This is a genomic window from Ammoniphilus oxalaticus, from assembly GCF_003609605.1.
GTDB classification, from domain to species: domain Bacteria; phylum Bacillota; class Bacilli; order Aneurinibacillales; family RAOX-1; genus Ammoniphilus; species Ammoniphilus oxalaticus.
This window is the reverse complement of record NZ_MCHY01000006.1, coordinates 518041-574402: the sequence shown is the minus strand read 5'-3', so window position 1 is coordinate 574402 and position 56362 is coordinate 518041. Positions and strand designations below refer to the sequence as shown.

Genomic DNA, 56362 nt, shown 5'->3' with positions numbered 1-56362 from the left:
CCAAATGGGCAAATTGAAACACAAAGCCAAATTTTTTGGCCCTGATTTCCCGAACTTTTTCCGCGCTGAGGGTCGTCATGTTTTTCCCTTCGAATAGAACCTTCCCATCTGAAGCAGGCTGAAGTCCCGCGGCAATCGTAAGCAATGTGCTTTTACCCGAGCCAGATGCGCCGACCAAGGCTGTAATTTCACCTTCGTTCAGCGTAAGATTAACTCCTTTTAAAATTTCTTCTTCTACTTCACCTATCTTAAAACTTTTTTTAACTTGGTCGATTGTAAAGATCGTCATCTTACACCTCTCCTTGCTGGATTGCTTGTAATGGTTCTACTTTTTTGATTTGTAATCCTGACAGCGTCGCGCCAATAAACCCGATGACTAGAAAAATAATCGAAAGTTGAACAGTAGTTGTAAAAGAGAGGTTAAAAGGCATCCCTGCTGGCGCCACGACCATAAACGCTTGACTGAGCGCGATTGAGATGGCGAGAGCAACGATGGTAATCAACAACATTTGGGTCCACATCATTTTAAATAAAGCGCTTGTTTTCACACCAATTGCTTTCAAAATGCCGTATAAACCTATTTTTTGAACGTTCATCATGTAGAAAAAGATCGCAAACAACATGCCGCTAATCACAACGAGAAACCAAACAATCATATTAAGCGACAGCTGTTCCGCGCTATAGCTCGGAATTGTATCAAGAAACTGTTTATTTGAAAAATATTCCAACCCAGCAATCTCAAGCGTTGCATCTGATTCAGGGACAAAGATCAGTTGCATTTCACGAACGCGATAAATTTCTTGATAGTTGATCATGTTAATAAAAGCGACGGGCGCGTGGCTAAATTTCTTTTGGTCAACAAACGCTTTGACAATGAACTCACCGCTAAATTGATTGTTCGTTAACGTATCCCCTACTTTTATGCCCTTCTCCTCTAAAGAACGATCGAGCACAATTTCCCCTTTTCCAACCTGTGGCAGCAAATCGGAATCGGTTGAAGTGACAAAAACAACACTTTGCTGCTTATCTGCGCCATCATTTACAAAACCCATTTGAATGGAAAGGGCAACCGCCTCTCTTTGATCGTTTAAAATTTTGTCCTGGACGCTCGTATCGATTCGTGAAAGATTATAGGTTTGATCCGCGTCTGCCGTCATGTAAAATTGGCCGTTTGGCAGATCCTTAATTAATGCCGCATTGTCCTGGGACAGTCCATTTGCCAAGCCCGATATAATAAACGTTAGAAAACTGACGAGAAATACGATGGAACCTAAAATCAAAAACCTTGTTTTATTTTTCTTCATTTCTTTCCATGCCATATTCACTTGTTCATCCCTCCTATCTCTTTTCCGACACCCTTAGTTTAGACGGCGAACATGAACTGAAGATGAACAATGAAACATTTGTGACAAATTCCCCACGTTCGCAGCAGTGATCGGCATGAGTTAGGCAAATGGATTTAGTAGACCTAATATGTAGCCTGCGAAAACATGGATAGCCCTCTACCTTATCATTCCGAGTTGTTTATAAAAATGATAATCAAGTTTCTCAAGAGAAATCCGATGGAGCGGACGTAGTAATATATGAGAGGGGGTGAACAGGTTGGATTTGCCACAGAGCGCGCTAGTTAAAAGAATTAAAAATGAAGACGTACTCGCGTATGAGTACATGATCAACAAATATACAAAAACGATATACTACCTAGCCCATCATATATTATCTCCATCTTTGTCGAAGGAGGACATTGAGGAATGTGTATCAGACGTTTTTCTGGAGGCCTGGACAAGAATTGATGAGTTCGACGAAGAAAAAGGAAATTTTAGAACTTGGCTGCTTATGTTAACGAAATATAAGGCTTTAACTTACAGACGTAAAAGAACAACAGATCAGGTTATCGCAATGGAAGACTTTGAAATAGAAGATAGCTACAGCTTAGAAAAAGATGTTTTCTTGAGGCGGGACCAAGAAAAAGTAATAGAAATTATTAATAGCTTTAACGATGTAGATCGAAAGATATTTTTGCGTAGATTCTTCTATAACGAAAAGATCAGTGACTTGGCCAAAGCATTTAATTTTTCGAGATCAGCGATAGACAACAGGCTTTACAGAGGCAGAAAAATGATTAAGGAGGCGTTAGATTATGGAGGATCGGAAAATGAGAGCCCTACTCAATCAATTGGATGATGATTTGGTTATTCAAGAATTCGATAAGTTAATGGAAGGTGTTGAAATCGATATGGATTCTATTCATAAAAAAGCTCATCAAAAACTTAGAAAGCATAATCGAGCGACAAAGCTAAAACGTCGAAAAAGATATTCCTATGTCGCCGCGGCTTGTTTATGCCTGATCGGTGTGACGGGTGTGTATGCGAGCGATATATCCGAAACGATCAAGTCGTTCATGACAAAAACCTCGGTTTACGATACTGTTGTAGATGGTGACGCATATTACTTAAAGGACAAGCAGGTCTTAAACTCGGATATTACCGTCGAGAGTGTCATCGTTTCAAATGGCAACTTAGAAATGACGATTTCAACCCAAGCAGATCGCGCCTTTGAAGACTTGGGCGAAATTGAAATCATCCCACAAGACGGTTCGAATACCATCTATTATCCCGGCGGATACGGTGGGGAAAAGGACAACCTCTTCCTCCACTTTATGAATAAAACAGAGGGCAACTACAATATCCAGCCTTTTCAATATTTCAAACTGGTTATCGGAGAAAATTCCTATGACCTTTCTTTAGAAAAAGCGAAAGCTCTTGATCTGGACGGTCAAATTTATACAGCAAAGTCCGACCTGATCGATGGCGTAAACCTTGCAGCGTCAATTGCCGATGGAAAAGGAAAAACAAACATTCAATTGGTCTCTTCTTTTGCAGACGAGCACCTACAATTAATTCGATTTGGACAGCCAATTCAAACGAAGGTGATAGAGAAATTTGAAGATCGAGGCGCCGAAGGCACGATCGGCTCAAGTACAGGCAGTTCGGCAGAAGCCTTATATGTAGTTGATGGAGCTTCCAATAAACAACACAAACTAGAAATACCCAAAAATGCAAAAGGGCGCCCAGTAACGAACTTTGAAACAAGCGCGCTGGAAGGAAAAGATTTAACCTTAACCGTTCCGGCAATCATCGCTACGTCGAATCAAAAGTATGAACCACTTACACTAAACATTCCTACAAACGGGGAAGTCATGTTAAATAAAGAGATTGATTTTTCGGAGCAAAAAGCCGTCCTTAAAAAGATGAAAAGATTATCCGCTACATCAGCGGAATTAGAATTTGAATTAAATACGGGCGAAAATAAATATATAGATCTCCGCTCTTTCAATTTCTACAGTCCCGACATCAAAAAAATGTCCGCCGAATTTAATGGAAATCAAGCCACCATGACGATGGAATTCCACAAAGAGATTGAGATCAGCGAATTTCAAATGAGTAACCCTAGCTTCGTGATGAACGGAAATTGGACAATCGATTTAAAAAGATAATTTTAAGGCAAGCCAAACAGCCGTATACCTAATTGATTAGAGAGGTATACGGCTGTTGTCTATCTCCATCGATAAAAACGATTATTCCGTCGGGGCAAATGCGTCATCTAAAGGGATCCGATCGTAATACGATTCATCTATCTCTTCCTCAACGAATTGAACCCTGAACAGAAGCACTTTTTCATATCGTTGAATAAATTTCGGTACTTCCCCGCTCTCATCATATTCGATAGCATCACTTGTACTGTACGAGATACCATTTCCACCGTCGTTAATCATTGTAATCAGCGTAATCGGGCGATTCATTTCAATTTCCCTTTTCTCGCTTAACGGCGCCGTGAAGGTCCCGCCTTTTGATAAATTAATTTCCCCGGGCGTTCTTCCCGATCCAGAATCATGAATCGTTGATATCGTATAGGCTAATACGCCTTCATCGGTTCGTTCTTCTGTCACATGTTCCATGAAAAAAGCGACGTACTCTTTTAGCGCGTTCTCATTTTCTAGCTGTTGTCCACCACCGCCGCTAAAATTTGTAGCGTCTTCCTGTCTTATACCATTTTCATATACTTCAATCCATACATTCCTCATAAACGACGCATCTGGATGTATTTCGTACTCAAACACATGACCTGGATCTAACCCTACTCCGCTCAGAATCCGTTTCGTTTCGTCAGATAACTCGGCGGGTTGGATGTAAGCGACATCATTGTGCTCCACTTCTTTCACACTCTGTTTAGGAAAGATAAACATGATAATACCCACTATGAATAAAGCCGAAATAACACCAATAGCCACACGTTTTTTCATAGAATCCCCCTTCCATATTTTTATTGACCCTACTATAACATGGTTGAAGCTCGATATCACCGAAACGGCAAACTAAATAGATAACCAAGATAGAAAAACAATTCTCTCAAAAAGAACGGCCCTTTGCTCTTTAACGTTTGGTAGACAGAACTTTGCGTAGGTGAGGAATAGGCGTCCATCCCTGTCCTGTTTGCCATCAGCATCGCTCTTTTCATATGTAAAGGATCGCTGACAATTGCAAAAGTTTTGAAGTTTTTCTGCTTTGCGATCTCATAGGCGTACGATAAATTTTCCTCAGTGATCCTCGACTTCGTTTCCACCAAAATATGGTCCACATGTACCCCGTTTTTAAGCGCGTAATCTCTCGCTACCTCAGATTCCGCAGCCAATCCTCCTTTTCCTTTACCGCCCGTAAAAATGATTTGATCGACATAATTGTTTTCATAGAGCCAAATCGCGTGATGGATCCTTTCCCGCAAAACAGGAGACGGCTGATCCCCCCAAACTGCGGCGCCAAGCACAACCGCCGCATCCGTCTCGACAAGCTGGAGTTTTTGACTAAAGGTCCAAATGCTAACAGCGGAATAGAGGATGAACACCAACGTGACAATCGCAAGCGCGCAGATGAATTTGAACCCTTTTTTCCTCGTCACATTTACCTCCCCCTCATGGACACCAGCTTACACCCGATTTAAATGCGTATCCCGAAACTGCGTCGGATATTTCAATCCATAACCGAGCATGCGATCCATTCCAATGTGAGCGATCCAAATTAAGCTAATCATTAAAACGGCGCTGTGTTCGGTCCATAAACCGCACATTAGAAGGACGATCGGAATGGTGTATGTATGGAATAAATTATATAGAACCGCGCCAACCCAAACGTTGCTGAGGTACCCAAACGCGGACAAATCCGGTGAAAACAATAAGATCAGAAACACAACCCAACTAAATTGTAGATGAGAGTAAAAATAAAGACTGACTGCCAGAACGACAAATCCCTCTAAATGCAACAAAAATTTATTCAAACACCATCACCCTCTTTTAAAGTGAATTTAATAATTGAACGCCGAGAGGGAAGACTAACTGCCTACAATAAATTGTGGAGGGACCAGATTTGTGAAGCAGCTAGTTTTGACTTTAGTTTTAATTGCTGGCCTGATTATTCCTAACAATGGAAAAGCCTATGTATCTATGCCGTGTTGTTCTATAATGGAACCCGTAAATACAGCTTACGAAAATGCAAAAGGAGCTGCATTGGTTTATAAAGTGAACTTGTTAGCGCCAAGCTTTCCACGTACCCATATTAGTATTCATGCCACCCATTTACCCGCGCCATCCTCCTTGGGAGATTATGATGGTTTTGAGGGTTTTGCTTTTATTCAAAATGAGATTAGTTGGAGATTTAAACTATATCCTACGCCAGAAGAAGATGGCCCAACTTGGGCAGGCAGGATCGACATTATAACTGCAGATTTAACAAACAGTGTTATACAAGTCCGACTTTCAAATTCAAAAACAGGAAAGTTAGGGCCGATAGTTTTGTCATCCAATATTGAATCCTGTAAGTAAATGAGCCCACCATAAGCCTTAATTTCATCCAAATATTAAAGGGAAGGACAAGCCCACGTCGACGGTTAAGCGACAACGGGCAAGGCCTATTCGATGAGCCCCAAATCGCTGGGGTTCAAATACCGAACCAATTGATCAACATTACGATTCACAAAGCTGCTTCCATTAATTGAGCGATGTAAGTTTTTCGATTCATCACCCGTTTCATCAAACGCCCGCCAACCAAAATAGAGATCATCCCGCTGGAAAAAGGAATCAAACACCGAAGGTTTTGGCGCTTCCATCTGATCCAACATTCGCATCACTGTAACCCAATCGTCCGACAACGGCAGGACCCCATACGACTTCGTTTCAAGCGAAACTTGTTCTTTCAATTGAATACCAGGCTCATAGCGATGTTCAGTTTGATCCGTTTTCGTTGTGTAAGTCATGCTGTAGTAGCGATGCCTGATCAAATACAGATCGATCATATTTACATCATCGTCAGGGTGTATATTCCAAACAAAATGATAAGAAGCAGGGTCTTTTTCATTGATCATCCACAACCTGGGAGCTCCGATTGAATTTTTGACGTCCATTTTCCATTTCCCTCGCCAAGTCCAGTAACTCATTCCATAGTCATTCTTTTTTGTTTTAAATGGAACGAACACGTGACGCGGAGCCACATAAACGACATCTTGGATTTCATCCACCGCCACTTCAGGCAACAGCTGATTCAATTGCGCGAGAATCTCCTCGTGAGCGGGAAACGGAGCGGGACGTGAAACGAAAAGGAAGTAGACACTAAACCCAATAAACACAACAAGCGCGACTACAAGGGCGAGCCCTTTTTTCGTTTTCATTATTCCGATTCCACCGCCTTCAACAAATCCACTTCACTTCGAAAGTAAACATGTTTTTTCGCTGTATTCACAAGCATCCCTTTCCCATCGTCCTCAAAATAAATCATTGGCCGTTGCCCACTTCCCCATTTAGGCGACGTTCCGACCACCAAATAAGGAAACTGCTCACTATTGGAGTACGGATGCCAATTCATTTCCTCATACCATTCATCGCTATAAAATGTTTCGGGTTGCATCATATTCAATTGTTCAGCTAAATTTTCCTTATGCAACAGACGCTCAGGCGCGGTAGACGGATACAGGTTAATCAACGAAGCCTTTTCCAAATGAGAAACATACACGCGCGGATCGTCGTTCGGATACAGCTGGTTGTAAAGTGGAATAGAGGCAACCGTGAGCAACAAAATAATAAAATTCCCCGCGAACCCTAACCATGCATAAGAGCGAATCCGTTGCCATTGATCCTTTTTTCTCCTCAACATCGATTTCAAAATCCATACGCCAAGCGGTAAGATTGCTAATTCCATCCGTTGTCCGAACCATTCAACATGAGCGGAGATAGAAGCTAGACCGAGGAATAGCGCAATAGCAATCATTCGCGCGCTCGGATTATCCGCCCTCTTTTTATAAATCCGATAGGCCAACAATACGATGAAGAGCCAACCAACGAGCCCGACAAGGATAGGAATAACATTCAGTGGAAAATAGAAGTTGATACTCAGTTCCCCTCGCCCCCCTTTTCATCCATTCAATTGAGAATGATAATCATTTTTCAAAATGTGATTCAAATCCTCTTCTTATTGTCCAATATCTCGTAAACTAGGGTCAACAGCAAAACAAAACACAAAGAAATGAGGTTGATGAAAGATGATGAAGCACGAACAACTAGCCGAATACGTTTACTGGATTGGAAAAATAGATGATCGTGAAGTTCCTTTTCACCGCTTAGTTCTAACAAAAGGCACAACCTACAACGCCTACCTATTAAAAACAGATAAACCCACTTTGATCGATACCGTTGATTTTCAGTTCGCCAAAGAATTCGTCAATCACCTTAGTCAGTTAATCGATCCAAAAGAGATTCAATATATTGTCGTGAACCACACCGAACCCGATCACTCCGGCGGAATCGCCGCATTGGCGCATCGCGCTCCAGACGCAACTTTCGTTTGCACCGAAATGGCCGTGGACGAGCTCAAAGAAATGTACAGATTGCAAAACAGACAATTTTTAGTGGTCGAAGATGGGGATACACTTGATATCGGCGGAAAAACATTGAAATTCAAAGAAACGCCGTACCTTCATACCGAAGAAACGATGATTACGTACTCAATCGAAGACAAAATTTTGTTCCCGTGCGATATTTTTAGCACTCACATAGCAATTGAAGAACTTTACAATGATGAGGTGGACATGACCGATGATTTCCTCGGCTATTACCAAGCGATTATTCACCCGCATCGACGTTATGTTAAAACATTAATGGAAGCAATGGAAGAACTTGATGTGCAATTGATCGCTCCTTCTCACGGGTATCTCATTCGTAAAGACGTTGAAAAATTCGTAAATCTGTACGCGGAAATGAGCGCGGATAGCGACTGCAACAAAAAAGTGACCATTATCTATACAACGATTCGTAACAATACGAGAAAAATCGCCCACATTATGCAGGAAAAATTGGAAGAATACAATATCGAAGTGGCCGTCTTTAACGCGGACCGAGCAGACCATGACGAAATTTTAGATTGTGTCGCTGAGGCGGATGCTGTGTTTATCGGAAGTTCAACCAAATACGCGGACTTGATCGGCGGTTTAGAAGATGTCCTGAAAAAATTAAAAGAGATAAATCTCGAAGGTAAAATTGCAGCCGCGTTTGGTTCTTATGGCTGGAGCGGCGAGGCGATCGAGGTTATCCAGGATTACCTAAAAGAAACGAACATGAATGTGCAAACAACCGCCCAAATTATTAAAACAACAGGAATGACCGACGTCGAGTTTCCGATCCGCATCCGCTTTTCACCGAACGACAATCAAGTGAAAAAAATTGAAGACTCCGCATCCTACGTCGCTGATCTATTACGCAGCACCATCTAATAAAGGATGTCCCAGATAATGCCATCAAGCTTCGCTTTTTGGCATTTTCTATTGGTTTGTGATGCAGCTCACTTTCAAGCGCATCCTCCTCACGTATAGTGGAATTATACAATATAAAAGCGGGTGGTGAGTCCTAGTGAAAGAACAACCATGTACATGCCTCCCTATCTCTCCTTGTCCAAAAAAAGTCCCCATTTTTAGCTCTCTATCTGATGAAGAGATTGCAAAAGTCGCGAAAATGAGCAGCCATCAACGTTTTGCAAAAGGGGAAGCATTAATCCACGAGGGAGAAACGGCGGACACGCTATTTATCATTAATCATGGCCAAGTAAAGCTATTAAAGCTAACGATCGACGGGAAAGAACAAATTCTCAACATTTTAACGAGCGGTGATTTTTTTGGCGAAAGCCATTTATTTGCGACGAACATGATAAACAATTTTAGTGTGTACGCGATTGACGATACAGAAATTTGCTTACTTACAAAACAAGATTTCGATCTGTTGTTGAAAGATAATCCAGACATTGCGATCAAACTTTTATCTGTTTTAACGAATCGCTTGGTCCACATCGAAAACCTGGCCCAAAATTTAGCAACCAAAGATCCAAGCGCCCGCATTGTCCAGATCATTTTGCAGTTCTGTGAGAAATTTGGAAAAAGGAAAAACGGTGAGATTGAAATCGATCTCCCTTTATCCCGTGAGGAAATCGCCAGTTACGCTGGGGTCACACGAGAAACAATTAGCCGAAAATTGAGGATGTTTGAGGACTTAGGGCTCATCACCGCCATTGGCAACAAACGCTTAATCGTCAAAGACGAAACGGCCCTGCGTGAATTCATTTAATCCAAACAATAGGTGCCGCGGGGGCCGAGGTGCGGGGGGCCCCACCGACTCGGAACAGAATCTGGGGAATCGGATTTAAGCGGAGATTCTCCTGCTATTTCGCAAACTCACACAAATGAGATTCGTTTCCGATCGACGGTCGGATTTAATATAGAGACGAATCCCCCCATCCAGAGCCGCCCGATCCTAAACATCATCAAATAGTCGTTCAGCCCTCTCCCGATCATACTCACTAATTAAGTCACGATATTTTTCATAGATTGGTCGAATGCGCTCTTTTTCCGTTGCAACCACTTCACAGCCTCGATCATCGTAAATAAACAAGATCACATTTTTCGTGGCATTAACAAAAAATACGTCGGGATAATATAAAAAGTATTTTGCCGAAAATCTCGGTCTTAGCGATGGAAAATCCTCATTACAAGCCGCCTGCGCGATTCGTCTGTAATCAAGATCATATTTACGACATTTTAATGAATAACGAGACGTATAGTATTGATTTGCATCGTCTTCATCAGGAAATACATAAGGTAAACTCTCAAGCATGACATTAAACTTAAGACTTTTATTTTTCACAAAACGATCGTAAATGTTCGGACGGCCCCTCTTTCTACTGCTCTTGCTCGCGTATACATTGGTAACAAGATAGACTTCGTCCTTCTCCCCAAAAAGTTCGTTAAAAATCGAGATCGCCTGAGTATACACACACCTAAACCGATTCATGTTTAGCTCGCCGTCATCCGTAAACTGATACATTCCTTCCGCCGCTAGTTCAAAATGAATCCCTATGTCCCATTGATGATACAGACTCGGCCTCAAGATTAAACCGGGGAAAAAGGTAGCTATGTATTCCTTAATTTTCACAGTCATAAACTCCCTCTAACACTAGTATCTGATTGGCTCCCACCTAATAAATGCCCATTCATCTAACGAATCAAACTCCAATGGATCGGGATGAAACACATATTTTTCATCGACCCAATTAATATGGGGGAAATCTACGATCACTTCTGTACAGACTATACTCAACGCTTCATTCCTCCCCTGTTTCTACCACAAAATACAAATTTTATGCTAAAATAGAAGTATAGTGCGAACACATCACAACCTAGGAGGAAGATACTATGTTGCGAAGGGGCAAGTTATCAGCCGTTATCATCATTTCCTTTGCTTTACCTCTTATTGTAAACGCTTCCACAAATTCAGCTACTGCTTCGTCGATTTACACCGATCCTACTCTCAATCAACCGCTTGCGCAACAACTCACCTATTTTGCCACTTTCCAAACTTCCAATAATCATCTTCACGAGCATTTTTTCAATACTCACGCAACAAACATAGAATTAGCAATAAGGCAATTCAACAAATCAACCATCGTCGGCCCCAATTATAAAAATCAACTTTTACAGACAACAACGATCGCCGCGCCGATGATTATAACGGAATACCCAAAAAAATCTGATTATGCCGCCGCGATTAGTCTCCGTTCTCGCCCGTTGAAATCAATCAAAAACTTTTTTGGAAAAATCATCACTTCACCCTTCAAGTTACTCCAAAACCGAACCAAAGACTAACCGCTTTTTATTAGCTAAATATCTCTGGACAGGAAAATAGAGTGAAGGAATTTATCCTGTTGCACAAGGTAAATCAATGAAATAAGTACTAAAAAAAGCCTCAGGACGGAAAAAAGGTCCCGAGGCTTTCAAACTCCTGAAAAAGAGGGTTTAATTTAAATGTTGTTCCTCCTGCTGCCGTGTAGTTGATGGTGGTTCATGCGCAGGCATGTTCATCTTATTCGCATGCTGCGTTAAATGAAATTGATTAAAAAAAGCTTGTTGGTCATCCGGGGATACATAACCGAGCTCAATCCCGCTTGCGATTGACAGAAATGGGTCCAGGGTGCACATATCTGCTTGCGAAACGTCTGTTAAACTCGTTCTGCCAAGAGAATAACAGACTTGCTCCATCTCTTTCGTCATCGCGTTCAACAAATTAAAGACATTTTTTGCCCCTCTGTCAATGTCTAACGCGTCCGTGATCTTAGCGTTGTAAACGACTAAACTGGTTGGCGGCTCGAATGGGAGGGTTTTTGTCATTTGGTCGCCAACTAACGCCATCATCACGGCTGTGCCTAAATAAACAGCATCTGCCCCAAGCGCCATCGCTTTTAAACAGTCGCCAGGTGTGACTAGCCCCCCTGTTGCGATTAGGCTAATCTCCCCTTTTAATCCTTGACGGGCTAAAAACTTAGATGCTCTTGATACAGCGAATAAAGTAGGCAGCCCCAAATCATCTTCTAGCGTTGGGGGCGAAGCATGCGTGCCGCCTTCTGCTCCGTCAACCGTGATGAAATCGACGCCAGCTTCAACCGCTATTTGCAATTCCTTTTCCAAATGGTGGGTCGCCGCTATTTTCAGACCGACTGGGACACCGGTGTCCGCTTTTAACTCTTGGACAAGGGCGATAAATTGTTCCTTCGTATCGACGCCGGGTAATCGCGAGCGAATTTGAGAGTCCTCACCTTCGCGCAGTCCATATACTTCGCGATAGTCTTCACCGATGTTTTTGGCGGCGGTCCGTTGCGGAGTTGATCCTTGCGCTCCTTGTCCCAATTGAATTTCAATTGCGTCAAGTTGCTTGTATTTTTCCGGAGTGTTTAGCCAGCCGCCGCGGTTATATTGGCCGATTAAGACATGAGCCGCTTCTCTTTCTTCTCTCATCAACCCCGCTTCTCCCGTGTTCGTCGCCGTTCCAATCATCGATGCCGCTTTCGCCAATGAAATTTTAGCGCTTTTGCTTAACGCTCCGCCAAAAGACATCCCCGCGATCATTAACGGAATAGACAGCGTTAACGGCTTTTTTGCATTTTTACCGATCGTTACGGAGGTGGAAATCGAAACATCTTCCGGCGTTGGAAATCTGTCTAGATGGACAGGATTAAACAACAACTTCTCCCAAGGAGAAAAACGGATATGGCTACCCAGCGGTCTGCCAGGCGGAACCCCTTTTGCCGAACGCATCACAATTTCCATCAGGTTGATCGGACCCACCTTTTTAGCGATCGGTACCATTTCAAACAGATTTTCTGTATATTGATCCCGCGCAATCCGCTCGATCGCTTTATCCACAACCTCGTTTGCAATTTTTCTTGTCAGATTACTAAATATATTTAGCATCGATATCACCTAATGAAGAGATGACGTTTTTTGTATTTCATCTAGCTTTTGACTCATTGCAAGGCAAATCTGTTTAATCTCTCCTAATTGACGCGCAGCGCTTTGTTCTTCCACGGCCATTTGATTTAATTTATCATCACCCATATTGGTCAGATCTTTGACGTGCTGGTCCTCAATCGTTGATAACGTGCCTGCAATCGTTTGAATCCGATTTAACTCAGATTGAAAATACTGATAAGTTTGGTTTAAATCCCGCTTATTCTGTTCCATCTCATCTTCCACCTTTACCATGTATTTAACAATACATAGTATGGTTATATTTGAGTGTCTTTATCAGCCATGAAAAATATTGTTGTCGTAAAATAATGCGGGTGTAAATCTTAGGGTCGCATTCCCAAAAGCATACCCGAAAAGATGAAGCCTACAGGAAGGGTCGCCCAAAGCAAAATATTAATGAATATAATTTCTGGGTAGGAGGTGTTTTGTAACTTTTGCTTGTAACAGTACCCCCATACGAACAAAGCGCCTACAGTCCATACGGGCAAAATCAAAAAGAATTGCGGGGTTACGTACGTTTTTCCTGTGACATTTTCACCAATTCCTCCACCTGCTAAAAACAGTGAGACAAAGAATGTAAAGAAACCACACAAAACAACATTTCCTATAACTAAAAATGGTTTCAAATTAAACATCCCTTCCTTCTCAGATACTACTTTCCAGACGCGCTGACATAGCCCGTTTCTTCCACAACTGTTTGACCTTGCTCAGATAAAATCCACTCGATGAACGATTCAAGATGGGGATTATCGCTACCCGCGGTCACAATATAAAAATCTGAAGTAATTGGATACGTACCGTCGCGAATCGTTTCTTTCGTCGGCGGAACCCCATTTACAGCGATATTACGAATCGCTCCATTTTGGACCATTTGTTCCGAAAAGTAACGGAAAGAATACCCAATTGCATTTTCTTTGTTCTGGTATTCCGCAACTTGATCGATAATTCCGCCCATCCCCGCGGCGACACGTTCGGTGCTTGGCTTCATGATCGGTTCATCTCCCATAAACCGAATGAGCGCTTGCTGACTGCCGCTTTCTTCTGGCCGCTGAAAAGCTTCGATCGCCCCATTTCCTCCGCCAACTTCTTTCCAATTTCGGATGTTACCCGAGTAAATTCCTCTGATCTGTTCGACCGTTAACGTATCGACGTTGTTATTGACATGCGTGAAAAAGACAAAAGCTTCTTTGCCGAACGGGACCATTTTCAATTCTTTTCCTCGTTCCTTCGCTAGTTCTATGTACTTCTTTGAAGGCTCCGGAACGAATATGAGATCGACTTCGTCACGTAATAAGCGTTCATACGCATGCGATGTTTGAGTCGAAACGACCGCGCTGTCGTAAGGGTTGTATTCTTTTTCTGGGTAAACCGCTTGCGCAAAACCCGCAAACACGGGGTATAACGCTGTTGACCCGTCTAGTCGCGGGGGATTGTCTTTAATTTTAAAAGTTGGTTCCTCTTGCAAACGGACCGCTCGGCTATTCGGATGATTCGGAGTATACTGGCTTAAATCGACATCCTGCCTGCTCATAATCTGCAAATCTTCGATTCGCTTTTGATTGATTTTATAGCCCCCGACACTGATCACACTCAAGCTAATAAAAGAAACCAAACCCCACTTAAACCACTTTTTATTCGCTTGCCCCCAAATGACTAAATTTGAAAAAATCGCGATGATCACAGAAACAGTAACCACAAATGGCATAAAAAAAGGCGCGTCCTGCGAAAAAGCCGCAAAAAACATAGCAATAAAACCTGCGAATGCAATACCGCCTGTTATTAAAATCGAACTAAAAACCTTCATCCGCTCTTCCCCTTCCTTCTCTCTATCCCTATTGTAACGCTCTCTCTCCTCTGCTGGCAGTACCTATTTTGGTTAGTACCTACCCGCTACGATGATTCTCATTTATACTTTGTAAAGCTAATGGATCACAATGAGTCACAAAAATAAAAACTTCTTATAGAATGGGACATTTCGCGATACAGAATCGTGTTGTATATAGAGGAGGTGGGAACGTGACGGATCATGAGCTAGCTGAAATATATGAACGCAACGTGAACATTGTCTACAAAATATGCTATATCTACCTAAAAAATAAGGCTGACACGGAAGACGCTGTTCAATCCGTATTTCTCAAAATGGCGCAATCGCCCGTCAATTTTAACAGTTACGAACACGAAAAAGCCTGGTTAATAACGACAGCGAGAAACCACTGCAAGGATCAGCTTAAATCTTGGTGGAAACGAAAAAGGGTTGATTTTGAAAACCTGCCAGAAATCGCCGCATGGGATGAAAAGAATGAGACAAAAGAAATGATAGGAAAGCTTTTTACGCTTTCAGAAAAATATCGGGTCGTGTTATATCTGTACTATTTCGAGGATTATTCAACGAAGGAAATTGCCGAGCTGTTAGGGCGCAACGAAAGCACGATACGAACCCAACTCGTCCGAGGTCGCGAAAGACTTAAACATGATTTAGGAGGTACTCGATTTGGACAAAGAGATTGTCAACAAAATATCTGAAGAGCTAGACCCGACAGATAAACAAAAGAAACGAATGTTCAATCAGATCTTAGTTAACAGACAAAATAAGCAGACAAAACCATCGCCAACACGATTAAAGCCTAAATTAGTTGCAGCCTTAATCGCTTGCTGTTTGATTACAACGACAGCCATCGCCGCTACCTTTATTGGTTTAGATACGAAGTTTCTTAATTTCTTGAACCCTTCCAGTGAGCAACAAATTAAGCATTTAGCAAACGGCGCTTCCACAGTGGAGAAGAAAATAAAGAACAAAAATGGGACACTGCATATTAACCAGGTCATTGGCGACAGCAATCTCGTGTACATTCTAATGGATTTCACCGCCCCAGAGGGGACTGTTTTAGACAAAGCGCGTTATCGGTTTGAAGACTCAGACATTCGTTCTATACAAGGTTTTCAAGGGATCGGATTCACTAAATTAGACGACAAACATGCCGAGGATAATCAAATAAGCATGATGATGAGACTGAAAACGAGGGAATCTTTAATGGGACAAAAAATTAAGTTAAAACTTTCCGATCTACAAGCAGCAGATCCATTTCCGGGTATTTTTAAAACCGTCATACCCGGTGAATGGAAAACATCGTTTACGTTAGATTTTAAAGATTATTCAACTGTCTACGACTTGGACAAACCGATCACGCTGTTTGATCATGCAGCGACACTTAAGAGCGTTTCTATATCGCCTATCTCTGTAACGATCATCGTTGAGACTCCATTTGTAGAGGAAATCAGCAAAGCTCACGGATGGATGGAAGAGGTTGGGCTAGATGAGTACTTGGACAATTTACCCATCACAATAAACTATACAGACGGAAGCTCAGAAACGACGACGATTTTCAATGGAATGTACGTCGCGGATACATTAAAAGAAGAATTGTTTATCATGAAAACTTTTGAAAATGTTATTAACGATAAGGAAATCGAATCGATCGTGTTCTTTGACACAGTGATACCTGTCGATCAATAAAAAAATCGTTCCTGCTAACCGAAGCGGGAGCGATTTTTTATCGTTAAGTTAAAATATTCTCCAACGTATCTCGAAGCGAGCGAAACCTAAACGCATACCCCGCCTGTTCCAATCGCTTCGGCAAGACCCAGCGACTTTTGAGGACTAATTCGGTTTCTGTTTTGATCAGGACGGCCCCTAGTTCTAACATCCATTTCGGAGCGGGTAATCCGATTGGAACGTTCATCGCCTGGCGAAACTGCCGCATTAATTCGCGATTGCTAACAGGTTTGGGCGCGGAACAATTAAACACACCATCCAAGTCCTCTCTTTCTTCGAGAAAGCGGACAATCTGAAACAAATCTTCCACATGGATCCAACTAAACATTTGAGTGCCTGGACCTTGTGGTCCACCGAGTCCAAATCGCGTTAAATTTATGTAAGGGGTCATCACGCCGCCACCTGGGCCTAACACGATCGCGATTCGCAAGGCGATTTGTCTTGTTTGCGGCAAATTAAAATCAAAAAAACACTCTTCCCACGTTTTTGCCACTTCGACCGAAAAACCAGTCCCGATTTCCCCTTCTTCTTCTGTCATCGGGCGATCTTCGGCGTGACGATAAATCGTTGCTGTGCTTGAATTGATCCACAGGTTAGGCGGGTTTTCGCATTTTAAAATCGACTCGCCAAGTAGCGTCGTCGTTCGAGTGCGGGAGTCGATAATTTCGCGCTTGTTCGCTTCATTATATCGACAATTAACCGATTTTCCGGCAAGGTTAATCAAGATTTGCGCATTTTCCAACGCTTCGATGATCCCAGCCTGATCGTCCCAAGGAATATAGGGTGACTGTCTCGAAATAATTTTGACCTCATATCCTAATTCCTCAAATCTTTCTTCAAAATAGTTTCCGATGAATCCTGTGCCGCCCGCTATCACTACTTTTTCCATCGTAATCCCCCTATTCTCGATTGGGTGTCTTATATCGATACATCGCGTGATCCGCTTTCACCTTACGAATCGCAAGTGATAATGGTAAGCCACGACCGAGCCAACGCAGCGCCGATAAAATGTTCGCCTCATCTTCAAATTGTTCAACGACAACCACGGTCTGTTCATTGATATATCGTTTCAGTTGATCCCAACCCATCGCGGAATAAGAATCGCTGCCATATGTTTTTAGGGCAACGAGGTCAGCAAATTGGGGATCCTTCATCCTAATCAGTCGCTTGATCGCTTCGGCGCATTGAGGATGGATAGTTGAATTTAATTTTGAACTCATAAAAATGACTTTACTCCTTGTTATTATAATGGAAACAGTCCACTCTATCATAAACGATACAGATTCCATCGGCTACAACGATGCGTATTGAACAACACATTCCATTCTATTCCTCTTTCCTACACGCGTAAAACTGAATGGCTTGGACATAATACCAAGTGAGGTCGGCGTTTAAAGATCGAACGCTTTCCTAAATACAGTGTAGGAGTGAGTTGAATGGCAGACAACAAGATCAATCGTAATCGGAACCGCGCTCTAAAGCCAAATGAGGCAAACGAAGATGATTTCGATACAACCGAAGCCATCGGTACAGCCGGCGGCGCTGTTGCAGGCGCAGCTGCTGGCTCGATCTTCGGTCCGCTTGGAACTGTTGCGGGAGCGATAGCTGGAGGAATGATCGGCAATAAAGCTGGCGACGCAATCGACGGTGAAGATGCCGAAGAGGATCCGGCGAAATAACATTCACTCATTCTCACACCGAAAACCCGGTCTTCATTTGAAGGCTGGGTTTTTCCATAAAGATGAATTTAGACGGGAGGAAAGCAATAAAAACCGTCTTTATATGCAGAATGAATCCAACGTATAAATTGAGAACCGCTCATAGGGGCTATGTTCATACACCCCTTTTAAAACAACTTCTTCCTTTAGCGCAAATGGAGTATTATTTTCTAAGAAGTAAGTATAGTCCTCCGAAGGATAGTACAAAAGAAGTTCAAGTTCCCTCGGCATGGCTTCATACGAAAGCAAAATATTTTGAACAACCTTCATAAAGATTTGAATAGAAAAAGGGTTGAAGAAATAAAAACGATTATCAGCGGGATGAATTGAATAGAGTTCCGCCAAACCACAATGAAACTCAATTCGGTTTTTGCCTGATCGATACTTTTTCGTGTAGTTTGTGTAATTTCCCAAAGCATCTCGGTAAAATCCCTCGTTCATTTCAACACCGATCACCGATGCCTTAAAAAGATAATGGATATAAAAGTTCAAACGTCCTTTTCCACTCCCAAAATCCACGATTCGATCACTTGGGTTCAGTTTATATGTTTCAAAAAGAGCGTGAAGCGCGTAGTAAGGAGTCGGTTCATAACGATGGTAGTGCAAAGAGTGATCGAACCCTTTTTGCGCGCCGACCGTCCTAATATTTAGTAATCGATCATAGTCATGTTCTTCCATGGCAATTCCCCTATCCTTCTATCCTCAACTTCTCATCCATTTTAACATGTTTTCGGAAATTCGCGCCCATATTTTAATCCTCATCATTTTCCTTCTTCGGTTGATTGACATTGATGTCCACATCGACATTGACCTTTTCATTCTCATCCATGTTCACATCAATGTTTACGTCAATATCGACTTTTTCATCTTCAGCATCATATTCTATGGGAACAATTAATCGTTTTTGAATGAATGACCGCGCTTTACTTCTCATCTGGTCCACCTCTTTTTTCCTAAAATTCATACTGTCGTAGCTTTAGGATTTCCGATTATATTATTGTCATTCACTCTATTCGATATAAACGCCATCTCCTGAATCTGCTGTCTTTGCCATTCGATCGATTTCAAACAACGCTAATGCGATGTATACCGCTGCCGTAATGTAGAATACAAGACCAGACAAGTTTATTCCGATGTAAGGCAACAGCCGATCTAACAGGATGGGGAGTGTCAACGCGTAAATACTAAATTTATAGATTGTCGAAAATGTGATGTTCACTTTTAATATCAAACGGAACAACAAACCGACCAATGAGATCCAAAACGCATTGACGAGATAAGCAAAGAATGTAAACAGGAAAATGATGACGCCGAGCAACAAATAGATTACATTGACATAAGGCAACCAAGACATCACAGTATCTTTCGTAAGTGAAAGTGAACTGAACCTAGAAAAATGAAATTCCTCAAACCGATGCTCACTTTCTTTATTAATCACTCTGTCGCTTAAAATGAGCGCGCCCGAACGAAACGAATTAAGGTGTTCTTTTTGTGTGCTCCCTGACGTATCCACCATCACAATACTGGTGAGGTCTTTATGTAGGATGATGGGCATCGGTCCAGCCACTTCTAAATGACCCTCATGAAATGTAAAATCAGGGATCTGTTCTTTAAAGATCTTTATTTCTTTGTTTAGTGTTTGGTATAGACTAGCAAAACTGAGAAACCACGCAATAATCGATAGGATTACTAAATAAAGAAAGATTTTTGAAAAGCGTTGCGTTGAAAGTTGCTCGTACTTTTTTATATTAACGATACTAAATTTCACCTGTTGGAAAAAACCCATGATTCTCCCTCGCCCCTTTTGCTAAGCAATAAAAAAAAGAGCGGCAATTCATGCCGCTTTATTCCGAGTCATTTATTCGTTCTTTATTTCCCTTGAACCATACTATCTAAATAGTTGATGATCTCTTCGCGACTCGCCAACACTTTCTTAGAGCGCTGATCGTCTGATTCTATTTTTTCCAACGCTTTCTTGAGCACTTCTTGTTCGATCGTCTGTGGCACAACAACGACCCCATCCGCATCGGCAACGATTAAATCACCTGGATGAACTGTCACGCCTCCGCAAGAGATTGGCACATTGATTTCGCCCATACCTTCTTTTCCGCTCGCGGCTAACGTTGTTCCTCTGCAAAAAACGGGAAAGTTTAGCGCCTTAATGTCCTCCACATCTCGCACAACCCCATCGCCAACGAGCGCTTTAATTCCTAACGTTTGGGCCATCTCAACCATAAAGTCGCCTGCAAATGCCCGATATGTATCCCCTTTTGCATCAATCACAACGACATCGCCCGCTTTTGCCTCTCGTAACGCTTTCAAAAAAACGAGGTTATCGCCAGCAGGCATCTTGACTGTAAATGCGCGTCCCACTACTTTATATTCCGATTTTAACGGCTTGATCGCTGAATCCAAGTTGTTCATTCCTTGCATCGCATCAGAAACAGCGGTTGCTTCTATTTTTGCAAACTGATCTATGATACTCATTCTTCCATTCCTCCTAAGCTAATTATAACTTCTCTCTTACTTTCGCCACACACGCTTCCAACGCCACTCCCAAATGTTTGATTGCTTGCTCATTTGTGAGATGGCTTTGATAGCCGAGCATTCGTTCCGCTTTTTCCGTACTGAAATTCCAATCGTCGGTTAAAAACTGGCCTTCTGTCCAATCTTTCGGATCGATCGCAACCACTTTTGCATCGGGGTTAGCTTTGCTAACGATTATATCCGCCAATTGCTCCCATGTTAAGTAGATTGTGGCTAGATTAAACATTTCACCTTTTGGCTTCTTCTCAAAAATACGTTCCAATCCACTAATAAAATCATCCAGTTGCAGAAAGCTGCCGCCGCAATCCTTCGGTACGTCAATCTTGCCCTTTTGAATCGCATCTTTGACCATCCCACGCAAATACCTGCCGCCGATCTCATGTCCATACGCGTACCAAATCATAATTGTATTGGCCGCTAACCCATGTTCCGATGCGTAGATTTCCGTCAACTTCTCCGTCGCTTGCTTTGCAAGGGCATACATCGGATTTCGCGATTGTTCGACCAAACGCGGATGCGTTTCATCGACAGGACTCACTTGTGGTTTCCCATATGTAACCGCTGTACTCGTATTTACGACATGCTCGATCCCATGTTCAACAGCAGCATCCAGCAAGTGAATATATCCTTTTACGTCGATATCAAAAAGATCAAGTGAATTTGGCGAGAAACTCCACGCAAGGTGAACAATCGCGTCCATCCCTTTGGTGATCTCAAACACTAAATCTCGATCTGAAATATCGCCGACGATCGTTTCGACATTTGCTAGATTTATTTGATCGAGTTCTTCCGCATCACGGTCCACCACGCGTAGCTGATGTCCCTTTTCCGATAATACCTCCACGACATGTTTGCCAATGTTCCCGCAACCGCCCGTAATCAGTATCTTCATCCGTTTCCCTCCTTCGTGACCCATTATTTGCATTGTAGGATGAGTTCGTCCGATCGTCAAACGAACGGTGAAGTTATCGGTAATTTGCTTTGCTCATTAAACTTCCATATATGTATACAGTTCATCTAACAAATTTTGAATATCATCAATTAAATGATCAATCTCGATATCTGTGTAGCGTTCCTTATTTTTTCAACAAGTTATCTACCCCTTCTAGGAATAGGCTTATTGGGACGACGCAAACAATACATACAATCCGAATCACCACACTTCTCTTCCGTCCAGGCATTGCAAAGCGCGCAAAAGTAAGTATCGTATTCTTCGAAATAGAAAAGATTTGCATTACAACGTAGACATCGTTGTTCTTCATCTATAAATCCCTCTATTTCAAAACCATTTATAATTACAGTCGATTCTGTTTCCTCAATTTTCATCCTATCCCTCGCTGTTATTTCATATCGATTTTAATTATCTAAATCATCATCCAGAAAGGATTTTTTGCTCTCCTTAACGTCCAGCTGTCCAAGATGCCGCCCAATGACTGAACTATTGATTCCCCGCCTGACCGCTGTTTCAATTACAATATAGAGGATGAACATCCCGATACCATAAATGACTATGTATGAGAGTAGATTATCCATCTTAAAAACCTCCTTATCTCCCGTATTTTAAGGTAGGCTACTATACAATTTCGGTACTATTGTTTGTATGAGGGACCAAAATGAGAATCAGCGGTCAAGGACCCTTTCCTTTGCAGTCTGTCAAGTTTGATTTATGGAAGGGTGGTCCAGTTTAAGTGGACTTGCGACAACTATCTCGGACCAACAAGCATCCGATCTAGTCATCTCACCATTTTCAAACGAATCCAACCCTTTTTAACGATTAAAAAATAGAATGATGATATGCGGTAAAAAATTGAAAGCCAGGTGAGTCCATGTCTAAAAACTATGATAGCAAACGAATCAAGGGCAAGCTTCGCGTGTACGAGTATCTTCGGTCCAACAAAGGGTTACAATCCTATCTCCCCTATACTGTTGGCTTTAGCGAGAAAGCGTTAATCCGAACAACATCCCAATATCGATTATTGTACGTAAAGCCGAATCAAGGAACACATGGCAAAGGAGTCATGCAATTAAAGAGGGGAAGGGATTCCAACAAAATAACCGTTCGCTCCACATCTTCCAAGAAAACCTTTTCAAATTCAAGCAAGCTCTATGCCTACTTAAAGAAAGAAGCAAGCAGCCGACGAATGCTCATTCAAAAAGGGATTGAGCTAGAAAAGACGAATGGAAACCCTTATTATATTCGGGCGATGGTCCAGCGTAAACCGAGCGGAAAGTGGGTCTGTACGGGAATGTTTACAAAAGTGGCTCCACCGAAGAAAATTGTGACGAACTATTACCAAGGCGGTAAAATTGTTTTGCTCAATCGTGTTTTTCAACAACTTAACTTAACAAACAAACAAAAGAAAGCAAGGCTTCGTCTTTTATCTCGTGTTTCATTACAAGTAGCGAACACCCTCTCCGCTCGCCAACGTGGAATGTATGAAATGGGGATTGACTTCGCCTTTGATCGGATGGGAAGATTATGGATCATAGAAGTAAATACGCGTCGACCACAATTTTATCCACTTAAAAGGATATGTCCTACGATGTATAAAAAGATGTTGTCATACGCGAAGAGTTATGGTAGAAAATCCGCGTACTAGCGAACAAATTTCGCCTTCCCCTTATAATCAGCATAAAGCCATCCGCTTAAAATAAGCAGAAAAACAACCATAAAACATGGAACAACCCACAATGTCTGTTGATTCAAATTCCAGCCGATCAAAATCAGCGCAACCGAAAAAATCGGAGCCAAAATATAATACGCTTTCGCTTGATACAACCAACCAAATGGGAAAAAGTGCGCTGCAGTAATAACAGCAAAAAAAAGAACCATCTGTTCGGCGCTATGAGCGAACGCCCAAAACACCAACGGGAAATATAGTAATTGAGCCAGATTAAAAATGAGGCCGAGCTGGTTTAGCGGATGTTCATCTATCTTCCATTTAGCCCTCAAGAACTTTGCAAAGCCCAGCGCGAATGGGAACATCAATCCAGTCGCATATAGCATGCCAATATTTTTTGTTTTAATCGGCAGGTCCTGTAAATAGAGCGCGGTAATGACCATCCATACGAGGACCCCCGCGCATAAAAAAGGCAACCCGTTCTTCGTCTCGATAGATATTTCTTTTTGCAAACTTTTCATACTCAACCGATCGCCACCCCTTTCTCTATTCCCCATATTATATAATGTAAGTAAGTGAATCGCCTCAGTCGATTGTCCCATCTTAACATGAAACCAAAAGGAGTTTACTTACATATGAACATTACAATTTTTGGAGCAACAGGGCGAGTTGGTCGCGCCTTAGTGCAATACGCGTTAGCCGACGGTCATCAAGTCACAGCCCTTGTTCGCTCCCCTGAAAAGTTAAATTCACATGAACGGCTGACGATCATTGAAGGCGATGCCCGTGACCAAACCGCTATCCAAATGTCCTTACGAGAAGCCGATGTCGCGCTTAGCTCGTTGTGCGCCAACCAAACGACGACATTAAGCGAATCGATCGTCCACATCACTCAGGCAATGGAAGATCAATCGATAAGACGCATCGTCACGATCGGCACGGCAGGCATTTTACAAAGTCGGACCGAACCGAAGAAACTTCGCTATCGATCCAACGAATCACGACGTCTGATCACCTTTGCCGCTGAAGAGCATGAAAAAGTGTACAAGCATTTACAAGCAACGACCCTCGATTGGACGATTGTTTGTCCGACCTACTTGCCTGATGGACCCGCCACACAAACATATCGAGTGGAACCTGAGGTGTTGCCGCTAGACGGAAGAAGCATTTCAGTCGGTGATACCGCGCATTTTGCTTATCGAGAACTAACGAAAAAAACCTATAATCAAATGCGGGTTGGACTCTCTTACTAACAGAGATGATAACGACTTCTCATAGGCCCTTGTACTCAACAACTAGTTTTATTTCAAATTGGGTTGTTTACAAATGTCGAATCAGGTGCTATAATTGAGAGACGGACGCTTCACACACAATGTAAATCTTTGCTCAATTGGTAAATAATTCATTTCCCATTCAACTAATTTGAGTGTATTTCCATAATCGGCGCGTCGTAATATGAACTTCAATTCCAGTCGAAAATCTCTGGCTTCTTTTGTCTAATCTTGAAGTAGAGTCCCCTAGCTTAAATGGGAAATGGCCCAACAGATTGATTAAGACGCTGATAGGTTCAATGAAACATATAGCGAATGAATTCAGATATTTTTGGAGGGATTAATAACGAATGGCACAACCAAGGTATATTGTAAATATTGATCAAATTAAAGAGATCCCTGAAAAAGAGAGGGAAATATTAAAAGAAATTACTGAAAAATATGTTTTCCGCGTCAATGATTATTATTTGGATTTAATAGACTGGAAAGATCCGAATGATCCAATTCGTAAATTGGTCATTCCGAACGAAGGGGAACTAGAAGAATATGGCCGCTGGGATGCGTCAGATGAGGATACAAACTATGTGGTACCCGGTTGTCAACACAAGTATACGACGACGGCTTTATTGATCGTTTCTGAAGTATGCGGAGCCTACTGCCGCTATTGCTTCCGAAAAAGATTGTTCCGCAACGACGTGCAAGAAGCGATGAGCGATGTAGAACCAGGTTTGAAATATATAGAAGAACACCCCGAAATTAATAACGTATTGCTGACTGGCGGAGATCCGTTGATTTTAGCGACACCGAGGCTGCGGATGATTCTTGAACGGTTGCGGGCGATTGAGCACGTCAAAATTATTCGTTTAGGCTCAAAAATGCCTGTCTTTAACCCGATGCGAATTTATGAAGATGAAGAACTCTTAAAGCTCATTCGCGAATTCTCAACACCGGAACAACGAATTTACATTATGGCTCACATTAACCATCCGGTTGAAATTACAAAGGAAGCGCTAAAAGGGTTCCAAGCGTTGCATGATGCCGGCGCGATCGTAGTTAACCAAACGCCGATCCTGAAAGGGATCAACGATGACCCTGATGTGTTAGCCGAACTGCTCGACAAATTATCCTGGGCTGGCGTTACCCCGTATTATTTCTTTGTGAACCGTCCAGTTGCAGGTAACTCCGATTTTGTATTGCCGCTAAAAGAACTATACAATATTGTTGAACAAGCGAAAGCGAAAACATCGGGTCTAGGGAAACGTGTCCGCTTATCGATGAGTCATACAAGCGGAAAGATAGAGATTTTAGCAATTGAAGATGGAAAAGCTTATTTGAAATATCACCAATCACGCGATGACGTTTATGGAAAGTTTATGGTTCTGGACTGCCCGGATGATGCAGCATGGTTTGATGACCTACCAGGGAACGAACAATATTGGATCCAACCCGAAAAGCAGACCGACGAAGTCGTTTCTGTCAACGAATTACCTGATATGCCGCAAGGAAGACAAAGTAGAGTGGCTGTAAATTCATAAGCATTTTAAAAACAGGAGGAAAACCATTGTTTGGTTTTCCTCCTGTTTTTTGTTAAATCTGATCCAAAATTATGTTCTCGCGCGATTCTTGTTTAGCGGATGACCGACTTCCTTTTGGCCACCGCCCTGTTTCCCTTTTCCGACTTCCTCCCTAAACGATTTGAGTAAGCCGAACACCATCATAAATAAAACGATGCTCAACGGAAAAGCGCTGACAATGATTGTCGTTTGAAAGCCGGGCAAGCCACCAGAATATAACAGCGCCGCAGCCGAGGCGGATAAGACGATCCCCCATATAAACTTGACACTGTTTGGCGGTTCTAAGCCCCCATTGGTTGTTTGCATCCCTAAAACGAAAGTCGCCGAATCCGCCGACGTAATAAAGAATGTGCTAACGAGAAACAAGGTGACAATGACCAACACAATCGTAAACGGCATATGCTCATAAACATAAAACAAAGCCGTTTCCAAACTTTGCGCCGATACGGGAATGCCTAGGTTATGTTCCATATAAATGCCTGTTCCTCCAAAAACGGCGAACCAAAACGAGCAAACGAGCGTTGGCGCGACTAAAACAGCGATGACAAATTCTCGGACTGTCCTCCCCTTTGAGACACGAGCAATAAACGTTCCAACAAACGGAGCCCAAGCAATCCACCAAGCCCAATAAAAGATGGTCCAGTTTTGTAACCAGGCCGCGCTCTCACGGTTAAACAAGGAAAGCCACGTTCCCATCACCAACAGATTTTGGATGTACTCCCCAAATGTTGTTGTAAATAAATTTAACAAAAACACGGTCGGGGCCAAAATAAAGAACGTAATAAATAACACGATTGCCAAACCTAAGTTCGCATTACTTAAGTATTTAATGCCCCGTTTGACGCCGGTCGCGGCAGATAGTAGAAACAGCACGGTCACGGCGGCAATGATGATTAATTGCACACCAAATGAATTGGGAATGCCTGTAAGATAACTAATTCCGCTATTTATCTGACCTGCGCCTAGCCCAAGCGAAGCTGCTACACCAAAGATCGTGGCAAAAACGGCGATCATATCGACGACTTTACCAATAAGTCCATTTGCTCGGTCACCTAAAATCGGAGTCAACGTAGCGCTCATTAAACTGGGCAACCCTTTTCTAAATTTAAAATAAGCGATGGCCAGCGCAATCACCGCGTAAATCCCCCAGGCATGAAAACCCCAATGAAGATACGTATAGCGAAGGGCTAGCCGCACGGATTCCGGGGTCCCTCCCGCTCCCATCGGCGGATCAACATAATGTGAGATCGGTTCCGATACACCGAAAAAGACTAACCCGATACCCATTCCCGCGCTAAATAACATTGCAAACCACGTCGGACGGCTGAAATCTGGTTTGTCATCGTCCTTTCCTAGTTTGATCTTTCCATAGGGACTAAAGATTAAGAACAAGGCAAACAGTAGAAAGAAGGTCGCCGCCAACTGATAGTACCATCCAAAGTTTTCGAGAAAAAAAACTTGGGCCGTATTCATGACCGCTTGTAAGTAATCAGGAAAAAAAGCTCCCCACAACACAAACAAAATAGATACGATGAGCGTGACCCAAAATACAGAAGAAACTTGTTTCATATCCGTACACCACCCCCATTCCTCTCAGTTTCTCCGTTATGCTTTTTTTTATGATAATAAATTGAATTAAAATGAGGGGATTCCTATAAAAAAGGCCTAGCGCCTCCTCTTATTCGTTGAGAAGCGCTAAGCCTTTTTATATTGTTGTAGAATTTGTCTAGGTGAAGTAAAGCGATGCTTTATGTCGAGGGATTAAATGATTGAAAGGTAATAAAATGCAGTAAAAGTAAACATTAAAAACCCAAAGCAAATCAACATCGTAATGGCGCCCAGTTGCGACTTCCAAATATTTTCTTTAACCTCCACCTTCGAGGCGGAATGATCAACTTTGCGAAAATGCATAAGTAAGCCAAAGTTGAGCAAACCTAAGATAAAGAAAACCATCGTTAGTATAATCGGATACTCAAAGTGAGCCAACACTTTAGGCGAATGCCAATGCGAAACAGCTTGCCATAGAAAGATACCACTCACGACCGCATTCCAAGCGCAGCCAACCCTACGCTGAAGCACCCACTCTTTCCCCATTTTTTTCTTCTCGTATTCTGATACTTGTTCGAAAATTGGGAATATTGAAGAGGTGGATTCCCCTTTTAAAAAACCATTGACCGCCATAATAAAAGCAAACACCCCAAGCGCTAGATACAAATAGGCAATTGAAATCTCAAAAACGTTGCTCAAGATGAGGTAGACAGTGATGGATGTCAAGATAAGCCCGTTCGTAACAACAAGTTGGTCAAATCTCATTTTCCCAATTCCTGTCAACTGCATTGATTAATCCTCCTTTTTATTAAAAATTGAGTTCGCTTTTGATTGGGATCGATCAAGTAGTAGCGCTAAAGGAAACTTGTTTCCCCACCGACTGTGTATCTCGATGAGAACAGATGATGTAATCGCATTCATTTCCTTTCTGCCTCTTCTATTATACCATCTATTTGCATGTTTTTAGAAGTGAATTAACTGTTTTTTCAGTATTTTCTTCGGAAAAATTCATGTTTTTTTGATCGGAACTATGATTCGAATTAGTTTGTGTATCATCAATCGACCATGATATAATGTTGTAAAATATAATTTGTTAAAAATTGGAGGTAGCTAAAATGATAGAAAAATGGGCGCTTCCCGCGTTCTTATTCGCTAGCCTGCTAGTCGCCTGTTCAAGTGGACAAGAGCCAGCCAATCCGACTACCGAAACCGAACCGATTCAGGAGGAACGATCATCAAGCAATCCCGCAGCGATTCAATATGAAGATATTAAGTTCACACCACAGCAAGCTTATCAAGCTTTCCTCGATCAATATCCTGAGGCAAAGGTCGATGAGATCGAATTGGAACCCAAAAACGGATCATATCAATATGAAGTCGAAGGTTACGATGAGCAGAGCAAATATGAAATAAAATTTAATCCACAAGACGGAAGCATCATGAAGCAAGAACAAAAACAAGAGCAGCATCAAAAAACAGGCGCGATTAGCTTAGACGATGTGAATAAAATACAAGCCCTCATCGATCAAACACTAGAAGACGCAGGGCCGGAATACCGTATTTTTGAATGGAAATTAAAAATGAAAAATGGAAAATCAATTTTTGAAATTGAGGTTGTTGATGAGCAGCATCGAGATATCGAATACAAATATGATGTCGCTGCATTAACGCTGATCGAAAAAGATTAAACGTAAAAAAAGCCTGGAACGATTCGTATAGATACGATTTTCCAGGCTTTAAATCTTTTAAATTTAATTGACAGTCATAAAATAAAAAACGGTGAAAGTAAACATGACGAAACCAAACGTCACGATGATTAAGACCGCGTCTAACTGGGCCCTCCACATACTATAGTTAAACTCAACTTTTGCCTCGGCATGATCAATCTTACGAAAATGCATCAGCATACTAAAATTTAAAACGGTAAGAGCAAGAAACACAAAAATAAGCAAAATAGGGTAGTCAATTTCAGCGATTGTATCCAAAGAACCTCTATGCATGTACGCTTGTATTAAAAAGATGCCGCTAACGACCGCATTCCAGACGCAACCAACGATCCGTTGCCGTCTCCACTCTTGGTCGCCAAGCTTTTCTTTTTCATATGCGGCAACTTGTCCAAAGATGGGAATTATTGATTTTGCTTCATCCATCCTGACTAAACCAGCAACCCCCTGTATTAAGGCAATCGCGCCAATCACTAAAAATAAGCTCGTAACCGTAATATGAAGAACATTGGCTAAGATGAGATAGATCGTTACGACTGTCAGGATGAGACCATTGACGACAATCAATTGGTCAAATCGCATCTTTTTTACTTCCTCCGCCTTCATGGATACCCCTCCCCTAATTTCAACTACTGTCACTTTTCCAAAAGTAAAAAATATATTCAAGATAATGTATGTCCTACATTTCTTCTAATAAAAAAACCATTTATACAACAGCCTCGATATACAATGTATCCCACTACCATCCATTCGAATGGATATACTCTAATTATAACACCATTGTAAAGCATAGCAGAAGGCCTGTTGTCGATTAATCTTTCGTCATTTTTCGACCTTTATCAACAAACCGCCAGTTGTTCCCTACTTTACATTGTTCAGATCCACTTTTATATTTTTACGATTATCCTTATGTTAATCGCCGGATAAAATTAGGCGTAATTGTTCAATTTTTACAGTAACCCATTTAAAATCTAGTTTTGAGAAAATTACTACCTTTATTACGCTATTAAAAATGAATTAGTTGAATATTCGCAATATTCATTAAGTGTTCACACTTAATAAGGAAGTAATCGAGTATAGTAAAAATATGGACAGTAATACATGACCTTACGATTAACAGACACCATGCATAAAGGAGACTATCATCATGAGCAACTCACATGCAGAGCAGTCATCCGGCGGATTACTGCAAAATCGTTGGTTTCATTTGGTCTGCGCCGTTCTATTGATGTGCATGATTTCAGGGGTGCAATATTCGTGGACATTATATTCTAATCCGTTAAAAGACAAGTTAGGTGTGTCACTAGCGGTCGTGCAAACTGCATTTACGCTATCTCAAGTAATTCAAGCTGGTTCACAACCAACCGGCGGGTACTTCGTCGACAAATTTGGTCCGAGAATGATGTTAATCATTTCCGGAGTAATGGTTTTAGTTGGTTGGTCGTTAATGGGTATGGTCAACACAGTAGCCGGTCTTTACGCGCTATACACATTAGCCGGCGCTGGGGTTGGAATCGTCTATGGCACCGCAATTAACACGGCTACGAGGTGGTTCCCTGACAAAAGAGGGATGGCATCTGGTTTTACAGCCGCTGGGTATGGAATGGGGGTTCTTCCCTTCCTGCCAATTATCAGCTCAGTTATGGCTACTAAAGGTGTAAGCAGCGCCTTTATGATTACTGGATTTATTGAAGGTATTGTAATTATTCTGCTCGCCTTTGTCATTCGGTTCCCTGCCCAACAAACAAGCGGCAAGAAAGTCATTACTGAAAATGACTTTACTTCAAAAGAGATGTTAAAAACAGGACACTTTTGGGTTCTATGGACCGCTTTCTTCAGCGTCAATTTCGGAGGGCTGCTCCTGGTTGCTAACAGCGCTCCTTATGCGCAAAGCATTGGCATTCCGATGGCGACAATTACAATCGCAGTTTCCATTCAGAACATTTGTAATGGAGGTTGTCGTCCTTTCTGGGGCGCAGTTTCGGACAAGATTGGTCGGTTTAAAACAATGTCTATCGTTTTCCTTATCAATTCAATTGTCCTATTCTTCTTCCCCATCGTTTCTAAGATAAACAGTGGACTATTCATCGTAATGCTAGCTTTGGCCTTCTTTACTTGGGGCGGAAGTTACGCTCTCTTCCCGTCCATTAACAGTGACCTGTTTGGAACCGCCTACTCGGCTCAAAACTATGGATTTTTTTGGGCCGCCAAAGCGACTGCAGCCATTTTTGGCGGTGGCGTAGGCGCCGCTGTTGCAACAGCGCTCGGCTGGCAAGCAGCTTTTACGATTACCGCGGCAACCTCATTCGTCGCTTTTGCGTTAGCCACTTTCGTCATTCCGCGAATGGGTAAACCGAAGAAACAGCCAAAAGAAGAGCCAGAGAAGGCAATCGCTTAATCTATCACGCGAAACAGTAGGCTTATATTTCAGTACTGCCAGCGTTTAAATATTTGTTCATGTATCTATTGTCCAGACATACGGGTGATCTACTATACGTTCGTGACAGATCTTCGGAAAAAGAGCCTTGAGCCTATATCGGTTCAGGCTCTTTTTCTATGTCTGCTTTTACGCCTCTTGTCTATCCATTCAATATCTTTTGACAATTTTAAACGTTGCGATCTTTGTCAAATCGTGTCGAATTTCATAGAACGTTCACAGCTATTTGAATTCTGTTAGTATATACTTAAGCCATAGAGAGAAACACATGAACAAATGTTCACCATGACAAAACAAAAAGGAGAATGTAATATGACTAACGCACACACGCAACAACAGCCACAAGGCTTGTTACAAAATCGCTGGTTTCACTTAGTCCTAGCGGTACTACTCATGGCGATGATCTCCGGGGTTCAATATTCCTGGACACTCTACTCCAACCCGCTGAAAGAGAAATTAGGTGTATCACTTGCTGTCGTGCAAACGGCTTTCACTCTGTCTCAAGTAATCCAAGCAGGTTCACAACCGGGGGGCGGTTACTTCGTTGATAAATTCGGTCCAAGAATGATGTTAATCCTTTCTGGAGCGATGGTTCTTGTCGGATGGTCCTTAATGGGTACAGTTAACACAGTAGCTGGTCTTTACGCGCTATACACACTTGCTGGCGCTGGTGTTGGTATCGTCTACGGTACTGCCATTAACACGGCTACACGATGGTTCCCTGACAAAAGAGGTTTAGCATCTGGTTTTACAGCAGCTGGTTACGGTATGGGGGTTCTGCCATTCCTACCTGTCATTAGCTCAGTTATGGCTACAAAAGGTGTAAGCACCGCCTTTATGATTACTGGATTTATCCAAGGTATTGTCATTATCATACTTGCTTTTATCATTCGTTTCCCTGAACAACCAGGCGGAGCAAAAGCTAAAAAAGTTGTTACATCGAAAGACTTTACATCTAAAGAAATGTTAAAAACACCGCACTTTTGGATCTTATGGACTGCTTTCTTTAGTGTAAACTTTGGTGGATTACTATTGGTAGCGAACAGCGCGCCATATGCGCAAAGCATTGGTATTCCTGTAGCTACGATCACCATTGCAGTTTCTATTCAAAACATTGCAAACGGTGGTTGCCGACCATTCTGGGGCGCGGTTTCCGACAAAATCGGACGTTTCAAAACAATGTCAATCGTATTCTTAATTAACTCAATTGTATTGTTCTTATTCCCAATCGTATCAAAAATTAGTCCTGCTGTATTCATCGTCGCCTTAGCCCTTGCATTCTTCACTTGGGGTGGTAGTTACGCATTGTTCCCTTCCATTAACAGTGACATGTTCGGAACAGCATACTCGGCTCAAAACTATGGATTCTTCTGGGCAGCAAAAGCAACTGCGGCAATCTTCGGTGGTGGTGTTGGAGCGGCTGTAGCAACTGCGCTAGGATGGCAAGCAGCCTTTACAATTACTGCTGGTACATCATTCATCGCATTCGCTCTAGCAACGTTTGTAATTCCGAGAATGGGTAGACCTGTTAAACCTGGCGTAGTTGAAACTGAAGTTGAAGAAGTCTCTGTTTAAAAAAAGATTTACCGCTTTGTTCATGTAATGTTTATTGATCTTATCCGATGACTATTAATCTTATCCATTTAAAAATTATCATCGAAAGCCTGGGACCTCGCCGTCTCAGGCTTATTTATTTATGCAAAAAACACGACAATTACCAACATGATTTTGCCTTAAATCCATGATCCGTGGCTAACATGGACTCCTGTAAACTTTAATATTATTATTATAGGTATGCCTTATTGTGTTTCTTAAGGTATCTCTTAGTTTCTTTTATCACATTTTCCCATAAGAATTAATATTAACTACCCTCGAAGTGCCCCTTGCATTTCGGGGGCTTTCTTTTCTTTGTTACTTTTTTGTTACTTTATTTGTTACTTTATTTGTTACTTTTTTTAAAAATAACACAGGACCAATAGTAATTGCAACCTAAACATTATTAATAATAGTAATAAGGTATAAAAATTTCCATCTCTTCCAATAATGGTTATTAAATATTTAGAAAGGACTGAATTGTATGTACAAATGTCCTGACTGTGGTAAGCCTTGAGCTACAGATAAGGGCTGGGGATTATGCAAAAGGTGTTATGAAGCATTTAAAAAGATCGGCGAAACTTTACCCAGGTTCTAATATTTTATTTTTCCATCAATAGTGGTCGGTGTTAATCTAAATTCATCGGCCACATTGTATTTGTCCTGGATCCATACGACAAACGTTGGGTTTCGTAGGAGCGTCTCCACTATTTCAGTTGCCAGCGCGGTTTTGGGTTTGCCGACTGTCATACCTAATCGATTAAGTAGCGTGTGTGATTCTTTAGTCAAATTAGTTTTAACACTAATCCTTTTGTCAGACCTCGTTTTTCGAACGCGTTCTTTCGAGCTTTGCCCTCCCCCTATTCTTGCTTCTTCCATATAATATCCCTCCGAATTCGATTTATCTCAGTGCAAGTTGCTCATGTTGTCCAAGATGATCAACAAGATAAAATCTTATGACGAACATTATATTTCCAATCTTTCAGATAAAAAAACTAAACACGATTACATAACTGCCGATAATTATGATGAAATCCGTTTGGTGTCAACCGACATTCGAAGTGCCCAGTATCTCGCTGAGATGAAGATATAGTCATTCTATGATCGAAAGACATAGTGCCGAAGCAAGCCAACCAAGCTACACAAGGAGTGCTTCAGTTATTACGTTAATATATCGAACAAAGAACCCTAGCATAGCTAGGGTTCTTTTGTTTATTTCAGATAACCTTCTCCCCCTTTTCTTACAGCTTAATTCAATCAAGTAAGACGCACGGAAGGGGATTATAGAACGGATGATATTGTAAAAGTATAAAATATCACCATTTTTGATGGAGGATTATTTTATTAAAAGGATGAATTACTTTTAATTTACAGTATCCTTTCAAAGCTATACTCCATTTCCCCGCCCATTGCCTCTGGAGTGTCTCCAGTTTTCCTGAAGTCATGTGTATAGATTTGTTCAAATCCATCAAAATTCACTTGCTTATAAAATTCAAAACAAGGAAATCCGTCATGTTCTCCTTTAATATCGACCACACCATCTTCTTTGACTTGAACATCTAGCACATAATCAACGGTGGGTGCATTTGGATTTAATGGGTTACTAGCACTTGCCTCCATTTTAAATTTAATATCACTTGTTCCCCATTCAATGTCAACGCAAACAATACCCTCAGTGCTCGCTTTCCCAACATCTTGATTAACTATACCATTTGGAGCTATGATTCTTGCAGTTGTTATACCCGTATCCGAATATGCAAAAACTTCCCTTTTATAAAAATCCACAATTATTTCTTGTTCAACTCTAGAACGCATAGTGTTTACTGCATACGGTGTAAATTCACGTGAATCGCCTTGAAATTGGATTGTATTCCCTGTTTGAGGATCCTTCCTAGGCTCAGTCCAAGACATTGGAATAAATACGCTTGCTCTAATTTTTACTATGTTGGCCATACCGAACCTCCACGTCTATTTATACCCTATTATACATTCTCTTTTGGCACCGCTGACATACATAAGTGCTCTCCTGTTTCTCTGGATCCACGATTACCCAGCGATCTTTGGTCTGCTTCCGTTAGATAAAATGATAAACTAACTCATTCACTAGAATAACGTTTTAAGAGTTTTTTCTTATGGAGATTAAACACTTCTTCCAACGGAATTTTGTATTTATTGGCAATCACAATTACGTTACCTATTACATCTCCTAACTCCTCAGTTAAGGCCTGTCTATTCTCTTCAAATAATTCTGTTATTTCGTCTGGTCTATCCCTTCCAATTTCAAGGGCTCTTATAGCTCGTGCTACTTCTCCTGTTTCCTCTGCTAAAAAACCAATACGAATAAAAATATCTAATTCAGACCAACCTCTTTCTTCATAATAATCATTCACCCATTGTTGAAATTCGGTTACATCCATTTATCCCACTCCTAAAAATTCATTATCCTAAAAGTTTAACAAAAGATCAGGACTTTTGTATAATAGAAACGCTAATTCATAAGGAGGCGAGTACAGTGAAAAAGGTAGCTGTATTTTGTGGTTCCAGTAAAGGATCATCAGATGTTTATATAAAAACTGCAAAAAAATTGGGTAAAGAACTAGCTAAGCGCGATATTACACTTGTCTACGGCGGTGCAAGTGTTGGCATTATGGGTGCAGTTGCGGATTCCATTTTAGAAGAAGGTGGAGAGGTAATTGGGATTATGCCAAGTTTTTTAGAACGAAGAGAAATTTCTCATAAAAAATTATCAGAGCTAATTATTGTCGATTCTATGCATGAGAGGAAAGCTCAGACGGCAGAACTTGTAGATGGGTTTATTGCTTTACCGGGTGGACCAGGAACTTTAGAAGAGTTCTTTGAAATTTTCACTTGGGCTCAACTAGGCCTTCATCAAAAACCTTGTGGCCTCCTAAACATCAATCAATACTTCGATCCACTGCTAGAGCTGCTTAATCATATGGCGAAGGAGCAGTTTATGCACGATAAATATCTTTCAATGGCGTTTGTCGACTCGGAACCAAGCAAATTACTTGACAAATTTCGATCATATGAACCACCAGCCACTAAAACATATGTCAACCAAAAATAGAAGTTGGTCAATTCAACTTGCCAGATTTAATAAAAAACTACATATACTATTCTTACTAAATTCAAAAATAAGCCCTCACTGTTATGGCGAAGGCTTATTTTTTCCTATCAATTTACTTCAACTATTATGCTTCCAAATAATTCTTCATTCACATAGGCATCTAACTGCCAAATTCCTGATTTGGGAAGCGTCACAGATGACGGTGATGTAGCCTCCGCTCCTCTAAGAGGACTAGGCAAAACCTTTGTAGGAACGTCCAATGGGAATGGATTGATTTTTTCTCCTGTTTGAATGTCTATAGCCTCTACCCTGAATTCAAAACTCTCATCACCCACGCCCCAAAAATGCCACAAATATTTATTCGTCTGTTCAGCAATAAACTCTGAAGGAAAAATAGCGATCTTGCCTTCAATACCTTGTATTTCTGAGCCTTCAACAATAAAAGTTGGACTTAATTCCACATCAGTATTACTTGTAGAATTTGCACCACATCCTACTAAAACTGATAAAGAACTTATAACAATGATACAAAAATGAAATATTTTCGGCATTTCTAACCTCCTATTATTTTACATCTATATTATAGACGAAAATCATTAGGAAAAGTTCCCTAATTTTATTTAAGATAAAGACATAGCAAAAGATATAACCCCCACTCATTTGTAGGGGTTATATCTTTGCTTACACTCTCTTCTGACACCGCTGAAAAACATAAGCACGTTCCTGCTTCTCTGTATCCACGATCACCCAGCGGGCTTTAATCTAAAGATCATGTTAAGGTTTTAATCATCAATATTATGTAAACATCGAAGACCTTGCTGATACATGAGCCATTATGCTATAGTCTTTTTATATGGAGGTGTATTGTGCGTGAATGTAATCAATCTTAATATATATAATAATCTTGATGAAAAAACTATAAAATTGGTTAAATTTGCGATGGCTTCAAATATATCAAAAGAAGACTTTAGAGATTTCTTAAAATTAAAAAAAAATGAAGTACTAGAGAATGAAAGCATTTTCAAAAAATAAACATGCAAGTACGAAATTATATTAAACAGATATCCTCATCTTATTTATTAAAAATTCACGTAATTCCTCTTTCGATATCCCGATCTCCTTAGCCTCGAGGATTAAGTTTACCCACTCTTGATCCAACACCTCTTTATCTTTCTCTTTTTTAACCATGATTTCTCACCCTTCAAGTGTAAAATCCAGGTAGCTCAACCATCTTAGTATAAAATACCTTAGATTTGTAGCTTTGCGTCCCAATCTTTCGAATAGTTTGCCCCTTGCTGGTTATGCAATAACAACATACCATAGCTTTTTAGTAACGTCTATGTAACCTTTCTTCTCGACTATACTTATAAAAGAATTCTCACCTTCCGTTAATTCATCAAAACGAATAAATTAATACTCAGTAAACCCACTTCCCCCAAAAAAGAAGGATGTAAAGTGTTGTTAACTACTAACCTAGCATTGGCTGCTATACAAAATCTATACAAGCCTTTAGTATCGGGTATAGATTTATACATCTATCGATTTATGTAGTTAGATCGGATACACTTAGTTAGACAATTAAATTAAGGTCTTGTAGAATCAAACTAACAGAAACGAGGGGATCTACAATGACCGAAAGAAGAGCAAGAAGAACGTTCACATCCGAATTTAAACACCAAATGGTGCAGCTATATGAGAATGGAAAACCTAGAGCCGATATTAACCAATGTTTATTTCTTTATACTGAAAATCTTGTATTTCTTTAATTTTCTCCCATTCTTTTTTAGACTTTATGAAATACTCGTTAATTTCTTGGATTGTATTGAATTTTGAATTTACTTTTTGTTCGACATCTTTCAAAACTTCAAATTTGCCAGTTATATCAGATGATATATTCGTAACTTGAGTTAGTTTTTTATCAAAAACTCTTTTCATTATCCATCCTGCAATAACCAAGAGTGCCGCTAAAAACACTCCAGCCATTGCTGTCCAAGTTGAAAAGAAACTAATTGTATCGGAAAGTGTATTTTCCAAAGTGTGAACTTGTTGCTCTAATAACAAGTTTTCAATTTTCTCAAGTATCTGTTGTTCCTCAAGCTCTGCTGGCCGTGTACCTTCAATCCTAATTATACTCAAAACTCTTCCCCTTCTTCCCTTCTCATCCGCTTCACCTTCCCCTGATATGTTAAGATTCTATATTCACCGAATGGAGGAAGCTCTCTGACTTTTGCTTTCCCTTCGCAAATCACAATCACACAACTGGACGGTATATCCATTATATCAAATTCCAGCCTATTTCTATCGTTTACCTCTATATCTAGTGATCTCATAGTCGGACCCCTCCCATATATGCTATAATCTAATGTGTCGAAAAGATTAGTCGGGAAGTCCTGGCTATTTTTTATGTCTGTTTATGCTCGTACTGCAAATGCTTTATTTACTTGTCTGAATGTCTATATCAGGAACAATTGATTCTGGCCTGAATACCACACGATAATGAAACGGATCAACATTAGCTGAATCTACTTGCTCTACGAAATAACTCACATTATCACTTAACCCTAAGTAATGGCGCTTGTACTCTCCTTCACCAACTTTGCATGTCACACGTAACGCCTTATCGCCAGTGATATCCAATGAACACAACCCCTCAACGGTTAGGAGGTATTTGTCTGTTATGCCATTGAAGAACACTATCCTCCTGTTTACCTCGAATGAATCTGCAGACTTAGATATATTGTGGTTTACCGTATCCGATTCCGTACTACACGCGGATAGTAAGATAGTCATTAAACCTAGAATAAAAATCGTGATTTTCTTTTTCATTTCTGTTTCTCCCCTTTTTTAAGTACCGTGTTTCAACTAACAGTACACTACTCGTTTTCTCTCCTATAGTCTTCAAAGCTGTCGTAATATTCTTGCTTGTTCGCCCTAAGTACATAATCATATAAGCAATCTACATGAACTAAATCCTTGCTCCCCATGGCATCAGTAACTACAACTTCACCTTCCTTCTCAATTTCTTTGCTCCAACGAGCACATTTTTCTTCATCACCTATTCCTCCTATCAATTTCTGAGTTTGTGTCTAAAACGTTATCATAATAAAACACACATTAAAAAATCTTTCAATTTCACCTCATCCTATTAACATTTTTATTATCCAAGGACTTCAGCACAATCCTCAATGAATCACCTTTCATATATTAATAATAGATTAAGAGAATGGAAAAACTCTCAATGCATAGGTTCTTACCATTTCTTAGTGATTAGCGGAAAGGTGGGATTCGGTTTAATGAATAAAAAATCAATCAAGGTGTCTTTAAATATAGCTTTAGCAACGTTGATCCTTTTTGTATCGCTTTTTGATTTCACTAGTAAGGTGGCATCAGCTAATTATAATTTAGCAGGTTTTTCGAAAGAGGAATTACAGGATATGTACCCCAATTCCTACGCTTCAATTTACGAAGCACTTTCAACTGTAAACCCAAATGGTTTTTTTGATGACAAAGAAGTAGATTATCTCGATGTAAAACATTTAATTCAGGCAATACTTGATACTGACCCTAATCTCTTTTACATTAAAAACTGGATAACTTATTCGAATAGGGATATTGAGTTTAACTTTCGTTACACAGAGGAAACCATATCGAAAAAAAATGAATTGCTGGACAAAAGAACGGATGCGATTTTAAAGAATATTATTCAACCTCACTATTCTGATTACGACAAGGTAAAAGCTATTTACAATTATGTTGTATTAAACACAAGTTATGATTATGAGGGCTACATCACAAGGATGATTTCAAATGATTCATATACTACTTTCGGTACTATAATGTATGGTATTGCTGTTTGCGATGGATACACTAGAACTATAAACTATCTATTGGAAAAAGTTGGTATTGAATCTATATACATCGTCGGAATTACTAATAGCGGAGGCTTACATTCTTGGAATATGGTTGAATTAGATGGATCCTTTTACCACTTGGATGTTACTTTTGCTGATACCTCTTCAGATAAAGATGATTTTGTTAATTACAATTACTTCTTAAGAAATTCTGAATATTTATTAGAAACTCGTACTTGGGATCAAAGTAAATATCCAGCAGCAGACAACGACTATGCAAAAACGAAACTGAAATAAAGGGTTATAACAATTAGTCCAATTGCTGTCTTCCAGCGTATTTAAGCTAACTAATGAAGCATGCAATTGTTAGCAAAGGAAAAGCTGGACTGTCAACAGTAAATTGAACAGATTATTTAAGGTCTAGTTTCATTTAGTGAGATTACCTGTCGGCTCTAGTTATTCATGTTCAATAATCTGTATTGAACTGGGCTCATGTATCCCAACTTGCTATGGATTCTAATCTTGTTGAACCAATGAACGTAATCATTGAGTTCAAGCTGGAGCTGTTCCAGGCTTTCAAAATGAGTTTGGTTTGCAAACTCGGTTTTAAATAGTTTAAACATGGCTTCCGCTACTGCATATCGTAGGGACAGCCTTTCATGCTGAGGGATCTTTTAATTTCAAAGGTTTCTAAAACATCATCTATAAGTTTGTTTTTAAATTCGTTGCCGCGATCTGTATGGAAGACTTGAACGACGTCCGCGTTTCTTAAGCTCTACCTTGATCTTACGTGTGCCGTAATTGTTTCGGCTAGCAAAGAAGATCTCACGTATTTGCTCAACGAGTTCATCCTCAGACGGCTTTTGGGTTGATTCATAGTAGTAGGTACTTCTTGGTATTTGTAGGACGTCGCACATTGCTGATACCGAATAGTTGTGAGCGTTATTACGAATCACATCTATTTTCGTCCCATAATCAGCGCCGCTTGCTTTAAAATATCTTTCTCCATCTTTAGACGTTGATTTTCTTTACGCAACTTGATGAGCTCGTCCTCTTCAGGCGTACGATTATCTTTTTCTTTGAAAGATCCAGAATTACGACTTTGAGTCACCCATCGATCGAATGTGGACGCGTTCAATTCATATTCACGGATAATATCGGCTCTAGGTTTTCCATTCTCATATAGCTGCACCATTTGGTGTTTAAATTCGGATGTGAACGTTCTTCTTGCTCTTCTTTCGGTCATTGTAGATCCCCTCGTTTCTGTTAGTTTGATTCTACAAGACCTTAATTTAGTTGTCTAACTAAGTGTATCCGATCCATTCCTTTTAGGGCGTTAAGAATTCAATGGTAGAAATACTCAAACCCTTCATTTGACTGTGAAATAGGAATTGATTTCTGGAGCAACCGTCCCCGATCATCAACAAAGCATGCATAATGAATACGTTTTGCTATATCGAGACCGATGACTAGTGTTTTTTCAGTGACTTGTTTATTCTTTGATTTTGTTTAAAATCCATTTTGGAGTCCTCCTTGGTTACAAATTAGGTGTCAATTCTCGAGATTTGACACCCCGTATCATACCAAGAGGGCTCTTTTTTGTTCAAGACCCTGAAAAACCATCTAACAGGAATGCTCCCGAAGGAAGCATGAGCTGATCATAATGGGAAAGCCCTCTCGTTGCTGCTTGCTTCGTTTTCGGAATGGAAGGCCGAAGGGGCAGTGTTTCTCGAATTCCTCTGCCATTCACCAATTGGTAATACACATGTTTAATCGCATCCACTGTTGGATGCCCATGTTCCGATGCCATATTCAAGGCTTGTGCAGACAGCTAGAAACTTTGTTCTTTTAATATGACGGAAAGGAGCTGAAGCGCGTTTCGCTACTCTTCCGCTGCGCATTCGTTGAAGAAATGCTTCCACTCTTCTGGCAGTTGATCATAGAATGAACTGTATTTAAGGACGTTGGGTCGTTTGGCCATCAACTGCTAGTGTCACGGTGTCAAAAGAAAGCTTTGCTCGTACCTTTTGTCCCGCAAATCGCGGCGAAGTCGAATACTGCTTCTTATCGATTCGAACAAATCCATACTTATCCGCTTTTACCAGCTCAAAACGTACGCACTCAAATGGTTTTCCAGGTAATTGGAGAAAGCGGGCATTGTCTGCCAAGTAGAGTTCGGCAATCGGCAGACCTTTCTTATAGTGAGCTCGATCGCGATCATTGACACTCCAATTAAAAGCTCTCTCGTTCAGCTCATTTAAATCCTCATAATGCACTTCCGGCAACAGGTAATTGTTCCGTATGTACTTCACCATGACCTCCACATGCCCTTTTTCATTACCACTGCCAGGATTACAGAATTCATATTGGAAACCGTAATGGGCGACAAACCGAGCAAACTCATCGGTTAATTGCCGTTCACCATTCGGCAATACCTTCTTTACGGCAGGCGACAGGTTGTCAAAGCGAATCGTATGCGGCGCGCCTTCCATAAAGGCAAACATATTCGTTAGCCCTTGCAAGAAACATTCTCGATTCTCCGATGGAAATACTTGAAACAAGAATGCGTTGCTGTAGGGTAAAGAAAGAACGAGATAAGGCCGCACCACTTCTTCTCCTCGATATTTAAAAGGAGCTTCTCCAAAGTCTACTTGCGCGGTGTCTGGCCTCGCTTCTAACGGCAAAGATGCGTCATCGCTTTCTTCTAATAGAACTATCTTTCTTTTAGCTACATAATCACGAACAGATCGATCGGATCCTTGGAATCCATATTCTTTGACAAGCAAATCATGGATTCGCTTTGCCGTTCTTCTAAACTTCTTCTTTTTCCCCATATCTTCTACTAACCACTGATCGATAATTGGTTTGACTGGATCCATAACAGGCGCCGTTCTTGTCTGAACAAGCTGTTCTTGCGGATTGAAGTCTTCCATCTCTGAATATTTCTTAATGGTTCGTCGATCTCGGTTCATCTGCTCAGCAACTGATGAATAAGAACGTCCTTTTGTATTCGTTTCTTCTCTGATATAATTAATTTCAGCCATTGCTAACATCTCCTATATACCCTCCCTGAACGTAATGCCCAAATGGAGTGTATGTATTTTTTTAGATGTTGGCAAGTGGCTTTTTCTTTTTATTTCGGTCTTTTTAACAGCGCATAAATTAGCCGCCATACTGTACATTTTTATACTGCCATAAACAATATGGAGTGCGAAGGCAGTGGTTAAGAATCCGAACGCAATGCTAGGAGTACTTATAATCTGATCAATTAGATGTCCCATCGCTGGGGCAAGTAACAGGAATACCGCCCAAAGCTCCTTTAATTCCATATTCAGAAGCATATGAACCATCGATCTTAGACGCTCGGTGACCCGCCAATCCAATCCATCACAATCAGCATGAGGTATAAAAATAACGCCGAATAACGAATAGGATCCTCGCCATATAAAAAGTGAAATGAAGAAACTAAAAAGGCGCCGATTGCTCCCGACGCCGTAAAGAAATATTGATTTTTCATGTTACACCCGCTTTCCGACAAGATAAAAAGCACCCCATAGGAGTGCTTCTGTTGCTGAAAATTTAACACGATTAACGTACTTTTTGCTTTCTTTGCAAAAACTTGAAATTATAGGTGGGTTCACCTTTATCGGAAGACCTAATCTTTTCATACCCACGAATATTGGTGACCAGATATGCCACTAAGTAAATTATCAACATAATAAAGAAATCATAGATAGACGGCCATCCTTTCGGATTGTAAAAGTCAATCATTCTAAAGAATCTCATAACAATAAAGACTCCTAATCCTGCAAAGATTACTCCTTTAACAATTGGATTAGAGTTTGGTCTGATTTGCAGAGTAAACATCACACCAACTGGCAGTACTGAAAAATGATAAGGAAGGAACAATGCCAGGGAATTGGGGATAAAATCCATTGGATATAACCATAGCCCCATTCCTGCTGCAAATATATCGATGGTGACACCAATAATAATTGCAATCATTCCCGCTGCCAATAGCCGTCCTGTACTTTCCTTTTTCCTGAGCAAAAACCATACAATCCAAGGAACGATGAACAATCCGATCCCTAACCACCATTGCCAAGTAAATAAAAATGCATCTGAGATGGCTTGATTAATCAAACTACTGGTTTCTTCCATCAATCGAAAACCCTGTTTTACCTGATTCAGTCCCTCTTCAACAGTCATGTCCTCTTCCTTTCACCCGACATTTTTATGCTCATATAATTTATTATTATCCAATATACTTGATTGTTACCCCTTGCTTTGGACAAATTAAAAATAACGCCCCGAAGGACGTTAACTAGCTGACCTATATGATATGCCTAATAATATGCGTATCTCATCAATTGACAAACCTAGATCCTTTGCTTCCACTATTAACTCCACCCACTCCTCATCTAAACTATTTGTTACCGATACCTTCTTAACCATGGTTTCACCCCTACTGATAAAATCCAGGTAGTCCAGCCATCATAGCCAATCGCTTTAGACCTGTGACTTTGCGCGCCATTCTTTCAAATGATTTGCCCTTTTCTGATTATTTAGGTGGGTTGTACCATATCCTCGGTGTCAAAATTTGTAACATCCTGCCACCTACGGTATTTTGTTTCGACAATAGAAAAAGGACACCTTCCTGGGTGTTTTGTGTTGTTTGCGCATTAGGTTCCAAATGCATCATAAAGACAAAATGAAAAAACTCCCCGGGGAACGTTACACGCTGAAACAGATTATTCTTTAAACTTAGCGTAATAATATATAGGAATTCTATTTTTCTCTACTTCCTTTATCTCATAAATTTCATATCCATCATCGTATACCTCTTAGCTCAATATTTTTTAGTAATTTATATAGGAATGTAAGAAAAGCAATTGATGAGACTGCTGTTAATAAATCATTGTCTTTAGTTTTTCCAAAAGGATCCACCCTAAATATAACTAAGAAAAACATAAGTGCAGAGAGAATAATGGTAAAGATACCGACTAGATTGGTTCTTATAAGGTAACGCACTTTTTTCATGCAAAGAACTCCTCTTTACCAATCATATCGGCAATTAGGAGAAATCGTCTTTGACGTTTTAAAATTGTACGTGTCGGTGACCTCAACAACGATGATGTGTTTTCACCGTCTTTTAGTTTGGATAAGGAAAGATCAAACGTCCATGGACCAGCAGGACCACTGTAAACTTCCGTACTGAGTCCATCATTCAGGCGATCTCACGACAATGTCATTACCATCTGGATCACTTGCTGTTCCACAAATCGTGATCGTGTCGGCTGATCATATTATTCTTCGTTTCAAACGCATCAATCGATAACACTGGCGGTCTGTTCGGAACAGCGTAAAATGTACGCTCCTCGACTGTAGACTTACCACCTTGATCATCTTCCGCCCGTACCTTTAATGTGTGCGGCGTACCTTCTGCAAGTGCTGAGGTGATTTTCGTTATTCCGTCGTAACGTTTACCACCACGGAATGTCAGTTGCTTATTAAAAGAGATTAGTGTACTCCCATCGGAGATCCCTGTTGCGATTGCTCGTGCTGTATCCGCATTGATTTGATAGCGCGCGTTGACGATATCTCCATAGTGAAACGAACAGAATGAAGGACTATGAACTGACACCCCCAAAAACAGAAGCGGCAATTCGTACAATTGATGTGGAGGAATCCGTTATGGAACTTTTGATGAATTTGGTAAGAAGAAATGATAAGCATAAACTTCAATATCGTCATACTTACGATGACTACAATGACAAGGACTTTGTGTTTTGTCGAGATGACGGCTATCCCTTCTCGCCAGCGCGCATCGTAACTCGGATGAACCGCCTTATGCAAAAGACCGCCATAAAGAAAAATGCAACCCCTCACACATTCAGGCACACTCATATATCGATGCTAACGGAAGCGGGAGTCGATATTGCCACAATTATGGAAAGGGTCGGTCATGAAGACATTAAAACAACGATGAGGGTTTACACTCATGTCACGAATAAAATGAGAGAGGAGGCTTCCGAGAAAATATCAATCTCCTACGGTAACCTCCTCCAATATACTCAAGAGTAGTTTACTGACAAGCCTTAATTGTTAGTTTTTAAAGTAATTAGGACAACACTTCCTTCTTATTCTGGAAGAAGGAAGCGCAATAGATACCTCTTGTTTAGTAGGTTTAAAAAAGAAGGTAATTTAGCAAAAGGATTTGATCCTTTGGATTACCTCGTATTTTTGAGTAAACTAGAGAAAATTCAATTATATATCAGAAAGATAGGGTTGTTGACTACGTGATGAAGATGGTCTATTTTAGGAGAAAAGTTTACACTTGCTTACAAGGAGGTTTCTATGAAATACGATACAATTTTATTTGATGTAGATGATACATTATTTGATTTTAACGCTTCACAAAAAAGCGCGTTGCATAAAGCATTTTTACAATATGGATTTCCAACAGGAGTTACTGATTTTATGCAAAGGTATAAGGAGATCAGTCATGATTTGTGGCGCCTTTTAGAACAAGGACAGCTCGATCTGGAAGATCTTGGAGTAGAGCGTTTCAAACGATTATTTGAGGAATGCGAGTTAAAAATAGATGCGGGCAAATTTAATCAAGTCTATCTTAATTTTCTAGGAAAAGAAGCGCATCTCGTTGACGGCGCGGAAACGTTGTGTAGCCAGTTGTCCCCTTTCCGATTGGCAGTCATTACGAATGGCTTCAAAAAAGTCCAACACTCACGAATTGCCTTATCTCCGCTTTGTGATACGTTTCAACATATTTTCACCTCAGAGGAAGCGGGTTATCAGAAACCAGACCGTAGAATTTTTGACTTTGTTTTTACTAAGTTAGAGTTAAGTGAACAAGACAAAGATCGTGTCTTAATCGTCGGCGATTCGTTAACATCTGATATCCAAGGCGGCGCCAATTACGGTATCGATACCTGCTGGTTTAATCCGCGTGGAACAGAAAACGAGACAAGCATACAACCGACCTATGAAATTCAAATGCTCACCGATCTAACAAAGATTTTGCTCCAATGATTAATAGTATGACGAGGACCTCTCGCTCTCTGTGATGAGGTCCCCTTTTTTAATCTACTCTATGGATGTTTAACAATTTCTGACTGCGCGGTAAGTAACGAATCCGATATGTCGCGCCTTCTTGGATCGCGGCAAATCCTTTTCCTGAATATTTCTCCACCAATTGCCTGCCATCGGAAAACGTATATTCGTAAAGGGTGTTATTGTGTGCCGGTATACGCTTAAACTTTACTATGACGACCTCTTCTTCCGCTATGTTACCAACTATATAATTGCCGACATCTAATAGATTGTCCCTTATATCTTGTAATAAACCGATCCCTAAGCCAATCCAGAGCAGTAGAAAGAGCGGCAAGACCCAAGTTAACTTTTTCGGATCGGCTGCTTTTTTACTAAAAATTAAATATAATCCGAGTCCTAACAAGGCCAAGCCCGATACAAGCATAAACACACCGGTCAGATTGATAAACAATACATCCAAAAATAAAAATTTTAAAAACTGACCTTTACCTTCAACTTTTGACAACAACACAGAAATAACAATCATCAATACGAATAGAATAAAACCCTCTATTTCCCATCGTTCTTCCTTGTTCGCCATCATCCACTTCCTCTACACATCAACTTTTCCTCACAAACTAAGTTAGAATACCATACTCCTCTGCCCTTTGCATAGATCGAATCGTGTCGATGTCTAAACTCCTACATTCAATTATGTTACAATTACTTAAACAATTAAGTACGGGCGACGAGAGGGAGTTGATTAAGTTTGGCTAGTTTAACCTTTCATCATGTAAAAAAGAAATACAATGATCAAACTTGGGCGGTGAGAGATTTTCACCTGAACATATTCGATGAAGAATTTCTCGTACTTGTAGGCCCTTCTGGTTGCGGGAAATCGACCACCTTGCGAATGGTTGCTGGACTGGAGGAAATTACTGAAGGCGAACTGTATATTGGTGATCGTCTTGTTAATAATGTGGAGCCTAAAGACCGCGATATAGCGATGGTCTTTCAAAACTATGCGCTATATCCGCATATGAGCGTCTACAATAATATGGCTTTTGGTCTGAAGTTGCGTAAATTTTCAAAGGTAGAAATCGAACAACGGATCCGACATGCTGCCAACATTTTAGGTATTGAAACATTGTTAGACCGCAAACCGAAAGCCCTGTCCGGCGGTCAACGACAAAGGGTCGCATTAGGACGCGCGATTGTCCGAGAACCACAAGTTTTTCTAATGGACGAGCCGTTATCAAATTTGGACGCGAAACTGCGCGTTCAAATGCGCGCAGAAATAAGTAAGCTACATCAACGCCTGAAAACGACAGTCGTCTACGTAACCCATGATCAGACCGAAGCGATGACGATGGGCGATCGAATCGTGGTGATGAATAATGGCCTGATCCAACAAGTTGGGACACCGCAGGAAATCTATCACAAACCAACTAACCTATTTGTAGCCGGGTTTATTGGCACCCCGCCGATGAATCTCATTGACGGTCGTCTAACCAAAGATAACGAAACCTTATATTTTCAAAGTGAAACCCTTCTGCTCCCGATCCCCGAAGAAAAGGCAATGCCTTTGCTAAAAAAAGGAGAGGCTCATCACCCAGTAACGCTCGGAATCCGCCCTGAAAATATTCACAATCGATTACACTCCCAAGATTCTAAGAACGGGACAGCTATTGAAGCGACTGTGGATATCGTGGAAAACACGGGCAGTGAAATCTTTGTGTATCTTTCGGCTGGAAAAACCAACCTCACAGCCCGACTGCAACAGGAAACTCCTCCGAAAGTCGGTAGTAAAATCGAATTGTGGGTTGATATGAACAAAGCCTACTTCTTTAATGGAGAAACTGAAAAGACGATTTTCTAGAATAAAAACTCTCCAAACAATCTTGTCCAGGAGAGTTTTTATTCTATAATGGAATTCCACAGTAAGACCGTCCTTATTCCTTCGTTGCCCCCGATGTAAAACCGCTCACAAAGTAACGATGTAAAAAGAGAAATATGAGGCTCGGTGGAATCATCGCCAGCACAGCGGCAGCCATTAATTGGTTCCACTCTACCCCATACTGGCCCATAAAATTATATAAACCGTAAGGAAGTGTCCGCTTGCTTTCCGACTGCGTGAGTGTAATTGCAAACAAAAACTCGTCCCATGCCAATAAAAAGGAAAAAATCCCGGTAGAGATCATTCCCGGCAATGAGATCGGAAAAATGACCCTCCAAAAAGCGCTCCAACGAGAAGCCCCGTCCATAAAGGCAGCCTCCTCTAACTCCAATGGGATTCTTTTGTAATAACCGACCATAATCCATGTACAGAATGGCAAGGAAAAACTAATATAGGCTAGGATTAGACCGATTAAGCTATCTTTTAAGTGAAGATGCGTCATAATTGAAAATATTGGAATAAGCAGAACGACACTCGGAATCGCTTGCGAACTAAGAAAAAACGTTAACAACCCTTCTCTTCCACGAAAGGGGATCCTAGAAAACGCGTACCCAGCTAAACTAGCTAAAATGGCGGAGATGACCGAACTAACCGTTGCGATCCCAAGACTATTGAACAAATAGCCACGAAAAGATCGGTTGCCAATGACATCCAAATAAGGTTGAATCGTAACTTGGCGTGGAATCCAAACAGGCGTAAGACTAAGTACATCCGCTGAGGGCTTCAAAGAAGTAGAGACCATCCACAAAAAAGGAAAGATTAGCAGTAAGCCGAAAATAGAGGCGCCTAGATACCATGCTACCTTTTTCATCAGTTACCTCTCCCCTTTCATTTGCAATCGCCTAATGTAAAACGTTGCTACGCCCATGATCAACACAAAAGTGACGACAGACAAAGCGGACGCATAACCGAAATCGTAATTTGTAAAGGCCGTTCGGTGAATATGCAGCGCCATCGTTGTTGTTGAATCGATCGGTCCCCCTCCCGTCATTGTGTAAATAATATTAAAACTATTAAATGTCCCAATTAAGCTAATCGTTCCCATCACGATAACAATTGGTTTTAGACCCGGTAGTGTAATATGCAAAAAACGACGCCAACGATTCGCCCCGTCAACTACTGCAGCTTCATACCATTCCCGAGGGATCGTTTGCATGCCTGCCAAAAGGACAACGATCATAAATGGAACCCCGACCCAAGCATCGACCACAACCACTGCAATAAAGGCGAGCAAAGGATCGCTTAACCAAGCGACTTGATGATCAAGCAGGCCGATTTGACGCAACACCTGGTTTAAAATGCCGAATTGGTCGTGTAAGATCCATTTCCAAACGAGGGCGGCCACGACAGATGGCGCCAACCAAGGGATCATAAAGATACTCCAGTACACTTTGGCGCCTTTGCGCTTTGTATTCAACAACAAGGCCCCAATCATTCCGATTATCATTTTCAATGCAACTGAACAACATGTAAAAACAAGTGTATTGATCATATATTTTCGAACCTGAGTGTCCCGTAGCAAGCGTCCATAATGGTCCAATCCGATATATCCATCTTTGCTCGGGGCAATCAATACTTTTTGTTGCAAACTCAAAAAAATAGTATTTAATAACGGGTATAAAATAACAGCTACTAACACAAGCAAGGCTGGTAAAACGAACAACCAACCATAAAGCTGATCTTTTCGTTTCATCTGCGACTCCATTCCCTCAATAGGAAAAAGCGGGAAGAGGACTCGCGCGCCCGTTCCCCCGCTCTTTTTCTTTTAATTTATTGATTTAATAATGCGTTGACCGTTTCGGCAGCTTCATCCAACGCTTGCTTTGGCGTTTTTTCACCCATTAGCGCTTTCTGAATAGCTTCAGCCACCGCTTGATCAATCTGTGGCCACTCTGGTAAAACAGGATAGGAAACAGAGTCTTTAGCGACATCAAAGAACAGTTGGAAGTTTGGATCGTTTGCCATCTCATTGTTTTCTATATTCGCTTTACGATAAGGAATAAATCCTTGATACTTCGCCCATTTCTTATCATTTTCTTCATTTGTGAAGAAATCAATGAACTTCCAAGCCGCTTCTTTTTTATTAGAAGTATTAAACATCACGATATGATCCGCTGTCCCCAGGTTAGCGGCCTTTTTCTTAACTGGGTAGGGGGCGATCCCAAACGCTAAATTCGGCGCATCCTTTTCTAGAAATTTAGGAAACCAAGGACCGACCGTTGTCATACCGACTGAACCTGTCAAAAATAAATCCTGAGAATCTTGACGTTGATTATTGATGCTACCTTCCGGCGCCACTTTATGTTCTCGGTACAAATCGACATAGAATTGTAAGGCTTCAACTGCTTCAGGTTCGTTAAAGGCCGCCTGTTTTAAATCCGAAGTGAGAAATTCGCCTCCGTTTGACCATAAAAAAGGAGCCCAAAACATCGTCGTTTCCATTCCGTTATAGCCAACGAGACCAAATCCATAATGCCCGTCCTTCGTAAACGATTTTGACACTTCTACAAACTCTTCCCATGTAGCTGGCGCTTGTTCAAAACCGGCTTGTTCCAACCAATCGCTGCGATAAAATAAACCTGTCGTTGTAAAACCAACCGGAAGCCCCCACGTTTTTCCTTTATATTGTGTCGTGTCCCATGCCGCTTTCACAAATTGCTCAGGATAATCGTCTTTGTAAAAATTGTTTAATGGTTCCAAAACATCCATTTCTGCCATTTGAGCTGTCCATCTCCCCGCAATCGTCGACACATCTGGCAAGCTTTCATTCGCAGCGGCGGTAATTAACTTTTTCTCTCCTTCATTCCACGGAATATATTCCAACTCCACCTGGATCATTGGGTTGTCTTTTGTGAAACGATCAACAAGTTCATCATGATAGGTTCGCCAATATTCATCTGAACCCATAACCCAAACCTTTATCGCGGTCTGATCCGATTCCGATTCTTCTGAAGCAGGTGACTGCTGATTACCTCCACCACAACCAACCAATGTAAGCAAGGCGATCAAAAATGTCAGATAGACAGCGCCCGTTTTTTTGTTCATAAACTTTCTCTCCATTCTGTTTTTTGAAAATGCTAGTAAGACGATGCCAACGTTCCCTGGGCCGATTGCGAACGAACTTCAATCGTCTTCCCTGTTAATCTTGATTGTTCAGCGAACGCGGCTAGTTGATGACTTGATCGGATAATTTCCAAGCTACGTAGATCTACCTTCCTATTTTCTCGAACGCTTTGCGTGAAAGAACGAATTAACCCATAGTCACCCCCGGCATGTTTCCCAAACGAAGATGACTTCAATTGGATCGTTTCTGTCGATTGCCCAAATCGGGTAAGCTGAATCGACTGCTGTTCCATCACACCCGATATTTCCCCTTCCGTCCCCAAGATTCGAATTTGGCGTGTTAATTTTTCCGTAAAAGCGCTCATCGTTAACGTCGCGGTCGCCCCATTTTCAAACTGGAATAAGACGGACTGGTTGTCAACGACATCGTTATCACAACGATAAACACACCTTCCATAAGGTCCCATCTCTATCGCCTCTCTTCTACCGCCAAGTGACAGATCTTGACTGATCGTTGAGACAGGCCACCCGGTATACTCGCCCAAATATAGTCTTTTTGCTGAAAATGGACAACTCTGTTCCACTTCGCATCCATCCAAACAACGGTCGCTCGAACCGATCGGAGCCCGATCCGCTTTGAAATGCGCGAGACTGCCAAACGAGGTTAGTTGCGCGCATCGCTCGTTCAATAAATAAAGCAAAATATCGAAATCGTGACAACATTTTGCTAAGATCATCGGGCTCGATTGTTCGCTGCGATTCCAATTCCCTCGCGCAAAGCTATGGGCATAGTGCCAATAAGCGACGTTGACATCCAATGAAATGTGGCGGACTACCCCAATCGCTTTTTGATCAAGTAACTTTTTAATCTTTTGAAAAAAAGGAGTAAAGCGTAAAACATAGCCAAGCATAAACAGTTGGTCTGTTTCCAACGCTAAATCAATCATCTGATTACATTCGTCGAGGCTTGGACTTAGCGGTTTTTCGACGAGCGTCGCGTAGCCACTCCGCAAGGCTTTCATCGTTGGGGCGAAATGCATGCGATCTTGCGTAGTCACAATCACCGCGTCACAAAACTTAGGTCTATTTAAAAGATCTTCCCAATCATCATAAATTGAATCGTTTGTCAGGCCATATGTTTGCGCAAATTGCGCTCGTCGCTCTGCGTTTGGCTCAGCAACAGCAACCACTTTCATCTCAGCAGGTTCCTGAAGCGCATATCGACTGTACGTATTCCCGCGATCTCCCGCGCCGATGATCGCTACCCGTATTGGCATTTTCATTCCCCCTCCCGACCCACCTTTTCTAACAAAAGTTTATTTATAGTATAAGCGAATTGTATACTAACTTTTATTTATACTCAACTGTTTTAGACGCGAAACAATAAAAAAGCCTGAAACAACCTCGTTTCAGGTTTTTACCGTGGAACACAACTACGAATTGACCGCATGATCGCTCTCGATCCATGAAAAGTCTTTCAAAAACCCAACCATTTCGTTTAGGCTGCTAATGCCCATAATCCAAAATAAATTGGTAATTTGAGAATTCGCCAGTTTTCAATATAAACCATCAATCCCAAAAGCGCTTCCAAGATGACCGTGATCATAAACAAGCCGATAAAACAGACGTTTAAGCGGCCTTGGTCACTCTAATAACGCAGAATTCCAAATATAAGGAGAAAAAGCCATGAGACGACCTCCAGCGCAATAAATATCTCCCAATGAAAAGCTTGTAGAAAATTCATTTATTCTCCTTCCGCTGATCGATTCCGCACAAAATGTGAGTATAATTTGACTTATCTCCAATCATTGAGTTTTATTCATTTCAGGTCTATGTTAAAAAAATACGCGTAACGTTATCCATTTAAATCTGATGTAGAGATAAAATAAAAAGCAGGTAAGAAAACATTCCGGTTTTCTTACCTGCTTACCTACAACAGACAACTTTATGAAGTTACTTCAGAAGCTAATTTGTTTCGCGCAACATCCGTCGCTTCGACCATATTTTTTAAAGAAACAACGGTTTCTTCAATACCGCGCGTCTTTAATCCGCAGTCTGGATTTACCCAAAATAATGCAGGATCTAACACGCGTAGAGCGCGGTCAATCATCTTTGTCATCTCTTCCACACGAGGCACGCGCGGACTATGGATATCGTATACTCCGAGTCCAATGCCTTGATCATATGTGTGCTCTTCAAAAGAAGAGATCAATTCTCCGTGACTGCGCGACGTTTCAATAGAAATTACATCCGCATCCAACGCTTTGATCGAATCGATAATATCCTTGAATTCGCTATAGCACATGTGCGTATGAATTTGTGTTTGATCTTGCGCCGATGCTGTCGAGATACGGAAGGCTTGTACCGCCCATTCCAAATATTCATCCCATTCCGATCGCTTTAACGGCAGACCTTCCCGTAAGGCTGGCTCGTCTACTTGGATCATCTGAATTCCGTTGGACTCCAAAGCTTCCACTTCTTTACGCAATGCTAACGCAATTTGAAAAGCGACTTGGCTGCGCGGGAGATCATCACGGACAAACGACCAGTTTAAAATCGTCGTTGGCCCTGTTAGCATCCCTTTTACAGGCTTATCTGTTAATGATTGCGCATAGACGCTTTCTTTGACTGTCATTGGCTCAATAAACTCGACATCCCCATAAATAACAGGTGGTCGCACACACCGCGATCCGTACGATTGGACCCACGCCTTGGAAGTAAAGGCGAATCCGCCTAACTTTTCACCGAAGAATTCAACCATGTCCGTCCGTTCGAACTCCCCATGAACGAGCACGTCAATGCCAATCTCCTCTTGAATCTCAATCCATTTTTTAATCTCGTTTTGAATAAACTGCTCATATTGTTCTGTCGTCGATTCTCCCTTTCGCCATTTCTGTCTCGCTTGTCTGACCTCAGCCGTTTGTGGAAAACTGCCGATGGTCGTGATCGGAAGTGACGGTAGGTTCCAACGCTCTTGTTGGGCCACACGACGCTCGGAAAAAGGATGTTGACGCTTAGACGACTTTTCGTCTAAGCTCTTGACCGCCTCATGAACAGCCACCCGATTTCTAAACGGAGCTTGCGCAATCGTTTCTAAGATCGATTCCGCCTCTTCTAGTTGCGCTCGAATTGCTTCTTTCCCAAGACGGATCCCATCCACTAAAAGTTTTAACTCATCTAGTTTCTCATCGGCAAAAGATAGCGCTTGTTTTAAGGTCGAATCAAGCTTGTCTTCATTCGTAACGGTAACAGGTACATGGAGCAAACTACTTGAAGGTTGAATAATCATCTGTTCCACAGATACATGCTTAGCAATTGACTCAACAAAGGCTAACTTCTCAGATAAGTTGGACTTCCAAATATTACGTCCATTGATCAAGCCGACGCCGAGTACCTTGTCTTCTGGAAAGCCATGCGTTTCGATCGCCTGTGTATTTTGTTCTTTGCCGTGGACAAAATCTAAGCCAATTCCTTGTACAGGAAGCTCAACCAATTGCTCGTAATGGGAAACGGAATCAAAGTACGTTTGGAGCAACTTCTTCAGTTTCGGAGCGGCTTCATGTAATTGTTCGTAGATATAAGCAACGGTTTTCATCTCTTCTTCTGTGATCGATGTAACCAAGATCGGTTCATCCAATTGAACCCACTCGACTCCCTCTTGTTCCAACTCAACCAAAATTTGCGTATACAGCGGGAGCAATTGCAAAATAAACTCGGGAATTTGATGGGACTCGTAGCCTTTTGATAGTTTCAAAAACGTATACGGACCGATCAAAACTGGCTTGCCTCTCACACCGAGCTCATCCCTTGCCTCTCGATAGGCTTTCAGCGGTTTATTTTCTGTTAAATTCAAGTTACCCGACTTGTATTCAGGAACAA

The 56362-nt window shown here is 41.2% G+C and carries 66 protein-coding genes, 2 pseudogenes and 2 riboswitches (2 of these 70 running past the window's edge); of the genes and pseudogenes, 21 read left to right on the top strand and 47 right to left on the bottom strand.

Features of this window, described 5'->3' with window-relative positions; all coding sequences use genetic code 11:
- Nucleotides 1-289, bottom strand: partial view of an ABC transporter ATP-binding protein gene (locus BEP19_RS04905; RefSeq protein ID WP_120188693.1) — the beginning only. 428 nt of this gene lie to the left of the window's left edge; 289 of the gene's 717 nt are visible here — the first part of the coding sequence; it begins with the start codon at nt 287-289; its stop codon lies off the left edge, out of view.
- A gap of 1 nt (nt 290) precedes the next feature.
- Nucleotides 291-1325, bottom strand: coding sequence for an ABC transporter permease (locus BEP19_RS04900; RefSeq protein ID WP_120188692.1), 1035 nt, complete (start codon nt 1323-1325; stop codon nt 291-293).
- A 277-nt stretch (nt 1326-1602) separates the two neighbouring features.
- On the opposite strand from BEP19_RS04900, the gene BEP19_RS04895 reads away from it, so the two are divergent.
- Together BEP19_RS04895 and BEP19_RS04890 are read left to right on the top strand one after the other, a co-directional pair.
- A complete protein-coding gene (locus BEP19_RS04895; RefSeq protein ID WP_120188691.1) occupies nt 1603-2184 on the top strand; it encodes a sigma-70 family RNA polymerase sigma factor in 582 nt (193 codons plus the stop codon).
- Nucleotides 2141-3496, top strand: coding sequence for a DUF4179 domain-containing protein (locus BEP19_RS04890; RefSeq protein WP_120188690.1), 1356 nt, complete (start codon nt 2141-2143; stop codon nt 3494-3496). Before BEP19_RS04895 ends, BEP19_RS04890 begins: the two co-directional genes overlap by 44 nt.
- An 81-nt stretch (nt 3497-3577) precedes the next feature.
- Here BEP19_RS04890 and BEP19_RS04885 read toward each other — a convergent pair whose 3' ends face one another.
- The 3 genes from BEP19_RS04885 to BEP19_RS04875 are packed head-to-tail and all read right to left on the bottom strand — an operon-like array spanning nt 3578 to nt 5331.
- Nucleotides 3578-4303 carry a hypothetical protein gene (locus BEP19_RS04885; RefSeq protein ID WP_120188689.1) on the bottom strand — a complete coding sequence of 242 codons (726 nt, stop codon included), beginning with the start codon at nt 4301-4303 and terminating at the stop codon, nt 3578-3580.
- Between the two features lie 56 nt (nt 4304-4359).
- Nucleotides 4360-4956: a YdcF family protein gene (locus BEP19_RS04880; RefSeq protein WP_120188688.1), complete on the bottom strand. Its 597-nt coding sequence runs from the start codon at nt 4954-4956 to the stop codon at nt 4360-4362.
- A gap of 27 nt (nt 4957-4983) precedes the next feature.
- On the bottom strand, nt 4984-5331 hold the full coding sequence (locus tag BEP19_RS04875) for a DUF4260 domain-containing protein (RefSeq protein WP_120188687.1): 348 nt from the start codon (nt 5329-5331) through the stop codon (nt 4984-4986).
- 91 nt (nt 5332-5422) lie between these two features.
- Between BEP19_RS04875 and BEP19_RS04870 the strand changes: the two genes are divergently transcribed.
- Nucleotides 5423-5875 carry a YoqH family protein gene (locus tag BEP19_RS04870; RefSeq protein WP_120188686.1) on the top strand — a complete coding sequence of 151 codons (453 nt, stop codon included), beginning with the start codon at nt 5423-5425 and terminating at the stop codon, nt 5873-5875.
- Nucleotides 5876-5961: 86 nt separating this feature from the next.
- Here the strand turns inward: BEP19_RS04870 and BEP19_RS04865 are convergent, their stop codons facing one another.
- The gene (locus BEP19_RS04865; RefSeq protein ID WP_120188685.1) at nt 5962-6717 is read right to left on the bottom strand and encodes a hypothetical protein; all 756 of its coding nucleotides are present in this window, start codon (nt 6715-6717) and stop codon (nt 5962-5964) included.
- Nucleotides 6717-7364: a hypothetical protein gene (locus BEP19_RS04860; RefSeq protein ID WP_120188684.1), complete on the bottom strand. Its 648-nt coding sequence runs from the start codon at nt 7362-7364 to the stop codon at nt 6717-6719. The genes BEP19_RS04865 and BEP19_RS04860 overlap by 1 nt, the downstream gene beginning before the upstream one ends.
- A gap of 220 nt (nt 7365-7584) precedes the next feature.
- On the opposite strand from BEP19_RS04860, the gene BEP19_RS04855 reads away from it, so the two are divergent.
- Together BEP19_RS04855 and BEP19_RS04850 are read left to right on the top strand one after the other, a co-directional pair.
- Nucleotides 7585-8811 carry an FprA family A-type flavoprotein gene (locus tag BEP19_RS04855; protein ID WP_120188683.1) on the top strand — a complete coding sequence of 409 codons (1227 nt, stop codon included), beginning with the start codon at nt 7585-7587 and terminating at the stop codon, nt 8809-8811.
- 136 nt (nt 8812-8947) lie between these two features.
- The gene (locus BEP19_RS04850) at nt 8948-9655 is read left to right on the top strand and encodes a Crp/Fnr family transcriptional regulator (protein ID WP_245983346.1); all 708 of its coding nucleotides are present in this window, start codon (nt 8948-8950) and stop codon (nt 9653-9655) included.
- A 186-nt stretch (nt 9656-9841) separates the two neighbouring features.
- On the opposite strand, the gene BEP19_RS04845 is transcribed toward BEP19_RS04850, so the two are convergent.
- Together BEP19_RS04845 and BEP19_RS17565 are read right to left on the bottom strand one after the other, a co-directional pair.
- Entirely contained in the window at nt 9842-10519 is a 678-nt protein-coding gene (locus BEP19_RS04845; RefSeq protein ID WP_425452714.1) for a DUF3885 domain-containing protein, read from the bottom strand.
- A 21-nt stretch (nt 10520-10540) separates the two neighbouring features.
- Nucleotides 10541-10684, bottom strand: a complete 144-nt coding sequence (locus BEP19_RS17565; protein WP_170145266.1) for a MafI2 family immunity protein — start codon at nt 10682-10684, stop codon at nt 10541-10543.
- Between the two features lie 95 nt (nt 10685-10779).
- On the opposite strand from BEP19_RS17565, the gene BEP19_RS04840 reads away from it, so the two are divergent.
- A complete protein-coding gene (locus tag BEP19_RS04840) occupies nt 10780-11229 on the top strand; it encodes a hypothetical protein (protein WP_120188681.1) in 450 nt (149 codons plus the stop codon).
- A gap of 150 nt (nt 11230-11379) precedes the next feature.
- Here the strand turns inward: BEP19_RS04840 and BEP19_RS04835 are convergent, their stop codons facing one another.
- From BEP19_RS04835 to BEP19_RS04820, 4 genes are all read right to left on the bottom strand, one after another.
- Nucleotides 11380-12831 (bottom strand): FMN-binding glutamate synthase family protein, encoded by a 1452-nt coding sequence (locus BEP19_RS04835; protein WP_120188680.1) that lies wholly within the window; start codon nt 12829-12831, stop codon nt 11380-11382.
- 9 nt (nt 12832-12840) lie between these two features.
- Nucleotides 12841-13101 (bottom strand): hypothetical protein, encoded by a 261-nt coding sequence (locus tag BEP19_RS04830; protein ID WP_120188679.1) that lies wholly within the window; start codon nt 13099-13101, stop codon nt 12841-12843.
- Between the two features lie 110 nt (nt 13102-13211).
- Nucleotides 13212-13523 (bottom strand): hypothetical protein, encoded by a 312-nt coding sequence (locus BEP19_RS04825; RefSeq protein WP_245983345.1) that lies wholly within the window; start codon nt 13521-13523, stop codon nt 13212-13214.
- A gap of 17 nt (nt 13524-13540) precedes the next feature.
- The gene (locus tag BEP19_RS04820; protein ID WP_120188677.1) at nt 13541-14692 is read right to left on the bottom strand and encodes a PstS family phosphate ABC transporter substrate-binding protein; all 1152 of its coding nucleotides are present in this window, start codon (nt 14690-14692) and stop codon (nt 13541-13543) included.
- Between the two features lie 212 nt (nt 14693-14904).
- On the opposite strand from BEP19_RS04820, the gene BEP19_RS04815 reads away from it, so the two are divergent.
- Nucleotides 14905-15411: an RNA polymerase sigma factor gene (locus tag BEP19_RS04815; protein WP_245983343.1), complete on the top strand. Its 507-nt coding sequence runs from the start codon at nt 14905-14907 to the stop codon at nt 15409-15411.
- Nucleotides 15380-16402: a DUF4179 domain-containing protein gene (locus tag BEP19_RS04810; RefSeq protein WP_120188675.1), complete on the top strand. Its 1023-nt coding sequence runs from the start codon at nt 15380-15382 to the stop codon at nt 16400-16402. The genes BEP19_RS04815 and BEP19_RS04810 overlap by 32 nt, the downstream gene beginning before the upstream one ends.
- Nucleotides 16403-16445: 43 nt before the next feature.
- On the opposite strand, the gene BEP19_RS04805 is transcribed toward BEP19_RS04810, so the two are convergent.
- On the bottom strand, nt 16446-17330 hold the full coding sequence (locus tag BEP19_RS04805) for a TIGR01777 family oxidoreductase (protein ID WP_120188674.1): 885 nt from the start codon (nt 17328-17330) through the stop codon (nt 16446-16448).
- 10 nt (nt 17331-17340) lie between these two features.
- On the bottom strand, nt 17341-17661 hold the full coding sequence (locus tag BEP19_RS04800) for a hypothetical protein (protein ID WP_120188673.1): 321 nt from the start codon (nt 17659-17661) through the stop codon (nt 17341-17343).
- A gap of 216 nt (nt 17662-17877) precedes the next feature.
- On the opposite strand from BEP19_RS04800, the gene BEP19_RS04795 reads away from it, so the two are divergent.
- Nucleotides 17878-18120, top strand: a complete 243-nt coding sequence (locus BEP19_RS04795; protein ID WP_120188672.1) for a hypothetical protein — start codon at nt 17878-17880, stop codon at nt 18118-18120.
- 99 nt (nt 18121-18219) lie between these two features.
- Here the strand turns inward: BEP19_RS04795 and BEP19_RS04790 are convergent, their stop codons facing one another.
- From BEP19_RS04790 to BEP19_RS17560, 7 genes are all read right to left on the bottom strand, one after another.
- The gene (locus BEP19_RS04790) at nt 18220-18837 is read right to left on the bottom strand and encodes a methyltransferase (RefSeq protein WP_120188671.1); all 618 of its coding nucleotides are present in this window, start codon (nt 18835-18837) and stop codon (nt 18220-18222) included.
- Between the two features lie 73 nt (nt 18838-18910).
- Entirely contained in the window at nt 18911-19093 is a 183-nt protein-coding gene (locus BEP19_RS04785; protein ID WP_120188670.1) for a hypothetical protein, read from the bottom strand.
- 75 nt (nt 19094-19168) lie between these two features.
- Nucleotides 19169-19945: a DUF1189 domain-containing protein gene (locus BEP19_RS04780; protein ID WP_120188669.1), complete on the bottom strand. Its 777-nt coding sequence runs from the start codon at nt 19943-19945 to the stop codon at nt 19169-19171.
- An 83-nt stretch (nt 19946-20028) separates the two neighbouring features.
- Complete coding sequence (locus tag BEP19_RS04775; protein ID WP_120188668.1) at nt 20029-20646, bottom strand: RraA family protein; 618 nt, start codon at nt 20644-20646, stop codon at nt 20029-20031.
- Between the two features lie 22 nt (nt 20647-20668).
- The gene (locus BEP19_RS04770) at nt 20669-21598 is read right to left on the bottom strand and encodes an NAD-dependent epimerase/dehydratase family protein (protein WP_120188667.1); all 930 of its coding nucleotides are present in this window, start codon (nt 21596-21598) and stop codon (nt 20669-20671) included.
- Between the two features lie 184 nt (nt 21599-21782).
- Entirely contained in the window at nt 21783-21968 is a 186-nt protein-coding gene (locus BEP19_RS04765) for a hypothetical protein (RefSeq protein ID WP_170145265.1), read from the bottom strand.
- A gap of 94 nt (nt 21969-22062) precedes the next feature.
- Nucleotides 22063-22239 carry a hypothetical protein gene (locus BEP19_RS17560; RefSeq protein WP_170145264.1) on the bottom strand — a complete coding sequence of 59 codons (177 nt, stop codon included), beginning with the start codon at nt 22237-22239 and terminating at the stop codon, nt 22063-22065.
- Between the two features lie 293 nt (nt 22240-22532).
- Here BEP19_RS17560 and BEP19_RS04760 point away from each other — a divergent pair, with 293 nt between their 5' ends.
- Nucleotides 22533-23306 carry a YheC/YheD family protein gene (locus BEP19_RS04760; protein ID WP_120188665.1) on the top strand — a complete coding sequence of 258 codons (774 nt, stop codon included), beginning with the start codon at nt 22533-22535 and terminating at the stop codon, nt 23304-23306.
- Here the strand turns inward: BEP19_RS04760 and BEP19_RS04755 are convergent.
- Complete coding sequence (locus tag BEP19_RS04755) at nt 23303-23848, bottom strand: DUF7010 family protein (protein ID WP_120188664.1); 546 nt, start codon at nt 23846-23848, stop codon at nt 23303-23305. The genes BEP19_RS04760 and BEP19_RS04755 overlap by 4 nt on opposite strands.
- 114 nt (nt 23849-23962) lie before the next feature.
- Here BEP19_RS04755 and BEP19_RS04750 point away from each other — a divergent pair, with 114 nt between their 5' ends.
- Nucleotides 23963-24580, top strand: a complete 618-nt coding sequence (locus tag BEP19_RS04750) for an NAD(P)-dependent oxidoreductase (RefSeq protein ID WP_120188663.1) — start codon at nt 23963-23965, stop codon at nt 24578-24580.
- A gap of 368 nt (nt 24581-24948) precedes the next feature.
- Nucleotides 24949-26133, top strand: a complete 1185-nt coding sequence (locus BEP19_RS04745) for a KamA family radical SAM protein (RefSeq protein ID WP_120188662.1) — start codon at nt 24949-24951, stop codon at nt 26131-26133.
- Nucleotides 26134-26202: 69 nt separating this feature from the next.
- On the opposite strand, the gene BEP19_RS04740 is transcribed toward BEP19_RS04745, so the two are convergent.
- Together BEP19_RS04740 and BEP19_RS04735 are read right to left on the bottom strand one after the other, a co-directional pair.
- Complete coding sequence (locus BEP19_RS04740; protein ID WP_120188661.1) at nt 26203-27741, bottom strand: glycine betaine uptake BCCT transporter; 1539 nt, start codon at nt 27739-27741, stop codon at nt 26203-26205.
- 192 nt (nt 27742-27933) lie between these two features.
- Nucleotides 27934-28509, bottom strand: a complete 576-nt coding sequence (locus tag BEP19_RS04735; protein WP_120188660.1) for a hypothetical protein — start codon at nt 28507-28509, stop codon at nt 27934-27936.
- Between the two features lie 326 nt (nt 28510-28835).
- Here BEP19_RS04735 and BEP19_RS04730 point away from each other — a divergent pair, with 326 nt between their 5' ends.
- The gene (locus BEP19_RS04730; protein ID WP_120188659.1) at nt 28836-29408 is read left to right on the top strand and encodes a PepSY domain-containing protein; all 573 of its coding nucleotides are present in this window, start codon (nt 28836-28838) and stop codon (nt 29406-29408) included.
- 63 nt (nt 29409-29471) lie between these two features.
- Here the strand turns inward: BEP19_RS04730 and BEP19_RS04725 are convergent, their stop codons facing one another.
- Entirely contained in the window at nt 29472-30050 is a 579-nt protein-coding gene (locus BEP19_RS04725; protein WP_120188658.1) for a hypothetical protein, read from the bottom strand.
- A gap of 541 nt (nt 30051-30591) precedes the next feature.
- Between BEP19_RS04725 and oxlT (BEP19_RS04720) the strand changes: the two genes are divergently transcribed.
- Nucleotides 30592-31842 (top strand): oxalate/formate MFS antiporter, encoded by a 1251-nt coding sequence (gene oxlT, locus BEP19_RS04720; protein ID WP_120188657.1) that lies wholly within the window; start codon nt 30592-30594, stop codon nt 31840-31842.
- Between the two features lie 351 nt (nt 31843-32193).
- Nucleotides 32194-33456 (top strand): oxalate/formate MFS antiporter, encoded by a 1263-nt coding sequence (gene oxlT / locus BEP19_RS04715; RefSeq protein WP_211329310.1) that lies wholly within the window; start codon nt 32194-32196, stop codon nt 33454-33456.
- A 612-nt stretch (nt 33457-34068) separates the two neighbouring features.
- On the opposite strand, the gene BEP19_RS04710 is transcribed toward oxlT (BEP19_RS04715), so the two are convergent.
- The 3 genes from BEP19_RS04710 to BEP19_RS04695 all read right to left on the bottom strand — a co-directional run bounded on the left by BEP19_RS04710 (nt 34069) and on the right by BEP19_RS04695 (nt 35891).
- A complete protein-coding gene (locus tag BEP19_RS04710) occupies nt 34069-34353 on the bottom strand; it encodes a hypothetical protein (RefSeq protein WP_120188656.1) in 285 nt (94 codons plus the stop codon).
- Nucleotides 34354-34842: 489 nt separating this feature from the next.
- On the bottom strand, nt 34843-35427 hold the full coding sequence (locus tag BEP19_RS04705; RefSeq protein WP_120188655.1) for a DUF3238 domain-containing protein: 585 nt from the start codon (nt 35425-35427) through the stop codon (nt 34843-34845).
- Between the two features lie 143 nt (nt 35428-35570).
- Entirely contained in the window at nt 35571-35891 is a 321-nt protein-coding gene (locus BEP19_RS04695) for a MazG nucleotide pyrophosphohydrolase domain-containing protein (protein ID WP_120188654.1), read from the bottom strand.
- 95 nt (nt 35892-35986) lie between these two features.
- Here BEP19_RS04695 and BEP19_RS04690 point away from each other — a divergent pair, with 95 nt between their 5' ends.
- Complete coding sequence (locus BEP19_RS04690) at nt 35987-36562, top strand: LOG family protein (RefSeq protein ID WP_120188653.1); 576 nt, start codon at nt 35987-35989, stop codon at nt 36560-36562.
- Between the two features lie 107 nt (nt 36563-36669).
- Here the strand turns inward: BEP19_RS04690 and BEP19_RS04685 are convergent, their stop codons facing one another.
- Complete coding sequence (locus BEP19_RS04685) at nt 36670-37113, bottom strand: DUF4871 domain-containing protein (RefSeq protein WP_120188652.1); 444 nt, start codon at nt 37111-37113, stop codon at nt 36670-36672.
- Nucleotides 37114-37432: 319 nt separating this feature from the next.
- On the opposite strand from BEP19_RS04685, the gene BEP19_RS17555 reads away from it, so the two are divergent.
- Complete coding sequence (locus BEP19_RS17555) at nt 37433-37594, top strand: hypothetical protein (RefSeq protein ID WP_170145263.1); 162 nt, start codon at nt 37433-37435, stop codon at nt 37592-37594.
- 21 nt (nt 37595-37615) lie between these two features.
- On the opposite strand, the gene BEP19_RS04680 is transcribed toward BEP19_RS17555, so the two are convergent.
- The 4 genes from BEP19_RS04680 to BEP19_RS04665 form a co-directional block, all read right to left on the bottom strand.
- Nucleotides 37616-37750 carry an anti-repressor SinI family protein gene (locus BEP19_RS04680; RefSeq protein WP_120188651.1) on the bottom strand — a complete coding sequence of 45 codons (135 nt, stop codon included), beginning with the start codon at nt 37748-37750 and terminating at the stop codon, nt 37616-37618.
- A 26-nt stretch (nt 37751-37776) separates the two neighbouring features.
- A riboswitch (cyclic di-GMP riboswitch) is annotated at nt 37777-37862 on the bottom strand.
- Nucleotides 37863-38281: 419 nt separating this feature from the next.
- Nucleotides 38282-38698, bottom strand: coding sequence for a hypothetical protein (locus BEP19_RS04675; protein WP_120188650.1), 417 nt, complete (start codon nt 38696-38698; stop codon nt 38282-38284).
- The gene (locus tag BEP19_RS04670) at nt 38695-38892 is read right to left on the bottom strand and encodes an XtrA/YqaO family protein (RefSeq protein WP_120188649.1); all 198 of its coding nucleotides are present in this window, start codon (nt 38890-38892) and stop codon (nt 38695-38697) included. Before BEP19_RS04670 ends, BEP19_RS04675 begins: the two co-directional genes overlap by 4 nt.
- A gap of 103 nt (nt 38893-38995) precedes the next feature.
- Entirely contained in the window at nt 38996-39388 is a 393-nt protein-coding gene (locus BEP19_RS04665) for a beta-sandwich lipoprotein (RefSeq protein WP_120188648.1), read from the bottom strand.
- 467 nt (nt 39389-39855) lie between these two features.
- Between BEP19_RS04665 and BEP19_RS04660 the strand changes: the two genes are divergently transcribed.
- Nucleotides 39856-40710, top strand: coding sequence for a transglutaminase domain-containing protein (locus BEP19_RS04660; RefSeq protein ID WP_170145262.1), 855 nt, complete (start codon nt 39856-39858; stop codon nt 40708-40710).
- 155 nt (nt 40711-40865) lie between these two features.
- Here BEP19_RS04660 and BEP19_RS04655 read toward each other — a convergent pair.
- The 7 genes and pseudogenes from BEP19_RS04655 to BEP19_RS04625 all read right to left on the bottom strand — a co-directional run bounded on the left by BEP19_RS04655 (nt 40866) and on the right by BEP19_RS04625 (nt 46057).
- Nucleotides 40866-41659, bottom strand: a pseudogene (locus BEP19_RS04655) (IS3 family transposase).
- A gap of 357 nt (nt 41660-42016) precedes the next feature.
- Nucleotides 42017-43466, bottom strand: a pseudogene (gene istA / locus BEP19_RS04650) (IS21 family transposase).
- A gap of 302 nt (nt 43467-43768) precedes the next feature.
- Nucleotides 43769-43930, bottom strand: a complete 162-nt coding sequence (locus BEP19_RS17550; RefSeq protein ID WP_170145261.1) for a hypothetical protein — start codon at nt 43928-43930, stop codon at nt 43769-43771.
- Nucleotides 43931-44001: 71 nt separating this feature from the next.
- Nucleotides 44002-44622, bottom strand: a complete 621-nt coding sequence (locus tag BEP19_RS04640; RefSeq protein WP_211329309.1) for a CBO0543 family protein — start codon at nt 44620-44622, stop codon at nt 44002-44004.
- 111 nt (nt 44623-44733) lie between these two features.
- A complete protein-coding gene (locus BEP19_RS04635; protein WP_120188645.1) occupies nt 44734-44868 on the bottom strand; it encodes an anti-repressor SinI family protein in 135 nt (44 codons plus the stop codon).
- A gap of 23 nt (nt 44869-44891) precedes the next feature.
- Nucleotides 44892-44975, bottom strand: a riboswitch (cyclic di-GMP riboswitch).
- Between the two features lie 268 nt (nt 44976-45243).
- The gene (locus tag BEP19_RS04630) at nt 45244-45453 is read right to left on the bottom strand and encodes a hypothetical protein (protein WP_120188644.1); all 210 of its coding nucleotides are present in this window, start codon (nt 45451-45453) and stop codon (nt 45244-45246) included.
- A 223-nt stretch (nt 45454-45676) separates the two neighbouring features.
- The gene (locus BEP19_RS04625) at nt 45677-46057 is read right to left on the bottom strand and encodes a hypothetical protein (RefSeq protein ID WP_120188643.1); all 381 of its coding nucleotides are present in this window, start codon (nt 46055-46057) and stop codon (nt 45677-45679) included.
- On the opposite strand from BEP19_RS04625, the gene BEP19_RS04620 reads away from it, so the two are divergent.
- Nucleotides 46036-46497, top strand: coding sequence for a tyrosine-type recombinase/integrase (locus BEP19_RS04620; protein ID WP_120188642.1), 462 nt, complete (start codon nt 46036-46038; stop codon nt 46495-46497). The two genes, BEP19_RS04625 and BEP19_RS04620, sit on opposite strands and share 22 nt — an antisense overlap.
- Before the next feature lie 273 nt (nt 46498-46770).
- Nucleotides 46771-47463, top strand: coding sequence for a YjjG family noncanonical pyrimidine nucleotidase (locus BEP19_RS04615; RefSeq protein ID WP_120188641.1), 693 nt, complete (start codon nt 46771-46773; stop codon nt 47461-47463).
- 49 nt (nt 47464-47512) lie between these two features.
- Here the strand turns inward: BEP19_RS04615 and BEP19_RS04610 are convergent, their stop codons facing one another.
- On the bottom strand, nt 47513-48067 hold the full coding sequence (locus BEP19_RS04610; protein ID WP_147393767.1) for a hypothetical protein: 555 nt from the start codon (nt 48065-48067) through the stop codon (nt 47513-47515).
- Between the two features lie 165 nt (nt 48068-48232).
- Here BEP19_RS04610 and BEP19_RS04605 point away from each other — a divergent pair, with 165 nt between their 5' ends.
- On the top strand, nt 48233-49342 hold the full coding sequence (locus BEP19_RS04605) for an ABC transporter ATP-binding protein (RefSeq protein ID WP_120188639.1): 1110 nt from the start codon (nt 48233-48235) through the stop codon (nt 49340-49342).
- Between the two features lie 73 nt (nt 49343-49415).
- Here the strand turns inward: BEP19_RS04605 and BEP19_RS04600 are convergent, their stop codons facing one another.
- The 5 genes from BEP19_RS04600 to metE all read right to left on the bottom strand — a co-directional run.
- A complete protein-coding gene (locus BEP19_RS04600) occupies nt 49416-50231 on the bottom strand; it encodes a carbohydrate ABC transporter permease (RefSeq protein ID WP_120188638.1) in 816 nt (271 codons plus the stop codon).
- 3 nt (nt 50232-50234) lie between these two features.
- Nucleotides 50235-51113, bottom strand: a complete 879-nt coding sequence (locus tag BEP19_RS04595) for a carbohydrate ABC transporter permease (RefSeq protein ID WP_170145259.1) — start codon at nt 51111-51113, stop codon at nt 50235-50237.
- A 77-nt stretch (nt 51114-51190) separates the two neighbouring features.
- Nucleotides 51191-52465 carry an ABC transporter substrate-binding protein gene (locus BEP19_RS04590; protein ID WP_170145258.1) on the bottom strand — a complete coding sequence of 425 codons (1275 nt, stop codon included), beginning with the start codon at nt 52463-52465 and terminating at the stop codon, nt 51191-51193.
- A gap of 32 nt (nt 52466-52497) precedes the next feature.
- Nucleotides 52498-53760 (bottom strand): Gfo/Idh/MocA family protein, encoded by a 1263-nt coding sequence (locus BEP19_RS04585; RefSeq protein ID WP_170145257.1) that lies wholly within the window; start codon nt 53758-53760, stop codon nt 52498-52500.
- 668 nt (nt 53761-54428) lie between these two features.
- Nucleotides 54429-56362, bottom strand: the 3' portion of a protein-coding gene (gene metE, locus BEP19_RS04580; protein ID WP_120188634.1) for a 5-methyltetrahydropteroyltriglutamate--homocysteine S-methyltransferase. It continues 364 nt past the right edge of the window; 1934 of the gene's 2298 nt are visible here — the last part of the coding sequence; the start codon falls outside the window, past its right edge — the gene reads right to left on this strand; the stop codon is at nt 54429-54431.

Excerpts from the sequence above, each read along its gene's own strand:
- BEP19_RS17560 (WP_170145264.1), bottom strand. The coding sequence starts at position 22,239 with ATGGATAATCTACTCTCATACATAGTCATTTATGGTATCGGGATGTTC.
- BEP19_RS04745 (WP_120188662.1), top strand. The coding sequence starts at position 24,949 with ATGGCACAACCAAGGTATATTGTAAATATTGATCAAATTAAAGAGATC.
- BEP19_RS04835 (WP_120188680.1), bottom strand. The coding sequence starts at position 12,831 with ATGCTAAATATATTTAGTAATCTGACAAGAAAAATTGCAAACGAGGTT.
- BEP19_RS04820 (WP_120188677.1), bottom strand. The coding sequence starts at position 14,692 with ATGAAGGTTTTTAGTTCGATTTTAATAACAGGCGGTATTGCATTCGCA.
- BEP19_RS04740 (WP_120188661.1), bottom strand. The coding sequence starts at position 27,741 with ATGAAACAAGTTTCTTCTGTATTTTGGGTCACGCTCATCGTATCTATT.
- BEP19_RS04800 (WP_120188673.1), bottom strand. The coding sequence starts at position 17,661 with ATGAGTTCAAAATTAAATTCAACTATCCATCCTCAATGCGCCGAAGCG.
- BEP19_RS04785 (WP_120188670.1), bottom strand. The coding sequence starts at position 19,093 with ATGAGAAGTAAAGCGCGGTCATTCATTCAAAAACGATTAATTGTTCCC.
- BEP19_RS04780 (WP_120188669.1), bottom strand. The coding sequence starts at position 19,945 with ATGGGTTTTTTCCAACAGGTGAAATTTAGTATCGTTAATATAAAAAAG.
- BEP19_RS04775 (WP_120188668.1), bottom strand. The coding sequence starts at position 20,646 with ATGAGTATCATAGATCAGTTTGCAAAAATAGAAGCAACCGCTGTTTCT.
- BEP19_RS04725 (WP_120188658.1), bottom strand. The coding sequence starts at position 30,050 with ATGAAGGCGGAGGAAGTAAAAAAGATGCGATTTGACCAATTGATTGTC.
- BEP19_RS04730 (WP_120188659.1), top strand. The coding sequence starts at position 28,836 with ATGATAGAAAAATGGGCGCTTCCCGCGTTCTTATTCGCTAGCCTGCTA.
- BEP19_RS04760 (WP_120188665.1), top strand. The coding sequence starts at position 22,533 with ATGTCTAAAAACTATGATAGCAAACGAATCAAGGGCAAGCTTCGCGTG.
- BEP19_RS04680 (WP_120188651.1), bottom strand. The coding sequence starts at position 37,750 with ATGGTTAAAAAAGAGAAAGATAAAGAGGTGTTGGATCAAGAGTGGGTA.
- BEP19_RS04710 (WP_120188656.1), bottom strand. The coding sequence starts at position 34,353 with ATGGAAGAAGCAAGAATAGGGGGAGGGCAAAGCTCGAAAGAACGCGTT.
- BEP19_RS04885 (WP_120188689.1), bottom strand. The coding sequence starts at position 4,303 with ATGAAAAAACGTGTGGCTATTGGTGTTATTTCGGCTTTATTCATAGTG.
- BEP19_RS04840 (WP_120188681.1), top strand. The coding sequence starts at position 10,780 with ATGTTGCGAAGGGGCAAGTTATCAGCCGTTATCATCATTTCCTTTGCT.
- BEP19_RS04610 (WP_147393767.1), bottom strand. The coding sequence starts at position 48,067 with ATGATGGCGAACAAGGAAGAACGATGGGAAATAGAGGGTTTTATTCTA.
- BEP19_RS04585 (WP_170145257.1), bottom strand. The coding sequence starts at position 53,760 with ATGCCAATACGGGTAGCGATCATCGGCGCGGGAGATCGCGGGAATACG.
- BEP19_RS17550 (WP_170145261.1), bottom strand. The coding sequence starts at position 43,930 with ATGAAAAATCAATATTTCTTTACGGCGTCGGGAGCAATCGGCGCCTTT.
- BEP19_RS04770 (WP_120188667.1), bottom strand. The coding sequence starts at position 21,598 with ATGAAGATACTGATTACGGGCGGTTGCGGGAACATTGGCAAACATGTC.
- BEP19_RS04640 (WP_211329309.1), bottom strand. The coding sequence starts at position 44,622 with ATGACTGTTGAAGAGGGACTGAATCAGGTAAAACAGGGTTTTCGATTG.
- BEP19_RS04830 (WP_120188679.1), bottom strand. The coding sequence starts at position 13,101 with ATGGAACAGAATAAGCGGGATTTAAACCAAACTTATCAGTATTTTCAA.
- BEP19_RS04695 (WP_120188654.1), bottom strand. The coding sequence starts at position 35,891 with ATGGATGTAACCGAATTTCAACAATGGGTGAATGATTATTATGAAGAA.
- BEP19_RS04685 (WP_120188652.1), bottom strand. The coding sequence starts at position 37,113 with ATGCCGAAAATATTTCATTTTTGTATCATTGTTATAAGTTCTTTATCA.
- BEP19_RS04590 (WP_170145258.1), bottom strand. The coding sequence starts at position 52,465 with ATGAACAAAAAAACGGGCGCTGTCTATCTGACATTTTTGATCGCCTTG.
- oxlT (WP_211329310.1), top strand. The coding sequence starts at position 32,194 with ATGACTAACGCACACACGCAACAACAGCCACAAGGCTTGTTACAAAAT.
- BEP19_RS04705 (WP_120188655.1), bottom strand. The coding sequence starts at position 35,427 with ATGGCCAACATAGTAAAAATTAGAGCAAGCGTATTTATTCCAATGTCT.
- BEP19_RS04600 (WP_120188638.1), bottom strand. The coding sequence starts at position 50,231 with ATGAAAAAGGTAGCATGGTATCTAGGCGCCTCTATTTTCGGCTTACTG.
- BEP19_RS04795 (WP_120188672.1), top strand. The coding sequence starts at position 17,878 with ATGGCAGACAACAAGATCAATCGTAATCGGAACCGCGCTCTAAAGCCA.
- BEP19_RS04805 (WP_120188674.1), bottom strand. The coding sequence starts at position 17,330 with ATGGAAAAAGTAGTGATAGCGGGCGGCACAGGATTCATCGGAAACTAT.
- BEP19_RS04665 (WP_120188648.1), bottom strand. The coding sequence starts at position 39,388 with ATGAAAAAGAAAATCACGATTTTTATTCTAGGTTTAATGACTATCTTA.
- BEP19_RS04890 (WP_120188690.1), top strand. The coding sequence starts at position 2,141 with ATGGAGGATCGGAAAATGAGAGCCCTACTCAATCAATTGGATGATGAT.
- BEP19_RS04670 (WP_120188649.1), bottom strand. The coding sequence starts at position 38,892 with ATGAGATCACTAGATATAGAGGTAAACGATAGAAATAGGCTGGAATTT.
- BEP19_RS04755 (WP_120188664.1), bottom strand. The coding sequence starts at position 23,848 with ATGAAAAGTTTGCAAAAAGAAATATCTATCGAGACGAAGAACGGGTTG.
- BEP19_RS04750 (WP_120188663.1), top strand. The coding sequence starts at position 23,963 with ATGAACATTACAATTTTTGGAGCAACAGGGCGAGTTGGTCGCGCCTTA.
- BEP19_RS04615 (WP_120188641.1), top strand. The coding sequence starts at position 46,771 with ATGAAATACGATACAATTTTATTTGATGTAGATGATACATTATTTGAT.
- oxlT (WP_120188657.1), top strand. The coding sequence starts at position 30,592 with ATGAGCAACTCACATGCAGAGCAGTCATCCGGCGGATTACTGCAAAAT.
- BEP19_RS04865 (WP_120188685.1), bottom strand. The coding sequence starts at position 6,717 with ATGAAAACGAAAAAAGGGCTCGCCCTTGTAGTCGCGCTTGTTGTGTTT.
- BEP19_RS04630 (WP_120188644.1), bottom strand. The coding sequence starts at position 45,453 with ATGAAAAAAGTGCGTTACCTTATAAGAACCAATCTAGTCGGTATCTTT.
- BEP19_RS04635 (WP_120188645.1), bottom strand. The coding sequence starts at position 44,868 with ATGGTTAAGAAGGTATCGGTAACAAATAGTTTAGATGAGGAGTGGGTG.
- BEP19_RS04855 (WP_120188683.1), top strand. The coding sequence starts at position 7,585 with ATGATGAAGCACGAACAACTAGCCGAATACGTTTACTGGATTGGAAAA.
- BEP19_RS04660 (WP_170145262.1), top strand. The coding sequence starts at position 39,856 with ATGAATAAAAAATCAATCAAGGTGTCTTTAAATATAGCTTTAGCAACG.
- BEP19_RS04765 (WP_170145265.1), bottom strand. The coding sequence starts at position 21,968 with ATGAAGAACAACGATGTCTACGTTGTAATGCAAATCTTTTCTATTTCG.
- BEP19_RS04595 (WP_170145259.1), bottom strand. The coding sequence starts at position 51,113 with ATGAAACGAAAAGATCAGCTTTATGGTTGGTTGTTCGTTTTACCAGCC.
- BEP19_RS04790 (WP_120188671.1), bottom strand. The coding sequence starts at position 18,837 with ATGGAAGAACATGACTATGATCGATTACTAAATATTAGGACGGTCGGC.
- BEP19_RS04735 (WP_120188660.1), bottom strand. The coding sequence starts at position 28,509 with ATGCAGTTGACAGGAATTGGGAAAATGAGATTTGACCAACTTGTTGTT.
- BEP19_RS04620 (WP_120188642.1), top strand. The coding sequence starts at position 46,036 with ATGAAGGACTATGAACTGACACCCCCAAAAACAGAAGCGGCAATTCGT.
- BEP19_RS04825 (WP_245983345.1), bottom strand. The coding sequence starts at position 13,523 with ATGTTTAATTTGAAACCATTTTTAGTTATAGGAAATGTTGTTTTGTGT.